Below are 55,328 nucleotides of genomic sequence, written 5' to 3'. Positions count from 1 at the left end.
CGGTTGCCGACGACAATCGCGTGTCGTCCCGCCTCGCCGCCTTCCAGCGCGCGCCGTCGATCTCCATCGATTACGCCGTCATGGAAAAGGCCGACCGCGTCGCCACGGTACCCGCCGCCATGGGCTGGTCCGATATCGGCAGCTGGGACGCGCTGCACGAACTGCTCGCGCATGACGAGGCGGGCAATGCGCTGGGCGGCGACGTCGTCGCCATCGATACCGCGAACAGCCTTGTCCGCTCGGACGGCCCGCTGGTTGCAACCATCGGCGTGTCCGATCTGTTGGTGATAGCGAGCGGCGATGCCGTCCTTGTCATGCCGCGCGGCGAAAGCCAGCGGGTCAAGGAGGTGATCGAAGCGCTCAAGGACGCTCCCCAAGGCAAGGACCGATTATGACCGACATGCGCACGCTGGGCACCACCGGCATGAAGACACCGCCGCTAGTGTTGGGCGGCAACGTCTTCGGCTGGCGCGTTTCAGGCGAGGATGCCTATTCTATCCTTGACCGGTTCGTCGACGCAGGCGGAACGATGATCGACACCGCCGACGTCTATTCAGCCTGGATCGATGGGCACAAGGGCGGCGAATCGGAGACCGTGATCGGCGAGTGGCTGGCCAAACGCAGCCGGCGCGACGACGTCCTCATCGCCACCAAGGTCGGCATGCTGCCCGGCGAGGGCGGCAAGGGTCTCGCTGCGAGCCGGATCGAAGCGGCGGTCGAAGCGTCGCTGAAGCGGCTGCAGACCGATTATATCGACCTCTATTTCGCGCATCGCGACGATGGGGACACGCCGCTCGAAGAATCGCTCAAGGCCTTCGACCGGCTGAAGTCCGCCGGCAAGGTGCGGCATATCGGTGCGTCCAACTACAAGGCCGACCGGCTGGCCGAGGCGCTGTCGACGAGCGCGGACGAAGACCTCGCCTATTACGAGGTGCTGCAGCCCGAGCTGAACCTGATGGACCGCGCGCAATATGAAGGCCCGTTGCAGGACCTCGCCGTCGAACGCAGCCTGGGCGTCATCACCTATTTCGCGCTCGCTTCGGGCTTCCTCACGGGCAAATACCGATCGGCGGACGACAAAGGCAAAAGTCCGCGCGGCGGCAATATGGACCAATATCTGAACGAGCGCGGCGAAGCCGTTCTCTCGGCGATGGACGCCGTGGCGGAAGAAACCGCGGCGAGCCTCGCGCAGGTCGCGCTCGCCTGGAATGCGGCCCAGCCCGGCGTCACGGCCCCGATCGCCAGCGCGACGAGCATGGAACAGCTGGAAGAGCTGCTGGGATCGTTCGATCTGACTTTGACGCCGGAGCAAATCGAGAGGCTGAACATGGCGTCGAAGGGGTAACGTTAGTTGCGGTCTCATTGACTCACATCCGTTAGGGCTGAGCTTGTCGAAGCCCGCTTCTCCATCGAGACACGCCCTTCGACAAGCTCAGGGCTAGCAGCTCTCATCGACCCGGATATATTCCGGTATCATTGCGGACATCAGTCGGGGCGGCGACCCTTGCCGCTACCGCTCCCATGAGCAATGAAGCGGCATGACGAACCGCGACCCGACCGCCGCCCCGACCCCGCCGCATTGGCCGGAGGGGCCGAGACCGCCCGAGGGCGCGCCGAACATCCTCGTCGTGCTGTTCGACGATGTCGGTTTTTCCGATTTCGGTTGCTATGGATCGCCGATCGCAACCCCGGCCATCGATGCGATCGCCGAACGCGGCCTGCGCTATTCGGGCTTTCACACGACGGCGATGTGCTCGACGACGCGCGCGGCGCTGCTGACCGGGCGCAACCACCATTCGGTCGGCATGGGGTGCCTGGCCAATTTCGACAGCGGCTATCCCGGCTATCGCGGCAAGATCACCAAGGAGGCCGGCACGCTCGCCGAGATGCTGCGCCCGCACGGCTATGCGACCTTCATGGTCGGCAAATGGCATGTAACGCCCTTGGGAGAGACGGGGCCGGCCGGGCCTGTCGATGGCTGGCCGCTCGCGCGCGGGTTCGACCGCTTCTACGGCTTCATGGATGCCGAGACCGACCAGTACGCGCCCGAACTCGTCCGCGACAACACGCCGGTGACGCCTCCGGGAATCTATGAAACCGGCTATCACCTGACCGAGGACCTGACCGACGAGGCGATCCGCTATATCGCCGATCATGTCGCCGCCAAACCGCAAGCGCCGTTTCTCTGCTGGCTCGCCTTCGGCGCCTGCCACGCGCCGCATCAGGCGCCGCGCGATCTGATCATGGAATATGACGCCAAATTCGGGCGCGGCTGGGATGTCGAGCGCGAGGAGCGGCTGGCGCGGATGAAGGCGATGGGGCTCGTCCCCGATCATGCCGCGGTGCCGCCGCGCAACGACATGGTGCAGGGCTGGGATGCGCATAGCGACGAGGAGCGCCGGCTCTTCACGCGGCTGCAGGGAGCCTATGCCGCGATGCTCGACCATGCCGACCGCAATATCGCGCGGCTGATGGAATTTATCGACACCGCCGGGCTCACCGACGACACTCTGGTGATCGTGCTCTCGGACAATGGCGCGAGCCAGGAGGGGATGCTCTACGGCTTCGTCAATGCGATGGGGCCCTTCAACCAGCGGCCCGAGACGGTCGAGGAGAAGATCGCGCGGATCGACGATATCGGCGGTCCCGACACGCACTCCAATTTCCCGCATGGCTGGGCGATGGCGGCGAACACGCCGTGCAAGCGCTACAAGCAGAACACGCATGGCGGCGGCATCCGCGATCCGCTCGTCCTGTCCTGGCCCAAGGGAATCGAAGCGCGCGGCGAGATCCGGCACCAGATCTGCCACGCGGTCGATTTCGCGCCGACGATCCTGGAGCTGGTCGGGGTCGAGGCGCCCACCAGCGTCGACGGCGTCGCGCAAATGCCGATCGAGGGCGTGAGCTTCGCCGCGAGCCTCTCGGACGCGCAGGCCCCGGCAAAGGACGCGCCGCAATATTTCGAGATGTTCGGCCATCGCGGCATCATCGACCAGGGCTGGAAGGCGGTCGCCTTCCACCGGCCGGGTTCGGACTTTGCCGAGGACCCGTGGGAACTCTACCATCTCGACGCAGATTTTTCCGAAACGAACGACCTCGCCGAAGAACAGCCTGAAAAGCTCGCGGCGCTGATCGACCTGTGGTGGGAGGAGGCGGAAAAGCACCAGGTGCTGCCGCTCGACGACCGCTTCGGCCCGCGCTTTGCTGAGAACGCCGCGCGGCGGCTCGGCGATCGGCGCGTCTTCACCTTCCACAAGGGCGTCGGCCACATCCCGACCGACGTCGCGCCCGATCTGCGCTCTCGCTCCTACCGCATCGATGCCGATGTAACACTGTCGGAGGGCGATCAGGGCGTGCTCATCGCGCATGGCGACGCGACCTGCGGCTACAGCCTGTTCATCGAGGACGGCCATCTCGTCCACGACATCAATGTCGGCCAGCATCAGATCCTGCGCAGCGAAACGGCCGTTCCGCCCGGCGACCATGTGCTGAGCTATCGCGTCACCCGCACCGGCGACGCCGCGACCGGCACGCTACTTGTCGATGGCGAAGCGGTCGCAAGCGGCCCGATCGCCTTCCAGTTCCGCAACTTCATCAGCTGGTCGGGGCTCGATATCGGCCATGACCGATCCAGCCCGGTCTCGCATTATGCCGCACCCTTCGCCTTTACCGGGAAGCTTCGCAAGGTGACGGTGACGATCGAGGACGATCAGGACGGCGATGCCGAAGGCGCGGCACAAGCGGTGCTGGCGCGGGAGTAATCCTCCCGGGAACGGGGAGGATTTGGAATCAATCCTCGACAAATGCGAACGGCGTCAATGCGCGCTCACGGTCGACGGCGAGCAGCGCGCGGCCGATGGGCGGCGCGCTGCGCTGCGGACAATGGACGCGCGTGCACTGGCGACAGCCCAGACCGATCGGCATCGCTTCCCCTCCATCGAGATCGACGCCGCGCGTGATCGATAGCGGCGCGGCGATATCCGCCGAGAGGCCGAGGCCCACGACGAACTCGGCGCTGACCCCGCTCGGCGTGCGCGAATGCGGGCGCACGGTGCGCGCGATAGTGAACCAGCGGCTGCCGTCTTCGAGTTCGACAAGCTGGCGGTAATAGTCGCCGGGCCGGTCGAAGGCGTGGTGGACGTTCCACAGGGGGCAACGGACATTGGCGAGGACGAGTGAGGCGTTGCTCGCCCCGGCGAAACGCTTCGAGGTGCGGCCCGCGCGGTCGAGCCGGATCATGAAGAAGGGCAGGCCGCGGGCGCCGACGCGCTGCAGCGTGGTCAGCCTGTGTGCCACCTGTTCGAACCCGGCGCCGAAACGCCGTTGCAACAGCTCCAGATCGTAGCCCGTCGATTCGCAGGCGCGCAGGAAGCGCGAATAGGGCATCATGATCGCGGCGGCGAAATAGCCCGCAAGATGGCGGTGGTAGAAGCGTTCCGACACCTTCTCGGTAAAGCCCGCGCCCGTGACCAGCGCCTCGATTTCGCTTTTCGCTTCGATCTGGGCGAGCTGGAACCCGGCCTGGAAGGTGCGCGAGGCCGGGTCGAGCATTTCGGAAAGCTGCAACTGGCGCGCATGGAGGTCGAGCCGCCGCAGCCTGTCCGGCATCACCTCGGTCGGCAGGATCCGGATCGTGATCTGGTGCCGCGTTCGCAGCCGTTCGGCGATCGCGCCGTACAGGTCACCCGCGCCGAGGCGGAGTTCGTCGGCAATCTCCTCGGCCTGCGCGTCGAGATCGGCATAATGGTTTTTCCACCGCTCGATCTCGCGGCGCACCGGCGCCACGGCGTCGCGCGTGTTGACGTCATATTGCCCGCCGCCTTCGCCCAGCCGGTCGAAAGCGCGCGAAAAGGCCTCGGCCCCGCCGGGTGCGGCCGCAAGCCATTCCTGCAATTCGGTGCGATCGATATCGAGATCGGCGAAAAGCGGGTCGGCCAGCCGCCGCCGCAACCCTTCGATCCCGCCGCCCGGCTCATTCTCGGTCAACACGCGCGGATCGAAATCGAATTTTTCGGAAAGGCGCAGGATCAGTGTTGCCGAGAGCGGCCGCTGATTGCTCTCGATCAGGTTAAGATAGCTGGCGCTGATTTCCAGCATGTCCGCCATCGCCACCTGGGTCAGGCCCGACTGGCGGCGCAGGCGCTTGATCCGGTGACCGGCAAAGAGTTTGGCATCGGCCATGGCCGCGTCATCATATGACCGCGCCCGCTTGTCAATATCTTTACAAAATTACACGCGCATTGGCCGGAAATCTCTACGCTTGTACGGAAATCTTTTCGTGCGGGCATCGGGTTTGTCGTGCGAATCGCGTAGAGGGATGGCATCAGAGCTGCGGAGCCGGACGTCGGCGCCGCGGATCTATCTACCCCAGGATTGTAAAGGATTGACCGCCATGGCGACATTCGAAAACCTTGTTCCCGCTCCACAGGGCCGTTTCGACGGTATCGAGCGCCCCTACACCCCCGAAGATGTCGAGAAACTGCGCGGCTCGGTTCAGATCGAGCATACGCTGGCCCGCAAGGGCGCGCTGAAGCTCTGGGAGCTGCTCAACACCGAGGACTATGTCAATTCGCTCGGCGCGCTGAGCGGCAACCAGGCAATGCAGCAGGTCCGCGCGGGCCTCAAGGCGATCTACCTGTCGGGTTGGCAGGTCGCGGCCGACGCCAACACCGCGAGCAGCATGTATCCCGATCAGTCGCTCTATCCGGCCAATGCCGGGCCCGAGCTCTGCAAGCGGATTAACAACGCGTTGCAGCGCGCCGACCAGATCGAGCATTCGGAAGGCGGAGCGACGCGCGACTGGTTCGCGCCGATCGTCGCCGATGCCGAGGCCGGTTTCGGCGGGCCACTCAACTGTTTCGAGATCATGAAGGCCTATATCGCCGCCGGCGCGGCGGGTGTGCACTATGAGGACCAGCTCGCGTCGGAAAAGAAGTGCGGCCATCTGGGCGGCAAGGTGCTGATCCCGACCCAGGCGCATATCCGCAACCTCGATTCGGCGCGGCTTGCCGCCGACGTTTCGGGCGTCCCGACGATCATCTGCGCGCGCACCGATGCGGAAAGCGCCAAGCTGATGACCTCCGACATCGACGAGCGCGATCACGAGTTCATGGCCGGCGAGCGCACGGCCGAAGGCTTCTTCCGGCTGAAGGACGGCACGGGCGTCGATCACTGCATCAAGCGCGGCCTGGCCTTTGCGCCGCATGCCGACCTGCTGTGGTGGGAAACATCGAAGCCGAACATGGACGATGCCCGCCGCTTCGCCGAAGCGATCAAGAAGGAATTCCCGAACAAGATGCTGGCGTACAACTGTTCGCCGAGCTTCAACTGGGAAGCCAATCTGGACAAGGACGACATCGCCAAGTTCCAGCGCGAGATCGGCGCGATGGGCTACAAGTTCCAGTTCGTCACGCTCGCCGGTTTCCACCAGCTCAACTACGGCATGTTCGAGCTGGCCCGCGGCTACAAGGATCGCGGCATGGCGGCCTATTCGGAGCTGCAGCAGGCCGAATTCGACGCCGAAAAGAACGGCTACACCGCCACGCGCCACCAGCGCGAGGTCGGCACCGGATATTTCGACATGGTGTCCAACGCCATCACCGGCGGCACCAGCTCGACCACCGCTCTCGCCGAATCGACCGAGGCGGACCAGTTCGTGGAGGCCGCCGAATAGCGGTTCTCTGCAAGAGTTGACTTGGCGGGGGCAGGTGCCCCCGCCCCTTGTCACCTCTAAACCCTTCCGCGATGCCGCCGAGTGCGTCGCAAACGGTCTTTTCCTGGGGAGGAGAAGTCGCGCCCGTCCGGAGCGATCCGGGCGGGCGTTGTTGTTTCGCTCCCCGCTACGGCCCGCATCTCGATCGCAACAATGACGGGATCGGCTGTGAATAGGATTAGCGGACTCGCAAAACTTCGGTTACGAAGTCGTTACAAAGCGTCTGCCGGACGGGCTTGGGTCGCGCCTTGACCGGATTCGGGGGATCGAACATGAAAATCGTGCAGTTGAACAATGCCGTCCAGGTGACGGATATCGATCTGGAAGATGACGAGCAGTGCACCGAACTCGGGCGCCTCGTCGCGCATGAGTGCGTCGTCTTCGTCGACGACAAGGTATCGGAAGAGCGGCTCCACGCCATCCACATGCTCTGGGGCCAGCCGTGCCGGGCAATCATCCATCGCTATGTCGGCGAGCGGAAGCTGTCGGGCAAGCACTGGCGCAGCCTGCTGCTCAACCTCGGGCATATCTCGAACGCGGTCGACGGCTTTGCTGAAAAGGGCGGGATGTCGCGAGTCAGCCCGATCCTGAACGAGAAGGGCAAGCCCACCGGCATCTTCACCAACGGCAAGCTCGACTGGCATTCGGACCAGCAAAGCTATCACGAAAGCCAGCGCGTCGTCGGCCTGATGAGCCTGTGGGGTTCGAAGAACAGCCAGACGGTCTTCCTGTGCACCGCGCCCGCCTATGAAGCGCTCAACCACGAAGACAAATCGATGGTCGACGAGCTTCATTCGGTTTGGGCCTGGGACGGCGGCGAACTGGGCGGCGACCTGATCGATTCACAAAAGGAGATCATCCGCTACAATACGGTGCCGCTACCCGAGATGGAGAACCCGCTGCTCGACCAGACGGCGACGGGCCGCAAGGGCATCCGCTTCCCCAGCCATTGCTTCAGCCATTTCCGCGGCATGTCGAAGAAGGACAGCCTCGCCTATCGCGACCATCTCTGGTCGCTGCTGAACAAGCCCGAATATATATACACGCGCGACTGGGAGGACGGGCAGATCGTCTTTATGGACCAGAACATCACGCTGCACGCCCGGCCGACCGATATCACCATGACCGACACCCGGACGATGAACCGGATGAATTCGTACATGGACCGGCTATATCCCGACGCCGCGCCGCTCGACCATGTCCTCTACAAGGGCGAGAAGATCGATCACGACACCTTCGCCGCGCTGGTCGACGAAGAGCGGCGAAAGACGTTTTACGAGGAACAGGGCGGTCATCACGTCAAGGCGGAAATCCCCGTCAACGCATAGCGGCTTCCCGCTTCTCCTTAGGCGGCAGCGAGAGACCGCTCCTGAACACTTCGCCGAGCGTCTGCCCGCGCGCCGCCTCGATCATTACCTGGTGCGAGGCCTCGCCCTCAAGCACGACTGTCCGGACATGGGGCCGGTCCGCGACCCGTTGCGCATGCCAGGCGTCGATCTTGTTCCCGGCGCTGTAATAGAGCGTGATCGGCAGCGCATAGTCGAACCGGTCGAGCCAGGAGACCATGTCGAGCGTCGCATTGTCGAAATTGCGCTGCAATTTACGCGCAACCACTTGCGAGCGGAAGTCGATATGGCTGTTGCCCGGCCCGCAATCGGTCGGCGAGCCGAAGAGCAGCGCCGCCTCCGCTTCGAGATGCAGCCCATAGACCACGGCAGGAAATCCTCCGGCCGATCCGCCCATCGTGTAGATCTTTTCGAGGCCCATGTCCGCAACGAGCCGGCGCAAGGCTTCCGCCGATTCCGCGATCGTATCGGCAATGCCCGGTATGCCCTTGAGACACAGCAGGTGCGTGGGATCGTTGACCGAAATCAGCGTCAGGCCGAGGTCGCCGATATAGCGGTCCATGATGCCGCTCTGCCCGCCGCCCCCGCCGGGTGTGACGAACCCGCCGAAGAAGATCAGCGCAGCCCGATCGCCCTCGCTATGGCCGATGCCTACTTCCGGTGAGACAGCCGATTCCACGAGCCGGGGAGCACGTCGCGGGGCATTGGTCAGGATATTGAGGATCGAGTCGAAGTCGCTCACCTCGGCATTGCCGTGATAGCGGCGCGCGATCATTTCGGCGCGGTCGACTTCGCCGACGCGGTACAGCCAGCGGATGCCGCGCAGGCGCAGGGCCGAACTGCTGTCGCCGGGAAGGTCCTCGATATAATCGGCTAACCGCTCATGTTCGGTATTCTTCAGCCGGACATGGTCGCTGGCATAGAGCAGCGCTTCGATATCATGGAAGGCGCCGGGCCGTTCGCGAAGGACCTGGCGGATCGCGCCGGTCTTCTTGAGACGCCCCAGCATGCAGATTTGCAGCCCCGCCACGGCGGGATCGTCCGGTGCAATCTTCGCCGTGGCCGTAAGCAGCGTCAGCAGCCAGTCGAGATCGCGCGACTGCATCAGCGCCTCGGCAAAACCGCGCACTTCGTGCATCGGAAGGCCGAGCCCCAAAATCGCCTCCGGCGTCAGCGCGCCCGCAATTGCATCGGTGGCGTCCTGGCCGGACTGGAGCAGCGCCGTGCGAAGGCGCGTGCGCCCGATCCGCTTGAGCCGGTCAGAGTGATCGGCCGAGAGCGCGGCGATGAACGCCGGCCAGTCCCCGTCATCGGCCAGCGCGCGCAGCTGCGCCATCTGCGCGCGCTCTTCCGGTCCGGCGGGTGGATCGCTCAAATTCTTGCTCCGGCTGGATGACACTTCGCCCGCATAACGCGCACGTACTGCCAAGAGTCAACGATCTGCGCGCAAACAGGAATTCTCGATTGCTTCGCTACAAATTCTGGACGGGCGCGCAACGCTGCGCGATGAAGCCATGGACGTCCGCCGCCATAAGCCGGGAGCCGGTTGCCATCCTCCAACGCCTGTTCGCCATCATCGGCATGCCGCGCAGCGGCACGACCTGGCTCCACCAGCGATTGAGCCGCCACAGCCGGATGGTCTGCGCGCTCGACCGGATCAAGGAAGTACACTATTTCGACTGGGTCGATATCGGGCCGTCCGACGCGCGTCGATTTTCAAATCTTGCCACTTCAAATCGGCACGCAAAGCGTTTTGCCCGGCTTGAATGGCATGCGGCACGGATCGAGAACTCTCTGGCCATGGCACCGGGAGCCGGCCAGCGAGAGCGCCTGTTGGAGCAGCTGCGCCGTGTGCGAAATTTCATCGACCGGTTCGGGGAAAGCGATGCATGGTATGCCGATCAGTTTGCGCCCGGTCCCGGCGACTGGTGCCTGGACACCACGCCTGCCTATCACAAGCTGTCGACTTCCGGTCTGAGGCGAATGATGTCGGTCGCCACCGGACGCCGCTTCGTGCTGTTGTTGCGCGACCCGTACCGGCGAGCGCTTTCAGGGCTGCAACACCGGGTCGCCCGACACGGGCTTGAATTCGCCGATTGGGATGCCGGGCAACAATCGGGGTTTTGTCGCGATGTGGTCGCCGACGGCTATGCCATTCCGCATATAGCGCGGATTTGCCACACGATTCCTCCCGAAGAGTTGTGCATCGTATTTTCCGAAACGATGTTTGCTGAACCCGAAAAGGCCGTAACCAAGATCCTCGGATCCGCCGGGTTGGAATTCGAGCCCGCGTGCATGGAGCGCGCCGAAGCCGCGCCTAATCCCAGCCCACCGATAGCGGTGCCCCCCGAATTGCGACGCCTGATTTTCGATGAGACGCGGCCGATGGCCGAGGGCGTGCGCGCACTCGGCCTAAATCCGCCCCAAAGTTGGGACGAGATACCCGAAGGAGTGTAGCTAAGGCCGACATAGAGCCTCCTAGTCGCTGGCCGCCTGTCCGGGGCGCAGGATGTCGAGGGCGGCGACGACGAGCGCTTCGCTGGCGGTCGAGATCACGGCTTCGGCATCGGGCGCCCAAAAGGGGCTGTGCAGCGAGGGCAGGTCCATTTCGCCCGCCTCGGCCGCCTCCCAGCGGTCCTGCGGCACGCCGCCGACCCAGAACAGCACCGACTGGATATTGTCGCGATCGGCGCGCCAGTAGCGGCTGAAATCCTCGCCGCCCATCACAGGTTCGCCCGCCAGCACGCGATCCTCGCCGAAGCGGGCGGTGAAGAGCTGCTCGAGCCGCCCGGTCAGTTCGGGCGTGTTGAACACGGCGGGTGTATATTCGTCGCGGCGGGTCACGGTCGGCCAGCGATCCTCGGGCAGCCCGGCGACCATGCCCTCGGCGCGCGCGATCCGTTCGATGCCGGACAGCAATTGCTCGCGCACCTCGTCGGTATAGCTGCGCACGGTCAGCAGCATCGTTGCCTCGTCCGAGATGATATTGTGCTTGGTCCCGGCGTTGAACGCGCCAACGGTGACGACGGCGGGCTGCTGCGGATCGACCTCGCGGCTGACCAGCGTCTGCAGCGCGCCGACGATCCGGGAACCGAGCACGATCGGGTCGCGCGTCGTGTGCGGATAGGCGCCGTGGCCGCCGACGCCGTGGACGGTGATGTCGACGCTGTCGACATTGGCCATCGCCCAGCCCGAAACAACGCCGATCGTACCGGCGGGTGCCGAGGCGGAATCATGGAAGGCGATCGCATAATCGGGCTTGGGGAAGCGTTCGTAGAGCCCGTCCTCGAGCATCATCCGCGCGCCCGCGCCGCGTTCCTCGGCGGGCTGCAGGATCGCCACGAGCGTGCCAGACCACTGATCGCGCATTTCGGCAAGCTGCCGCGCCGCGCCGACCCAGGCGCTCATATGCGTGTCATGGCCGCAGGCGTGCATCACCGGCGATTCGATCCCCTCATCGGTCGTCGCCACCACTTCGGAGGCGAAGGGCAGCCCCGTCTGTTCGCGCACGGGTAGCGCGTCCATGTCGGCGCGCATCAGCAGCACCGGGCCGGGCCCGTTCTCCATCACCGCAACCACGCCGGTGCCGCCGACGCCCTCGGTCACCTCGAATCCCATTTCGCGTGCCATGCCCGCCAGATGGGCGGCGGTCTCGGTCTCCTGAAAGGAAAGTTCGGGGTTCTGGTGGAGATAGCGGTAGAGTTCCATCAGCTCGGGCATTTGCTGCTCGATCCCCTGGCCGACCGCATCAGGTGTCTGCGCGGCGACGGGCGCGGCAAAGAGCAGGGGCAGGGCGTAAAGGATGCGACGCATGAATGGATCTCCCGTGTTGTTGCACAGGAGCATAGCGAAGCGGCGCTATGAGTCGAGCGGCGTCAGTTCCAGGATGTCGGCGATCGATTCGAAACGCGGATAGGGAAAGACGATCCGCCAGCGATTGTCGCCGATCCGTTCGAGCGTCCCCGCCATATCGCGCGTCTCGTCGCGCCCATAGACGTGCGCCCGCGTCTCGTCGCCGAGTTCGAGCACGCCGAGAAAGACCATCCGGAGCCGGCTGTCGGGATAAAGCGTGCCGCTGGGCCGCTGCGACCCCGTCAACTTCTCGAACCGCATCGTGTCGCCGCGATCGGTGATCCGGCAGCGGAACGGCTGGTAGGCGACATAGGAAAGCGGCACGCTGCCCTGGCTGCCGAGCTTGATGAAACGGCAATTGTAAAGCCCCGCCGGCGGACGCGGATCGGCGAGCGCGGCGTCGGGTTCGAGCAACCGCCCTTCGGCGGCGATATCACTGGCGAAACCGGCCGTCGCCGCATCGGCAATCGCCTCGGTAAAGGCGCGCCGCCAGCGGGCAATCCGGTCCCGGTCGTTCGGCGTCACGATCGCCTGCCAGTTGGTCGGCAGTACCTGATCGGGGTTCGATCCCGCCGGAGTTCCCGTGACGCCGGTCGTGTACGCGCAGCCCGTTGCCGCCAGCGGGAGCAGGATGAGTGGGAAAAACCGTGCCTTCATGACGCCGGACGTTACTGCGCCGTCCAGCCGCCGTCCATGGAGAGGTTGGCGCCGGTGATCGAGGCGGCCGCGTCGCCGCACAGATAGACGGCGAGGCTGGCGACTTCCTCGGGCTGAACGAACTTCTTCGTCGGCTGCGCGGCGAGAAGCACGTCGTTCATCACCTGATCGCGCGTCAGGCCGCGCGATTCCATCGTGTCGGGAATCTGGTTCTCGACCAGCGGCGTCCAGACATAGCCGGGCGAGATGCAGTTGACGGTCACGCCGTGCGGCGCGGTTTCGAGGGCAATGGTCTTCACGAGGCCCGCGAGGCCGAATTTCGCCGCGACATAGGCGCTCTTGTTCGGGCTCGCGACGAGCGAATGGGCGCTCGCGGTGCAGATGATCCGGCCCCAGCCCTTTGCCTTCATCCCCGGCACCACCGCGCGCATCAGGTGCCAGGCCGATGAGAGGTTGATGCCGATGATCGCGTCCCACTTTTCGGGCGGAAAGTCCTCGATCCTGGCGACATGCTGGATGCCGGCATTGGCGATGGCGATATCGGGCGTGCCAATCTCTTCAGTGCACCGCTCGACCATTGCCGCGATCTGATCGGGTTTGGTCATGTCGGCATCGGAATAGAGCGCCTTGGCGCTGGACATCTCTTCGAGCGCCTTTCGTTCGTTCTCAATCGCTTCGGCGTCTCCGAAACCGTTGATCATGACGCCGGCGCCCTCGGCGGCGAGCGCCTTGGCATAGGCGAGACCGATGCCCGAGGTCGAGCCGGTGATGATGGCGGTTTTGCCTTTGAGGGACATGGGAACGACTCGCTTTCGGTTGTTATCAACGGGGATTGAGATCGAAGGCCGCCGTGCGTCCGTCGACGATATTGCGCGCCAGCATCTCGCCATGGCGCATCGTTTCGGCGACCGCACCGGCGCCGGCCTGCCAATGTTCGAGCATCGTCCGGCGGGAAAATTCATAGTCGCGCGCGCCGCCCTCCCACGCATTGGCGCGGTAGATCAGGTGGACGATGTTGACTGCCTTTTCCTCGGCGAGCGCGGCAAGCGCCTTTACATCGGCATCGCCGTGCAGTTCGGGCGGCAGTTTTTCGAGCACGGCGCGGATCGCCGCGTCCTTGGTCCGGTGTTCGAGATAGCTCGTCGTCGCCTGGCGCGTGCGGCTGGAAAAGCGGATTTCCTTTTCGCGCGCCCAGACGTCCATGATGGTCTTGGGCTTTTCGTCGCTGGCCGAAAACAGGTCCACCTGAAATACCAGCATGTCGTCATGCGGCTGATCGAGGACATATTGCAGCGGTGTGTTCGAAACGAGCCCGCCGTCCCACCACAGGCAGCCGTCGATCTCGACCGGCGGAAGGCCCGGCGGCAGCGCGCCCGAGGCCATGATATGGCGCGCGTCGAGCCGTTCCTTTTCGGTATCGAAATAGCGGAAATTGCCGCTTTCGACATTGACCGCGCCGACCGAGAGCCGCACCGCGCCGTCGTTGAGCAGGTCCCAGTCGATCAGTTCGTTCAAGGTGTCTTCGAGCGGCGCACTGTCGTAGAAACTCAGTGCCTGTGCGCTGCCCGACCTCGCCAGCATCGGCGGCATCATGCGCGGCGCGAAAAAGCCGGGAACGCCGAACGCCGCGACGAAACCCGCCGACCATTCGTGCAGCGCCTCTCGCACCCAGTCCTGCGGCCAAACCGGAAAGCTCGGCAGCGCGCCCGTGACGGTGTCCCAGAATTCGCGCAGCCGCGCCGCGCGGCGGCCAACGGGGTTGCCTGCAATGATCGCGGCGTTGACCGCGCCGATAGAGATGCCCGCAAGCCATGTCGGCTCGATCTTCGCCTCTGCCAGCGCTTCGAACACACCGGCCTGATAGGAACCGAGCGCGCCCCCGCCTTGCAACAGCAGCACCGTTTCCGGGGGCAGCGGCAGTGCCGCGGACTGGTCCGGGCGGAGATGGGGATCGGCATCGGCCATGATTGTGCAACGCAATATCCTGCCTGAAGTTCGATGGCAAAGCACGAAATTCGGCATGCGTCCTTCCGGCAATTGCAACCTCAAGCACTACGGCGCATTGTATCGGCATATTGCCAGGGAGTAACTTCGCATGCGCCTCGACGATCTCGATCCGAGCCGGAACACCCGCGATCTGGGGCGTGGCAGCGGTGGCGGCTTCCGCAGCGGTTTTCGCGGCGGTGGCGGCGGGCTCGGGATGCTGTTCCAGTTCCTTCCGCTGCTCCTTCGCAGCAAGTTCGGCTGGGTGATCATCGTCATCGGCGTGGCGGCCTATTTTCTCTTCAGCGGCGGCCTGCAATGTTCGAGCGCGCCGGTGGATCAGGCGAGCAGCGGGACGGTGGGCGAAACGGCCGCATCGTCCGGCAATGAGGCCTGCGACACCGAAGCCGAACTCTTCGCCTGCCGCGTCCTGACCTCGACCGAACAGACCTGGGGACAGATCTTCCGGCAACAGGGGCGGCAATATGCGGCGCCGACGCTTAATTTCTACGAGGGCCGGAACAGTTCGGGCTGCGGCGCCGCCGATGCGCGCATGGGACCATTTTATTGTCCGGCCGATAGCGGCATCTATCTCGATACCAGCTTCTTCCGCGAGATGGAGACGCAAATGCAGGCCGGCGGCGATTTCGCCTATGCCTATGTCATCGCGCACGAGGTCGGCCATCATATCCAGTATCTGACCGGCACCGCCAACGATGTCCGCCGCCGGCAGGAGCGCGCCAGCCAGACCGAGGGCAACCAGTTGCAGGTGCGGATGGAACTGCAAGCCGATTGCTATGCCGGCGTCTGGGCCGCGCGCAACCGCGACCGGATCGAGCCCGGCGATATCGAGGAAGGGATGCGTGCCGCCAACGCGATCGGCGACGATACGCTGCAGCGCCAGGCGCAGGGCTATGTCGTCGAAGACAGCTTCACCCATGGCTCGTCCGAACAACGGATGCGTTGGCTGCGGCGCGGTCTGGAAAGCGGCGACCCTGCGGCGTGCGACACCTTCGCTGCGCGAAGTCTTTAGTTAGTCGAAAAATTCCTGACGGAATTGGCGAAAGCCAAGGTCGGACAAATTACGGCGCCGTGCGTTCCGGCTGCGCTTCGCACAGGATCAGCGCGAACTTGCCGTCTTCGTCGGTCCATTCCTGGACCATCGTCCAACCGCCGGCGCGCAGCAGGATGCGTGCGTCGCGAAGGCCGTATTTGTGGCTGTTCTCGGTATGGATCGTCTCGCCCTTGTCCATGTGGAAGCTTTTGCCCGCGACCGTGAAATCGACGTCGCGGATCGCCTCGATATGCATTTCGATCCGCGCCAGCGGATCGTTCCAGACCGCCTTGTGGGCAAAAGCATCGCGCGGCATCGTCCCATCAAGTTCGCGGTTGATCCGGTCGATCAGGTTGAGGTTGAAATCGGCGGTGACGCCGGCGGCATCGTCATAGGCGGGAACGAGTATGGCGGGATCCTTGATCCGGTCCATCCCGATCAGGAGCATCGCGCCTTCGCCCAGCGTCTGCTTCATCGCGCGCAGGAAGTCGACGGCCGAGGGCGGCACCATGTTGCCGATCGTGGAACCCGGAAAGAATCCGAGCTTGGCCATCGGCTTCACCGCATCGGGCAACGGCACGCGATGGGTGAAATCGGCCTCGACCGGGTGAATCGGCAAATCGGGAAATTGCTCGCCGAGCGTTTCGGCGGACTCGCGCAGGAAATCGCCCGAAATGTCGATCGGAACATAGGCCCCGGCATCGATCCGGCTGAGCAACAGCGGCGTCTTGGCCGAACTGCCCGAACCGAATTCGATCACCGCGCGACCCGGCCCCATCGCCTCGCCGACCTCACCGGAATAAGCTTCGAGCAGCCCGCGTTCGGTGCGCGTCGGATAATATTCGGGAAGATCGGTGATCGCCTCGAAGATCTCCGAACCTTTGAAATCGTATAGCCAGCGCGCACCGATCGCGCGCGGACGCATTTCAAGCCCGTCGAGCACGGCCTGGCGGAAGGCGGGGGCGACGCCCGCATCGGTTTCGGTATCGGCCATGTCTAAAGGTCTCTCGCCAGTCTGAGGCCGGCGAACTGCCAGCGCATATGGGGGTAGAAAAAGTTGCGATAGGTGGCGCGCATATGGCCGCGCGGCGTGGCGCAGCAGCCGCCCTTCAGCACATACTGCCCGACCATGAACTTGCCGTTATATTCGCCGACCGCGCCTTCGGCAGCGCGGAAGCCGGGATGCGGCTGATAGGCGCTGCCGGTCCATTGCCACACATCGCCGAACATCTGTTTCAGCCCTTCGCCCGGCGCGGCCGCGCGCGGTCGCGCCTCGCAGGCCGTATCGAGCTGGTTGCCCGCATGGGGATCGAAGCCGCGCGCCGCGTCCTCCCATTCAGCTTCGGTCGGAAGGCGAAAGCCGGTCCAGTCGGCATAGGCCGCCGCCTCGTAATAGCTGATATGACAGACCGGCGCGGAGAGATCGATCGGCTGCTTGCCCGCGAGGCCGAAACGATACCAGCGGCCATTGTCTTCCTTGCGCCAGTAAAGCGGCGCCTCGACACCATGCTCCTGTACCCAGGCCCAGCCTTCCATCAGCCAGTGTTCGTGGCTGCGATAGCCGCCCGCTTCGATGAACTCGATCCATTCGCCATTGGTGATCGGCCGGTCGGCAAGCGCATGCGGGTTGAGATACACCTTGTGCTTCGGCCCTTCGCAATCGAAGGCGAAGCGCGACCCATCGACGGCAGCGTTGCAGCCCATCTCGGTCTCGCCGACACGGCCTTCCACCCATTGCAGCGGACCCGGCGCCTCACCCGGTGTCTTGGCGGCGGGGGCAAACATTGCGGGCTCGAGCGGGTTTTGCGCGAACAGATGCTGGATATCCATCAGCAGCAGTTCCTGGTGCTGCTGCTCGTGATGCAGGCCGAGCTCGACGAGCTTGCGCGGCTTCTCCCCCAGACCGGGCAACACCTCCGCGAGCGCCGCATCGACATGCGCGCGATAGCCCAGCACCTCGTCGAGCGTCGGCCGGGTGATCATCCCGCGCCGCGCCCGTGTGTGGCGCGCGCCTTCGGCCTCGTAATAGCTGTTGAAGAGAAACGGCCAATCGGCGTCGTAAAGATCATAGTTCGCTACATGATCGCGCAGCACGAAGGTTTCGAAAAACCATGTCGTATGCGCCAGATGCCATTTCGCCGGCGAGGCGTCCTCCATCGACTGGACCGTCGCATCGGCATCGGAAAGCGGTTCGGCAAGGCCGACGCTCAGCGCGCGGACATCGGCATATCGCGCGGCGAGATCGCCGCTTTCGGTTTCGGATTTAGCGCGCGTGGCCATGAGTCGCTCCCAAGCATCGGTATCGAAGGCACTGCGGTCAACCACCATGGCCGTTTGCCGATAGTGCGCCACCCGCGCCCGCCTTCCATCTTATAATTCGCGATCCCTCAATTGGTTCAACATAGCGATATTTCTGAAAGTCTTATGACGCCGGCGGATGATCGCGTCGCGCCTCCGTCATGCGGAACATATCACGAACATAAATCCGTGCAAGGGCGATTATGGCTAGCGGGTCGCGCCCGGCCGCCAGAGAATGTCGCCGCCACGGGTCGCATTGAGCAGCCGCCCGGCGACGAACAGATGGTCCGACAGCCGGTTGATATAGGCCATGGCGGCCGGGTTGAGCGCGCGGCCCTGCGCCGCCGCGACCGCCGCCCGCTCGGCCCGTCGCATCGTCGCCCGCGCCAGCAGCAATTCCGCTGCTCCGCCCGCGCCGCCCGGCAGGATGAAGCTCGACAGCGGTTCCATCTTCTCGTTCATGGAATCGATTTCGTCTTCGAGCCGCGACACCTGCGCCGCCGTGATCCGCAACGTCATCTCGTCGGGCGCAAAGGCGTCCTCGCCGTCCTTTGCCGGAGTCGCCAGATCGGCACCAAGATCGAACAGCTCGTTCTGGATCCGGCCCAGCATCGCACGCACATCGTCATCCTCGACACGTTGCAAAGCGACGCCGATCGCGCTGTTCGCCTCATCGACATCGCCGATCGCCGCCATCAGCGGATCGGCCTTGGAAATGCGCGATCCGTCGACGATCCCGGTTTCGCCGGCATCGCCGGTGCGTGTGTAAATCTTGTTGAGCTTGACCATGGGTGCGAGGGTAGCGGCAGCGGGAACCGGGGGCCAGTGGGGCAAGAATTCATTTTGTCAGAATTTTCCTCACGGAAAATCGCCGCACCAGCCCTCTCCCCCCACCCGGCCTCCCACTGAGTGTATCCTGGATGGGAGGCCGGGTGGGGGAGGGGGCTGGTGCGGCGCCGAGCCGAAGGCGAGGTCTGACAAATCAAACCTTCCCCAATTCCCCTTGCCCCTTCCGAAAACCCATGCTAGCTGCGCCGCCTCTTTACCGGACGGCAGGATTTGGCCGTTAGACGCAAAGAGCGCTTAAGCGGGCGTAGCTCAGGGGTAGAGCACAACCTTGCCAAGGTTGGGGTCGGGCGTTCGAATCGCCTCGCCCGCTCCATTTTTCTCGAAAGACAGCGGCTTCAGCCGTCCTCGCCGATCCCCATCGCTTCGATCTGCGCGGCGACGCGGGGGACATCGCAGGCGAGGATGACGATGTCGTGATAGGTGCCGTCGGCATCGCGGACATGATCCTTCAGCAGCGCTTCGCCGGAAAAGCCCATTTCCTCGAACACCGTGATCGCCGCTTTCTGATCGGGCGTCATGCGGGCGATGAGCCTGGTCAGCTCCTTGTCCAACGCCCCGCGCATCGTCTCCTCGATCAGCCGGCGGCCCAACCCATGGGCGCGCGCCTTTTCAGCCACCAGCACCCGCACCTCGCCGACATGCGGCGACCAGGACAGCGGATCGCGGACCAGCGCCGCGCAGCCGACGAGCTCGCCATCCTGTTCGGCGAGCATGGTTGCGATCGATCCCTCTTCCTCCTGCGCGATCCAGGCATCGACCACGGGCCGCTTGGTGATGTCGCGCGCGACGAACAGCAGGTCGTGCGGCGGCAGCGCTTCGGCAAAGCGCAAAAGTGCGGCCTTTTCGTCGGGCGTCATCGGCCTCAGCGCATATTCCGCGCCGTCTAGGGTAAAGTTTTCGGGCATTCAAACGGACCTTTCGGCTAACCAGTCGTCGAGTGTGGGCCAGAGCCGCCGCGCCGCATTGGGACCGGCGATCAGGCTGATATGGCCGCCCTTCAACACGATTTCGGTCTTGTCCTTCGAGCCCGCCAGCGCAACCAGATGCCTGCTCGCCTCATAGGGAACTATGTGATCGTGCAGCGCGACCGCGTGAAACAGCGGTATGCCGATACTGCCGATATCGGCGGTCTTGCCGCCGACCTCCAGCGTGCCCTTCAGCAGCTGGTTTTCCCACATCAGCTTCTTCACCGTCTCACGGAAATATTCGCCGGCCAGCGGCAGCATGTCGTTCGACCAGCGTTCCATCTTGCGGTGGAAGGAGACGAACTCGCTGTTCCACATATTGTCCCACAAGGTCCGCTGGCCGGCGATGCGGGTCGACGGGCGCAGCATTTCGAACGAGGCCGCCAGCATTTCGGACGGCATGTTGCCGGTCGCGTCGATCAGCCGGTCGACATCGAAATGATCGGGATCGGCCATATGCCGGAACAGCCCCATCTGGGTGAAATCGACCGGCGTCGTGAAGCAGACGAGGTTCTTGAGCTTTTCGTCGGGATGCGTGGCCGCGTAGATGGTCGAGAGCACGCCGCCCATGCAATAGCCCATCAGCGTCACCTCTTCCTCGCCGGTCTCCCGCCGGACGCGGGCGAGGCAGTCACCGATGAAGCGGTGCGCGTAATCTTCGAGAGTGAGGCTCTTCTCTTCGGGCCGGGGATGGTCCCAATCCATGACGAAGACGTCATAGCCCTGATTGAGCAGGAAGCGCACGAAACTGTGTTCTTCGGAGACGTCGAACACATAGCCGCGATTGGTCGTCGCCATGACCATCAGCACCGGCACGCGGTACAGCTCATCGGCGAGCGGCTTATAGTGATAGAGGTTAAGCGTACCGCGCTTGAGGATCGTTTCCTTCGGCGTCAGCCCGACCGGCGGCGCGGCGGAGGCGAAATATTCGAGGCCCTTGATGTTGCGCTGGATCGTCCGTTCGACCAGGGCGCGCATCGCCGCACCGGCATCGGGACGCTCCGCCGTGTCCGCATCGGCCATCGCGTCAGCCGGCCTTCTTCGCTTTGGGCTTTTGCGGGGCGGCCTTTTTCGCCGGTGGCTTGCGCGTGCGCGGCGGGCCGGACGCGGCTTTCGCTTCGAAGGGCGCGAGCCTCTCCAGCGTCTCCTCGATCCGGGCAAGCTGCGCCTCGATCCCCATCAGCCGCTCGCCGATTGCGTTGACGTCGGCGCGGCTCGGCATGTTGAGGAAGGAAAGGTTGCGCGCCATCTGATCGCTCGTCGCCTGCTGCACCTTGGTGCTCAGCTCGGTCGCGCGGTGGGTCGATTTGGCAAAGGCGTCGGTGCCGAAGATCGCCCGCCCCATCTCGTCGAAGCGCTGCTCCAGATCGGCCATCGCCTTGCGCAGCATATCCATCGGATCGCTCTTGTTTTCGGCCATATACCCTCTCTCTCGAGCGCGAATATGCGCCCCGGACGGCGGCGAGTCGAGGGTTATCCGGCGGCGTCGAAGAAGAGCAGCTGCACCAGCCGGCCATTGTCGGGCGTATCGCCAAAGCCGGGTGCGGCATTGTGAAATTCCCACGGGCTCAGCAGGATCAGCCGGTTGAAGCGCATCGGCACGCGCATCACGCGCTCCCACCGGCTGTTGGTGAAGGTGTCCTTGTTGACCACCTCGCCGATCAGCGCGTTGACATCGTCATAGCCGGACGCGGCGAGCGCAGCCGGATCGCGCGGAATCCGTTCCAGCCCCGTCCGCTTGTGACGGAAGAAATCGGTGCCGCCGCGGCAATCGCCGGGCCGGCTGAGATAGAGAATCCCCGAATAGGCGCAGGGATCGATATGGACACCGGTCCGCCCCTTGTCCTGCTTCAGCGTCAGCCGGCAATGGCCGTGGCTCGTTCCCGGCGAGGGCTTCAGCGGCATCCCTGCGATCTTCGACACGCGCTCGTCGAGCCCCTGAATGGCGAGCGGTTCGGTCGACAGCAGCCCGGGATAATTGCCCCTCTTCTTCGCCGGATCATAGTCGAGCGCGAGCGCGGCGCGGCGCGCGGCGTGCGGATCGGCAAGAAAATCGTCGATGACGATCAGGCTGGGTGGCGGCATGACATCCTGCTCACGGAGCCGCCGCGTGCTGTCAAGCGCATGCGGTTTCGGTTTTCCGGAATCGAAACTCTTGGGGCTCCCGCCCGTTCTCCGTTAGGCAGAACATTCCAACCGACCAAGGAGGATGGCGATGGAAAAGAGGATTTTCGCTTTCACACTGGCGAGCGGTGGCCTGTTCGGCCTTGCGGCCTGTGGCGGAGAGCCGGCGCCCGATTTCGCGGCAGCCTGCACCGCGCAGGGCGAACTCGATACCGCTACCTGCGCCTGTCTCGACGAACAGGCCGACGAGCTGCCCGCCGATGTGCAGCGCTTCGTGATCGCCACCATCAGCGGCGACGAGGCGGCGGCACAGGAACTGCGCGGCGATCTCGACGACGACGAAGCATTGCAGGCCGGCCAGTTCATCTCGACCGGCGTCCAGCAGTGCCTGATCGACCTGCCGGAGACGCCGTCCTAGGGGTGACTTGTTTGTCAGGCTTGGCTTGCGCCAAAGCGCGGCACCAGCCCACACCCCCACCCGGCCTCCCACTCAGTGTATTCTCATGGGAGGCCGGGTGGGGGTGTGGGCTGGTGCCGCGCTCGACCGTCAGGTCGAGTCTGACAACAAACCAACTACCCTATTCCTCGCTCGCCCCTTCGCCGTTCTCGCGCTCCGCCGCCGCACGCTGCTGCTGCCGTTCCGCGATGCGCGGCTCCATCAGGGCGATCGTCTCGATCCGATCGAGAGCGTTGCGCGCGGCGACATAGCGGCGGGCATCGGCGATCCATTGCGCCGCCTCTTCGCGGCCCGGCAGCCGGACGACTTCGGCAAGCGCGGTATCGACCTGGCCCGCGGCGAGCTTCTGGCGCGCCCGTTCGAGCCGCTGGCGCGGTGCCGGAGACGGCGTTCCTTCCTGCCGCACGACGATCAGTTCGGACATTTCGCGCGTGAACGCCTGCCACCAGCCTTCATTCTCGCCGCCGCCGATCAGCGCCGGTTCGAGTTCGTTCAGCCGCGATTGCAACCCGTCCAGCGTCACCGGCTGTTGCGAGGCGGCGATGACGCGCGCCACCGCTTCGGGCGCCGCCCGGCCGAACCTGTCGCGCAGCAGCCCTTCGATATAGCCGAGTGCGACACCACGATCGAGCGCGCGCCGCGCGGCGAACGCGACGAGAAGCCCTTCGGCCCGATCGGCATTGCCGGCCGCTCCGGCAGCGCGCACGGTGATCCGGTCTATCCGCTGTTCGAGTTCCGCCACCCGCTCGGTCAGCGTCTGCCCCGATGCCTCGGGCGCGTCGCTCGGCCGGTCCGAAACCGGCGCGCCGGCGGTGTTGAGCTGTTCGGCGGCATCGAGCTGCGCGTCGAGCGCCGCCACCGCCTCGCTGCTTTCTTCCGAAGGCTGCGCCGCCGGCTCGCGCGCCATGATACCGAGCGAATCGCCATAGTTGACGAGAATCCAGCCCATCGCGATCAACCCGCCCAGAAAGGCGACGCCGCCGATCAGCAAAACGCGGATCAAAGACCGGCGCGGCGTGTCCGCCTGTTCGATCATCTCATATTCGCCGGGCATAAATGCGTCCTTGGATGGAGAAACACCAAGGATAGGCAAAGCGGGCCCGGCGCGCCAGAGGGGTGTTGCTTGCGGGGCGTGATCGATTGTCAGACCTCGCCTACGGCTCGGCGCGGCACCGGCCCTCTCCCCCACCCGGCCTCCCATGAGCATACACTGTGTGGGAGGCCGGGTGGGGGAGAGGGCCGGTGCCGCGCTCGACCGGAAGGTCGAGTCTGACTAAAAATACGTGACCGTGATCTCGAAATCGCCCTCATAATGCCCGGACGGCTGGTTCGCGTTGACCTGCAGCGTACCGCCGATCCTCAAATCGACGAGGCCGGCCGAGGAGAGGAATCGAAAAGCCGAACCGTTGAGGCTGAGCTGGCTGACATTCATGCTGCCGCCTCCGCCCTGGCGCGTCAGCACCGGTAGCGGCCCGCGCGTGACCCAGACGAACTGCAGCGGCCCGCCATAGGTCATGAACTGCGCGGCATGGCCGCCCGTCCCGGCCAGCGTGACCGCGCCGCTCGAGGTGCGCGCGTCGGTGTTCGGATTGACGACGACCGATCCCCCGCTCGTGCCCGCCAGCATCGCACCGAACTCCAGATCGCGCGTCTTCACGAGCGACAGCGGCTGGACGATGGCGACCGTCGCACCGGCCTGCGCATCGGCGGCAAGTGCCTGGCCAGGCGACAGCACCACGACAGAAAGGATTGCGGCAAGCCGCAGCAAAGCAGTGTTCATATGGTCCCCCCGGACTGGCCGTCTGCGATAGCCGCCGATGCTGAAGACCGGTTTGACCGACATAGTTAACGCGCCATCAACGCCCGCATAAATCGACCGTTAACCAGTTACCTCCGGCCGCCGTTAAGGAACGCGGGCGCATAGGGGCCGCATGAACCGGGGGGTTTCATCTTGGCGGCGGGCTTGCGCCCAAGCACTTTTGTTGGTCGCCGCCATGGCGTCCGGCGGGGCATGGGCCGCGCCCGCCGCTGCGCAGACGAGCGGCCAGGTCAACATCAACATCATGGCGCCCGTAGCGCTGTCGCGCGTCGACGATCTGGAGTTCGGACGGCTGACGCCGGGGGCAGCGGGCGGCGTCGTCACGATCAATCCGGGCAATGGCGCCCGCACCACGACCGGCAGCGTGGTGGGCGCTGGCGGCGGCTACAATCCGGCGCATTTTCAGGCCAACGGCCTCGTCAACCTGATCGCGCTCGTTCGACTGCCCAACAACATCGTGTTGCAGCGGGTCGGCGGAGGCGGCAACATGCGCGTGCGCAACATGACGGTCGCTGGGGGCGGTCTGCCGATGCTCGGCGGCGCGATTCCGGTGACGATCGGGACGGGTGGGACGCTGGACCTGTATATCGGGGGCGATCTCGAGGTCGACCCCAACCAGGCCACCGGCGTCTATGAACGCACCTTCCAGATCACCGTCAACTATCTCTGATCGTTTCGCCGAATCGATTGTCGCGGGCGGACCGCCTTGCTAAACGGCGCGGCATCATGATCGACCCGCCCGAAATCACCCGGACCGACACCGCGCGCGTCGCCTGCGACGGCGCCACCGACATTCCCGGCGGCGCGGCGCTCGGCCATCCGCGCGTCTGGCTGGAGATCGATGAACTCGGCTATGTCGATTGCGGCTATTGCGACCGGCGCTTCGTGCTGATCGGCGGCCCGGCGGACACCATCCCGCCATCCGACACGGCCGAGGGTGGCGCGGAGGCGCGCTGACCCATATATCGGTGGCATGACCATGCCCACCGACCCCCGCAGTTTCCTCTACCGCAACGACATGCTCGATCCCGATCGGGCGAAGAAGGTCGTCGCCGAAACATTAGGCGGCGGCGACGATGGCGAGCTGTATATGCAATATATCTCGAGCGAAGCCTTCGCCTTCGACGACGGGCGGCTGAAGACCGCCGATTACAGCACCGAGGCGGGCTTCGGCTTGCGCGGCGTATCGGGCGAGACGACCGCCTTCGCCCATGCCAACGAGATCAGCGAGGCCGCGATCCGTCGCGCCGCCGAAACGATGCAACTGCTGCAGCCGGGCAAGATGGCGAACCAAGGCCCGCCGCGCCCGACCAATGTCGCGCTCTACACGCAGGATGACCCGCTCACCCTCGTCCCCTTCGCGAAGAAGGTGGCGCTGTGCGAACAGATCGACGCCGCCGCCCGCGCGCGCGATCCGCGCGTCTGCCAGGTCACCGCAGCGCTGTCGGGATCGTGGAGCGTCGTCGAGATCGTCCGCCCCGACGGCTTCGTCGCCACCGATATCCGGCCGCTGGTCCGACTCAACGTCAGCATCGTCGCCGAGGAGAACGGCCGCCGCGAATCGGGTTATTTCGGCATGGGTGGGCGCTATCTCTACGAGAGGCTGTTCGAGCCCGAAGCGTGGAACCGCGCGATCGACGAGGCGCTGGCGCAGGCGCTGGTGAACCTCGAATCCGAACCGGCGCCCGCAGGCGAGATGACGGTGCTGCTCGGCCCGGGCTGGCCCGGCGTATTGCTGCACGAGGCGATCGGCCACGGCCTCGAAGGCGATTTCAACCGCAAGGGCACGAGCGCCTTTTCGGGCCGCATCGGCGAGCAGGTCGCCGCGCCCGGCGTCACCGTGGTCGATGACGGGTCGATGGGCGAACGCCGCGGCTCGCTCTCGATCGATGACGAAGGCACGCCGACGGGCGAAACCGTGCTGATCGAGGACGGCAAGCTCAAAGGCTATATGCAGGACCGGCTCAATGCGCGGCTGATGGGCGTCGAGCCGACCGGCAATGGCCGGCGCGAAAGTTTCGCGCACGCGCCGATGCCGCGCATGACCAACACCTTCATGCGCAGCGGCAATGACGATCCGCAGGAGCTGCTGAGCCGCGTCAAGGACGGCATCTACGCCAAGAGCTTCGGCGGCGGGCAGGTCGACATAACCAGCGGCAAGTTCGTCTTCGCCTGCACCGAGGCCTATCGCGTCAGGAACGGCAAGATCGGCGCACCGATCAAGGGCGCGACACTGATCGGCGACGGCCCCACCGTGCTGACCAAGGTCACCGGCATCGGCAACGACCTCGCGCTCGACGAGGGCATCGGCATCTGCGGCAAGGCGGGCCAATCGATCCCGGCGGGCGTCGGGCAGCCGACATTGCTGGTCGACGGGCTGACGGTCGGGGGCACGGCTGCTGCGGCGTGATGGGATGTCTGGATCGTCACCCTGAACTCGTTTCAGGGTCCATATGCTCAATGTCATCCGGTCATGTGCAACGTCCAGACATATGGATGCTGAAACAAGTTCAGCATGACGGGGAGCTTTGACTCAGTGACGACCGGCCTCACAAACAAATCACCACCATGGGCCGAAGAGGTCCTCGACTATTGGCTCGGAACCGTCGGCCCCGATCGCTGGTGGAGCGCCGGCAAGTCGCTCGACAACGAGATCACCCAGCGCTTCGAGGCCCTGTGGCGAGAACAGCGCCAGCGCGACGCGGGCGATTTCCTCGGCACACCGCGAATCGCGCTCGCCGCGATCATCCTGTTCGACCAGTTTCCGCGCAACATGTTTCGCCACAGCGCCAAGGCCTTCTCGACCGATCCGCTCGCCCGCGCGATCGCTAACGGTCTTGTGGGGCGCGGCTGGGACCGGGAGATCGACGAAGGGCCCCGCCAGTTCGCTTACATGCCCTTCATGCACAGCGAGGATCTGGCCGATCAGGACAAGTCGTTGATGCTCTTCGCGACGCTGGGCGAAGATAACATCGAATATGCACGCAAGCACCGCGACCTGATCGCCCGCTTCGGCCGCTTCCCGCACCGCAACGAAGCGCTGGGACGCGTGACGTTGCCCGAGGAGAAAGAGGCGGTGGCGGAAGGCTCGGATTGGTAACGCCGCTTCAAATGTTGGGAAAAGAGGTGCATCCTCGGGCCATGCCCGTGTCGACCCCTGCTCACTCCCGCAGTCATGCCCGGCTTTGCAAGACCGCGATCGTGTCAACCGGGTGTCAAGCAGGTGTAAACCTGGCCTCTGAAAGGAAGCGCCCATGGCCGATTTCTTCGAATCCCTGACCGACAAACACATCGCGTTCATCGCGAAGCAACCGATGTTCTTCACGGCGACGGCGGCGGCGGATGGGCGGATCAACCTTTCGCCCAAGGGCTATGACGCCTTTCGCGTGCTCGCGCCCGATCGCGTCGCCTATCTCGATCTTGGCGGATCGGGCAACGAAACCCACGCGCATCTGATGGCCGACGGGCGGATCACGATCATGTTCTGCGCCTTCGAACAGCCGGCGCTGATCCTTCGCATTTACGGGCGCGGCGAACCCGTACTGCCGCAGGACGAGGGCTGGGAGGCGCTGGCCGGGCAATTCGAGCTGCTGCCCGGCACGCGGCAGATTTTCGATATCGCCGTCGAATCGGTGCAGACGAGTTGCGGCTGGGGCGTACCGATCATGGAGCGCGTGCGCGACCGCGAAACGCTGCAAAAAGCGCATAAGGGTTCGACCGAAGAAGAATGGCTGCGGAAAACGGCGAGCCGCGTCACCAGCATCGATGGCCTGCCGACGCGGCCGACCGAGCGCTGGTTCGGCGACCGGGAGATCAGGGCCGATGGCGCTCGTTGAGCTCGAAAACTATGCCGAGCGGATCTACGCCGATCTCGCCCGGTCGCATCTCGCGGCGAGCGGGATCGAGGCGCATATCTTCGACGGCGGCCTTTCCAGCCTCGGCCTAGGCCCGATCATCCCCGCGCGGTTGATGGTCGAGGAGGCGGATGTCGGGAGGGCGCGCGATATCCTCGATAACCCGCCAGAGATCGCCGACGAGGACTGGAAGCAGTGAAGATCGCGCTCGCCCTTGGCGGCGGCGCGGGCCTGGGCTGGTCGCATATCGGCGTGCTGCGCGCGCTCGACGATGCCGGGATCGAGATTACGGGTCTTGCCGGCACGTCGATCGGGGGCGTCGCGGCGATCGCCTATGCCGCCGGGCGGCTCGACACGCTCGAGGAGCTGGCGCATTCGGTGTCGAATCTGCGCAGCGTCGTGCGTTATCTGAGCCCGACCTGGAAACCCGGGTCGGTGCTCAGCGGCAAGGCGATCGGCAAGCTGATCGACCAGCATCTGGGCGATCTGACGTTCGAGGATCTGCGCATCCCCACATGCGTCGTCGCGGCGGACCTGATCGGCGGCGAGGCCGTCATGATCGATCATGGGCCCGTGGGCGAAGCGATCCATGCGACGATCGCTCTGCCGGGAATCTTCCATCCCATTGTGCGCGACAATATGGTGCTGTCGGACGGCGGCGCCGTAATGCCGGTGCCCGTCGCGGCGGCGCGCGAACGGGGCGGCGGGGCGCCGGTTGTCGCGATCAACCTGCAGGGCGATTATACGAATCGCCGGCGTGCCGTGGGGCTGCGTGAGGAATCGCCGAGGCTGACGACGATCAGCGTGCTGCGCGGCGCAACCGGGCTGATGCTGTCGAAACTGGCGCGGCTGTCGCTCGATGCCGATCCGCCCGATCTCGAACTGCCGCTGCCCGTGGGCCATATCGACACATCGAACTTCACGCGGGCGGAAGAACTGGTCGAAATCGGCAGGGAGGCTGTTGCTGCAGCGCTTCCAAGAATCGAAGCGCTGGCGGCAAAATGAGGCTAAATGGCAATGTTTTCGGGTCGTTTGGTCATTTTCGCGTAATATAATTGCGTTACAATCCCCGTTTCTCGTACTTTTAGCATTTGACAATCTTTTTGCGCTGCAGCATCCTTGTCCGGCAAGGGAGGCAGTATGAAACTCATCATCGCTATCATCAAACCGTTCAAACTGGACGAAGTGCGCGAAGCGCTCTCCAGCGTGGGCGTCCAAGGCATGACCGCCATCGAAGTCAAAGGCTTCGGTCGGCAGAAGGGCCAGACCGAAGTCTATCGCGGCGCGGAATACGCCACCAACATGGTGCCGAAAATCCGTATCGAAACGGTGGTCGCCGACGATCTCGCCCCGCGCGTCGTCGAAACGATCGCCGCCGCCGCCAAGACCGATTCGATCGGAGACGGCAAGATCTTCACGCTCGACGTCGGCGGCGCGCTGCGCATCCGCACGGGCGAAACCGACGAAACCGCGCTTTAGGAACCAGGGGGTCAGCATGCGAATTCTCACCAAACTTACCGCGGCGGGCATCACCGCTTTCGCCGCCGCCCCGGCGTGGGCGCAGGAGGCGGCGGAAGCCGTCGCCGAAACGGCGGCCGCCGATCCGGTGCCCAATCCGGGCAACAATGCGTGGATGATGACGGCGACGATCCTCGTCCTGCTCATGATCCTGCCGGGCCTCGCCCTCTTCTATGGCGGCCTGACGCGCACCAAGAACATGCTTTCGACGATGACGCAGGTTGGCGCGGTTGCCGCGGTCGCGATGCTCATCTGGGTGATCTACGGTTACAGCACGGCGTTCGGCCCCGAAGGCAACGCCTTCTTCAGCTGGGGCAACCTGTTTCTCGCGCAGACGACGCCCGACAGCACGGCGGCGACCTTCTCCGACGAGGTCATCTCCGAATATGTCTTCATCAGTTTCCAGATGACCTTCGCGGCGATTACCGCGGCCCTCGTGCTCGGCGGTATCGTCGAACGCACGAAATTCGCCGCCGTGATGGTCTTCACCATCATCTGGCTGACGATCGTCTATTTCCCGATCGCCCACATGGTCTGGGCCGGCGGCGGCTATCTCTTCGAGATGGGGGCGCTGGACTTTGCCGGCGGCACGGTCGTTCACATCAACGCCGGCGTTTCGGCGCTGGTTGCGGCGATGATCTTCGGCAAGCGGACGGGCTATCCGACCGAGCCGATGCCCCCGCACTCGCTGACGATGACGATGATCGGCACCGGCCTGCTCTGGGTCGGCTGGTTCGGCTTCAATGCCGGTTCGGAACTCGAAGCCGACGGCACGGCGGGGCTGGCAATGATCAACACCTTCGTCGCCACGGCTTCGGCAGGCCTGTTCTGGATGCTCGCCGAAGCGGTCACCGGCCGCAAGGGATCGGCGCTCGGCTTCTGTTCGGGCATCATCGCCGGTCTGGTCGCGGTCACGCCGGCAGCCGGCAATTCGGGGCCGTTCGGGGCAATTTGCCTCGGCGCAATCGCCTCGATCGTCTGCTTCATCTGCGTTGCGAAGCTGAAGCCGAAGCTCGGTTATGACGACTCGCTCGACGCCTTCGGCATCCATGGCATCGGCGGCATCGTCGGCGCCATCGGCACCGGCATCGTCTACCAGCCGATGTTCGGCGGGCCGGGCGATGGGTCGACGGCCATGGGCGCGCAGGTCTGGGTTCAGATCGTCGCCGTCGCCGTCGCGATCGGCTGGGCTGCCGCCGGCAGCGCCATCGCAGCGTTCATCGCCAAGGCCGTCACCGGCGGCAGGGTGAGCGAAGAGGCCGAACGCGAAGGCCTCGACCTCGCCGAACATGGCGAACGCGCTTACAATTATTAGGAGGTTCGTTCCTGCGAATGACTGGGCCGGGGTGGCAACACCCCGGCCTTTTTTTATCGACGCTGCACGCTGATGGGCCTGCCCGATGCAGTTGCTTCCGAGGCAATTGCTTCTAATTGCTTGATCAGGCGAGCCGCGAATCCGGGGACATCGGCTGCTTGATAGAGAAGGATCGTGAATGGCGGTTCCACACCATTAACCTGCCCGCCTACAAGCGAGTCCGCGACAGTATCCATATTCTGGCCATGCCATTCCGGCGCTTCCAGGGCTGTCAGGAGTTCGTGGTAAAAGTCCCCGGCAGTTCCCCATTGCGCCGGGTGGAGCAGGATTTCCCTATTCACTCTCAGCGCCATCCCGCCACCGCGCCTTGATCGTATCGCTGGTGTCGCGCGAGCCGTCATGGCTCCAGCCGGGCGGGCCGAAGAGATAGCCGAGCTTGTTGCGCCAACCGGGGATGGTCAGCACGTCCTTCGCCATGCCGATCCATTCGTGCGTCGCCGCCCAGAGCAGGTTGAAGCTGCCGAGATTCTTGATGATGCCGTAGCGGGGACGGTCGTCGTCGCGTTCACGCTCGTAGGTGCCGAACATCCGATCCCAGATGATCAGCATTCCGGCATAGTTGCGGTCGAGATAGCGCGGGTTGGTGGCGTGGTGGACGCGGTGGTGCGAGGGCGTGTTGAACACCGCCTCGAACCAGCGCGGCATCCGGCCGACCGCCTCGGTATGGATCCAGAACTGGTAGATCAGGTTCACTCCGCTAGCGAAGAGCAGCATCGGAACCGGAAAGCCGATGAGCACGATCGGCAGCGAGAAGGCGAAGCTCAGCGAGAAGAACCCCGTCCATGTCTGCCGCAGCGCGGTGGAGAGGTTATAATGCTGGCTCGAATGGTGGATGACATGGCTGGCCCAGAACCAGCGGACGCGGTGCGCCAGCCGGTGGAAGACGTAATAGGCAAGGTCGTCGAGCAGGAAGACGGCGATCCAAGCCCACCAGACATAGCCGATCTCGAACAACCGGAATTGCGACAGCCAGACCGCAAGCGCCACCACCGCACCGCCCGCCAATGCGCCGGCCACCGTCGATCCCGTGCCGAGCAGCAGCGATGTCAGCGTGTCCTTCGGCTCGTAGCGCGAGGCATCAACGCGCCGGGCGATCAGCATCTCCACGAGAATCAGGATGATGAATGCGGGAATCGCATATTGGACGGGATCGGGGAGCATTTCAGGCATGGGCCGCCTCCCGCTTCCCGGCCCAGCGTCGTGCCTCGTCCGCGCCGACATCGATGGCTACCGTTCCGAACATGCGCTCGCCGGTCTGCACGAGCAGCGTGCCGCCTTTCGACTCCAGCGAGGGCGTTGCCGCAAAATAGCGCCCGGCACCATGAACGCCGTGGAGCTTCAGCAGCACGAAATCGCCGTCATCACCCCGGACAAACGCGGCCCGGTCGTTGCCATCAATGGCCGCGTCGACCGGCCGGAAACCGCTATGAAAGTCGCGCGCCATCGCAAAAACGCGCTCGCGTTCGCCAAGCTGGGCGCCGCGCCCCAGCCCGAGCGCCAGCGCAATCGCGGCGACCACGAAGACTGCAGCAAGCGACGCGCCGAGGACGATCCAGTTCATGAGGAACGCCGCCGGGTCATCGGGTCAGGCCGCCGCGTGAAAGGCGTCCATGATCGATCGGACGGGCGCCACATCGTATCCGGCCTTGGCCGCCGCGGCTTCGATCGCATCGGGATCCTCGCCCTCATGCGTGCGGGCCAGCGCCCATAACAGCGTCGAGCGGGTGCCCGAGCGGCAGAAGGCGAGCGTCTTGCCGTCATTCCCGGACAGCGCTTCCTTCATCATCTCGACTTGCGGCAGCGAGAAGCCGGCATGGGTGACGGGGATTGCGACATAGCCGATCCCGGCATCGCGCGCCGCCGCCTCGATCGCGGCGCCGGCGGGCTGGTCGGGAGACTCGCCCTCGGGCCGGTTGTTGACGATCAGGGTTACGCCCTGGGACGCGGCCTCGGCGACCTGATCGGGCGTGATCTGCGGCGATGCAAGCATCGTATCGGATAGCGTCTTGAACATGGGCAAGGCTCATGCGCCCGGTGCCGGGCCTGCGTCAAGAAGCCGCGTCGTCGCCATCGCCCTTGAGCTTGGCCAGCGCGGCAAAGGGCCCGTCGGGTTTCGCCGCCTCCTCACTCAGGATTCCGGCCTCGCGCGCCGCCTCGTCCGCGCCCGCCGCGCGGGGAAAGGGATCGAGTGCGAGCGCCATCGTCTGCGCCGCCGCTTCGCCGAGATCGATGCTGTCGCCTTGGTAGAACACCGTATCGCAATCGGCATCGTCGAGCTCGATCTCCTCCTCGTCCGATGCCGGACGATCGCTTTCGGGCAAGAAGCGCAAGGCGAAGGTCTCGTCGATGTCCGATGCAACGGGATCGCCGGTGACGACGCAGGCCTGCTGCACGGCGGCCCGGACGGTTCCGCGCACCATAAGGCCGGTCTCCTCGCGCTGCATCGTCAGATCGGCCGACAATGCATCGAGCGACACCAGCCCGAATCGTTCGGCCAGCGCCGTCCGCTCGTCGGCATCGGCCTCAATCGACAGGCCTTCCGGCGCGGCATGGATGAGGCGAACGGGATGCGGGCGAGAGAATTCGGGCGCCGTCATGCGAGGGGCGGCAATTCGCCGGCGAGGCAGCGTTCGGCGTCCTGGGCGGCAAGCGCATCGTGGAACGCTTGGAGACGCTTTTCGGCATAGTCGATAGCCTCCGCTTCGGGCTCGACGCCGCGATGCAGATTGCGCGCCATCGCCTCGCGGAGCGTGTCATTGCCCGAGAATGCCTCGCGATAGGCGCCGATTCGCCCGCCAAGCGCCCCGATCAGCTTGCCGACGCGCTTGCCGACGACGACGTCGCCGAAGCCCGATTGGCGCAGCTGCCCGTCCATATCGTCGATGAACAGCTCGGTGAGCAGCACCGATGCCTCGGCATGGCGCTCGCCCTCGGCCTCCAATCGGATCAGCACCAGCGCGAGAATCGCGGCGAGCATGTCGAACCGGCCGTCGGTGGTGTCGGGCACGCCCCCATGCCGATACCAGCCGGGGTCGCGGCCATGCGCGACGATGGCGGCATAGGCCGGTTCCAGCGCGGCGCGACGCTTCGCTCCTCCGAACAGTTTTTCGCGCAATCGCTTCATTCGTGCGGCTCCATCTTGCCTTGGCCCTGCCCTTCGGCATATTGAGCGCCATTCACGCTGATGCAATGGTCGCCCGGATAGGGCGCGTGTTCAACGCCATTGCGCGTAAGGAGATTTTCATGGCCGCTTCGTCACGGCGCCCCGCCTTTGTCGCGACCGTCGCGCTTCTCGCCGCCACCGGCCTGCTTGCCAGCGGCTGCAGCCGTACCGGCCATCATGTCGGTTATATCGGCGAACGCGTGCTGACCGATTCGATCCAGCCGGCGGTCGACAACCGCGCCTCTGTCCAGGCAACGCTCGGCCGGCCGACCTTCACCAGCCAGTTCAACCGGCCAGGCGAAGAGCCAACCTGGTATTATGTGTCGCGTGACACCCGGCAGCTCGGCTATGCCCGGCCAAGCCCGGTGGCGCAGGACATTCTTGCCGTCAGCTTCGATGGCCAGGGCAATGTCGCCGCCGTCGACCATATCGGCATGGACCAGATCGCCTCGATCGACCCGTATGGCGAGGAAACGCCGACGCTCGGCCGAAATCGCGGCTTCTTCCAGGAACTGTTCGGGAATATCGGCGCGCTCGGTGCGACGGGCGAGGCCGGCACAACGGCGGATAATCCGAACGGGCGTTAGTTTGTCAGAATTTCCCTTTCGGGAAATCGCCGCACCAGCCCGCACCCCCACCCGGCCTCCCATCCAGGATATACTCAGTGGGAGGCCGGGTGGGGGTGCGGGCTGGTGCGGCGCTCGACCGACAGGTCGAGTCTGACGAACTAATCCCGGTGCGGCGAAATTCCGCTAGGAATTTTCTGACGATTTACCGCGCAATTCCGCTCGCAGCGAGTACCGCCAGCGTCACCAGCTCGCTCGCCGTGGCCGACATGGTCGCGATCTGCACCGGGCTGTCGAGGCCGACGAGCATCGGTCCGATCACGGCATCGCCACCCAGTTCGCGCAGCAGCTTGGCCGACAGATTCGCCGATTGCAGACCGGGCATGACGAGAACGTTGGCCGGTTCGGAGAGGCGGCTGAACGGATAATTCTTCATCAGCTTCGGGTTGAGCGCGACATCGGGCGCCATTTCGCCTTCATATTCGAAGCTGACGCCGCGTTCGTCGAGGATTCCGACCGCTTCGCGGATATTCTCGAGCCAGTTCCCCGACGGGTTGCCGAAGGTCGAGAAGGACAGGAAGGCGACGCGCGGCTCGTGCCCCATGCGCCGCGCCACGGCGGCGGTCTGTTCGGCGATATCGGCAAGCAAGGTTGGCGAGGGCCGCTCGTTGATCGTCGTATCGGCCATGAAGACGGTGTGGCTCTTGCCGACCAGGACGTGGATGCCGAAGGGCCTGCGGTCCTCGCTCGAATCGATCACCTTCATGACCTGGCTGAGCGACTGGTTAAACTGCCGCGTCACGCCGGTGATCATCACATCGCCCTCGCCCAGTGCGAGCAGCAGCGCGCCGAAGATATTGCGATCCTGGTTGACCATCCGCTCGCAATCGCGGCGGAGATAACCGCGCCGCTGAAGCCGTTCGTAGAGCAGATCGACCATCTTGTCGACGAGCGGCGAATTGCGGCTGTTGTGCAGTTCGAAGCTGTCGGGATCCTCGACGCCAAGCTCGCGAAGCCGGTCGGGCACATCGTCGCGCCCGACCAGTACCGGCGTCCCATAGCCGCCGTCGCGGAACTGGATCGCGGCGCGCAGCACCACCTCTTCCTCGCCCTCGGCGAAGACCACGCGGCGCGGCTGGGCGCGCGCCTGTTCGAACGCCGAAGTGAGCACGGCGTTGGTCGGGTTGAGCCGCGAGCGCAGCCGGTGCCGGTAATCGTCCATGTCGAGGATCGGCTGGCGCGCGACGCCGGTATCCATCGCCGCCTGTGCGACGGCGGCCGAAACCTCTTCCATCAGCCGCGGATCGAAGGGCGCCGGGATAATGTAATCCGGCCCGAAGCTGTGGGCGGTACCGTATGCAGCGGCGACCTCTTCGGGCACCTGTTCGCGCGCCAGTTCGGCGATCGCGTTGGCCGCGGCGATCTTCATTTCCTCGTTGATCGTCGTCGCGCGCACATCGAGCGCGCCGCGGAAGATGAAGGGGAAGCCCAACACATTGTTGACCTGGTTCGGATAATCCGAGCGCCCGGTGGCGATGATCGCATCGGGCCGCGCCTCGCGCGCTTCGGGCGGGGTGATTTCCGGGTCCGGGTTCGCCATGGCGAAAATGATCGGCTTGTCAGCCATTTTCATGACATACTCGGCCGGCAGCGCGCCCGCGGCGGAAAGGCCGAGGAAGATGTCCGCGCCGTCGAGCGCTTCCTCCAGCGTCCGCTTGTCGGTCTCGACCGCATGGGCGGATTTCCACTGGTCGACATTGTCGCGGCCGACATAGATGACGCCCGACCGGTCGCACATCAGCACATGGTCATGCGGCATCCCCATCGCCTTGATGAGAGCCGTGCAGGCGATCGCGGCCGCACCGGCGCCGTTCACGACCATCCGGCAATCCTTGATGTCGCGCCCCGTCAGGTGCAGCGCGTTGATGAGGCCGGCGGCGGAGATGATCGCCGTGCCGTGCTGGTCGTCGTGAAAGACCGGAATGTTCATCCGCTCCTTCAGCGCCTGTTCGATGATGAAGCATTCGGGCGCGCCGATATCTTCAAGATTGATGCCGCCGAAGCTCGGCTCGAGCACTTCGACCGCGGCGATGAACTTGTCCGCGTCTTCGGTGTCGACCTCGAGATCGATCGAATCGACATCGGCGAAGCGCTTGAACAGCACCGCCTTGCCTTCCATCACCGGCTTGGAGGCGAGCGCCCCCAGATTGCCGAGCCCGAGAATCGCCGTGCCGTTCGAAATGACGGCGACGAGGTTGCCCTTGGCGGTGTAATCGAAGGCCGCTGCCGGGTCCTCGGCTATGGCGCGCACGGGCACGGCGACGCCCGGCGAGTAGGCGAGGCTGAGGTCGCGCTGCGTCGCCATCGGCTTGGTCGCGACGATTTCGAGCTTGCCGGGGCGGTCGCCCGCGTGGAACAGCAACGCTTCGCGTTCGGAAAATTCGACGTTCGAGCCTTTGCTCATGGGCCTCCCCTTATGGGCTGTAATGCACCCCTTGATGACATCCGCGCGACCGCTATCCCAAGGCCGCACCTTTTGGGGCATGGCAGGCGCGGCGGCAAGCCGCTATCCAGAGCAATCCATGGCGACCAAGGCAAAACCCAAGCAGAGCACGGCGAAATCCGGCCCGACGCCGATGATGGCGCAATATCTAGAGCTGAAGGCCAAGGCACCCGATTGCCTGCTCTTCTACCGGATGGGCGATTTCTTCGAGCTGTTCTTCGAGGATGCGAAGATCGCGGCGGCGACACTCGACATCGCGCTGACGGCGCGCGGCGAGCATGAGGGCGAGCCGATCCCGATGTGCGGCGTCCCCGCGCATAGCCATGAAAGCTACCTCGCCCGGCTGATCAAGGCCGGGCACCGCGTCGCGATCGCCGAGCAGACCGAGACGCCCGAAGAAGCGAAGGAACGCGCCCGAAAGGAAGGGCGTGCTTCGAAAGCGTTGGTCGGCCGGGCGATCATCCGCGTCGTGACGGCAGGAACGCTGACCGAGGAAGCGCTGCTCGATTCGCGCAGCGCCAACTGGCTGGTGGCGGTGACGGAGACGGGCGGGGCGCTGGGAATCGCGGCGGCCGATATTTCGACAGGACGATTCGAACTGGCCTCGGTCCCGCCGGGGGCGCTCGACGCAGAGCTCGCGCGGCTTTCGGCGGCAGAGATTGTTGTGCCTGAGGATTTCGATCAGGCGGCTACCGAGGCGATCGCCCGGCCGAAGGCGCAGTTTTCGAGCATCGCCGCCGAAAAGCGGCTGAAGGAGCTGTTCGGCGTCGCGACGCTCGACGGCTTCGGCCAGTTCGACCGTGCCGAGCTGGCGGCGGCGGGCGGGCTGCTCGCTTATCTCGACGAGGCCGGCCAGGGGGCGCTGCCCTATCTCCAGCCGCCCGCGCGCCGGCGGACCGGCGATCATATGCTGATCGACGCGGCGACGCGCGAAAGCCTCGAACTGACGCAATCGGCGAGCGGCGGGCGCAAGGGCAGCCTGCTCGACTGCATCGACCGGACGGTGACGGGCGGCGGCGCCCGGCTGCTCGCCGCCGATATCGCGGCACCGCTGGCGGATCGCGCGGCAATCGAGGCGCGCCATGCGCTGGTGCGGTTGTTCGTCGAGGAGGCGGGCGGGCGCGAGGCGCTGCGGACGCAGCTGAAGGCGATGCCCGATATCGAACGCGCGCTGGGTCGTCTGGCGGCAGGGCGCGGAAGCCCGCGCGACCTCGGCCTGATCCGCGACGGGCTGCTCGAGGCGCGGCGGTTGAACGAGCGGCTGGCGCGGATCGAACAGCCGCCAGAGCTGCTTGCACGCCTCCTCCCCGACCTCACCGGCCATGGCGCGCTGACCGACCTGCTCTCGCGCGCGCTCGTTCCCTCGCCGCCGATCGACGTCGCCAAGGGCGGCTATATCGCCGAAGGCTATGATGCCGCGCTCGACGATCTGCGCGCGACAGGCGGCGAGGGGCGCAAGGCGATCGCAAAGCTCGAGGCCGGTTATCGCGACAGAACCGGGATCGGCAGCCTCAAGATCAAGCACAACAATGTACTCGGCTATCACGTCGAAGTGCCGTCGAAACATGCCGATGCGCTGATGGCCGGGGATTCGGGCTTCACTCATCGCCAGACGCTCGCCGGTGTCGTCCGCTTCAACGCGCCCGAGCTGCACGAGGAGGCGCAGCGCGTGACGCAGGCGGGCGCCCATGCTTTGGCGGCCGAGGCCGCGCATCTCGAAGACCTGTTCGCGCGGACGATGGAGGACAAGGCGCGGATCGCCGCGACCGCCGATGCGCTGGCGCGGCTTGATGTCGGCGCCGGGCTGGCCGAGCGCGCGGCGCTGGGCGGCTGGACGCTCCCGGCGATTGCCGATCATGCCTGTTTCGCGGTGGAAGGCGGCCGCCATCCGGTGGTCGAAGAGGCCGTCGAAAAGCAGGGCGAGCGGTTCGTTGCCAATGATTGCGGACTGTCTCCCGAGGAACGGCTCTGGCTCGTGACGGGACCCAATATGGGCGGCAAATCGACCTTCCTTCGCCAGAACGCGCTGATCGCCGTGCTGGCGCAGGCGGGAAGCTATGTGCCTGCCGCCTCGGCAGAGCTCGGCATCGTCGATAAACTCTTCTCGCGCGTCGGCGCGTCGGACAATCTGGCGCGCGGCCGCTCAACCTTCATGGTGGAGATGGTCGAGACGGCGGCGATCCTCGCCCAGGCGACCGAGAACAGCTTCGTCATTCTCGACGAGGTCGGGCGCGGCACGTCCACATATGATGGTCTCGCCATCGCCTGGGCGGTCGTCGAGGCGGTGCACGACGTCAATCGCTGCCGTTGCCTGTTCGCGACGCATTATCACGAGCTGACCCGGCTCGCCGAACGGCTCGACGCGCTCTCGCTCCACCATGTCCGCGCGCGCGAGTGGAAGGGCGATCTCGTCCTGCTCCACGAACTCGCCCAAGGCCCGGCCGATCGCAGCTACGGTCTTGCCGTCGCCAAGCTCGCGGGGCTGCCGAAGGATACCGTGTCGCGCGCCAAATCGGTGCTCGCCAAGCTCGAAGCGGGCCGCGCGGCGACCGGCGGGCTTGCCGCCGGGCTCGACGACCTGCCGCTCTTCACGGCCGAAATCGCGCAATCGGAGGACGAAATCCCCGACCCGCTGCGCGAGGCGCTGGACGCTATTCACGCCGACGACCTCTCACCCCGCGAGGCGCTCGACCTCGTCTATCGGCTCAAGCGGCTGGCAGAGGCGGGCGGCGACGCCTAGATGGGGCGTATGGCCAAGGAGCGTATTCCTCAGAGGCGGCGGATCATCGACCGCGCGCGCATCGCCGAAGAGCTGCATTCGATCGAGGCCGAGGACAATGGAACGCTTCGCGCGAATCTGGTCGAGCGGATGCGCGGAGCGATGGATGCGGGCCGTGCCGAGATCGCGACGCGGTTCGAGGAGCGCCCTTCGCGCGGCACGCTGATCACCGAAAGCTACACCTTTCTCTACGACCAGCTGCTCCGGCTGATCTACGATTTCACGGCGCAGCGGCTCTATTCGAACAGCAACCCCTCCGATGCAGAGCGGCTGACCTTGATCGCGGTGGGCGGCTACGGCCGCAGCGAGATGTGCCCGTTCAGCGATCTCGATATCGGTTTTCTCACGCCCTACAAGCAGACCGCCTGGGGCGAGCAGGTGATCGAATCGATCCTCTACACGCTCTGGGATCTTGGGCTGAAGGTCGGCCATTCCAGCCGGTCGCTCGATGATGTGGTCCGCATGGCGAAGAGCGACCTCACCATCCGCACCGCGCTGCTCGAGGCCCGGTTCATCTGGGGCGACGAGGCGCTTTACGACGAAGCCGCGCGGCGTTTCGAGGCCGAGGTCGTCAGCGGCACGACCAAGGCGTTCGTTACCGAAAAACTCGCCGAACGCGATGCCCGCCATGCCCGGATGGGCGACAGCCGCTATGTCGTCGAACCGAACGTCAAGGACGGCAAGGGCGGCCTGCGCGACCTGCACACGCTGTTCTGGATCGGAAAATATATTCATAACACGCGCGCGCTGGGCGAGCTGGTCGAACACGATTTGCTGACGGCGGACGAGCTGCGGCAGTTCCGCAAGGCGCGCGATTTCCTGCTTGCCGTGCGCTGCCACCTCCACCTGCTCGCCGGACGGCCCGAAGAGCGGCTGACCTTCGATTTCCAGCCGGAGATCGCGCGGCGCATGGCCTATGCCGAGCGGACCGGCAAATCGGCGGTCGAACGGTTCATGCAGCACTATTTCCTGATCGCGAAGCAGGTCGGCGACCTGACCGGCGTCTTCCTCGCGCATCTCGACGAACAATATGGCGGCCGCGGCCGGCGCTTCGCCATGCCGACACTGCGCCGCAGCCCGAAAAGGCTGAACGGTTTCGTGATCGATCGCGGCCGACTCTCGATCCCGAACGACGATTTCTTCCGCGAAGAACCGTTACGGCTGCTCGAATTGTTCTGGCTGACCGACCGGCACGGCCTTGAAATCCATCCGCACGCCATGCGGATCGCCAATCGCGACGAGAAGCTGGTCGGGCCGATCCGCGACGATCCGAAGGCCAACGAACTGTTTCTCGATATCCTCACCAGCCCGCGCGACCCGGCCTCGGTGCTGCGCTGGATGAACGAGGCCGGCGTTTTCGGCCGCTTCGTGCCCGATTTCGGCCGCGTCGTCGCGCAGATGCAGTTCGACATGTATCACCATTTCACCGTCGACGAGCACACGATCCGCGCCATCGGCCTGCTCTCGCGCATCGAAAAGGGCGAGCTCACGGACGATCATCCCATGGCGGAAAAGATCATGGCCGAGCTGCAATCACGCCGCGTCCTCTATGTCGCGGTGCTGCTGCACGACATCGCCAAGGGGCGCGGCGGCGACCATTCGATCCTCGGCGCCGAAGTCGCGGAAGAGCTGTGTCCGCGCTTCGGCATGTCCGCGGCGGAGACGCAGGAGGTCGCATGGCTGGTCCGCAACCACCTGCTGATGTCGGCGACCGCCTTCAAGCGCGACCTTTCCGATCACAAAACGATCCAGGATTTCGTCCTCGCCGTGCAGAGTGCGGAGCGGCTGAAACTGCTCGTCGTGCTGACCTCGGTCGATATCCGGGCCGTCGGCCCCGGCGTGTGGAACGACTGGAAACGCCAGCTGCTGACCGATCTCTATCTCGCTTCGGAGGAAATGCTGCGGCTCGGGCACAAGTCCAAGGGCCGCGACGAACGCATTGCCGCCCGCCAGGACGAACTAGCCGCCCGGCTCGGTTGGAGCGAGGAGGCGATGGCGGCGCATTTCAAGCGGCTGCGGCCGGTCTACTGGATCGCCGAAAGCGCCGATGTCGCCGAAGCCAATGCCCGGCAGATGCAGGCCGCCGAGGAGGCGGGCGACAAGCTGTCGATCGCCGCCATGCCCGATGCCGATCGCGGCGCGACGCTGCTCACCGTCTTCACATCGGATCATCCCGGCCTGTTCTACCGGCTGGCCGGCGCGGTCCACATGGCCGGCGGCAACATCATCGACGCGCGCATCCACACATCGCGCGACGGCATGGCGCTCGACAACATCCTCGTGCAGGATCCGCAGGGCCGGCCTTTCGACGATCCGGGGCAGCTCGAAAGGCTGGAAACGGCGATCCGCGATTCGCTGGCGAACAAGCACAGGCTCAAGGACCGGTTGGAACGGCGGGCGTTGCCGCATCCGCGCGCCGACGCGTTCACGATCGAGCCGTTGGTGCTGATCGATAACAAGGCGTCGAACCGCTATACGGTGGTGGAGGTGAACGCGCTCGACCGGCCCGCGCTCCTCAACGGGCTGACCCATGCGCTGTTCCAGTCCAAGGTCACGATCCATTCGGCGCATATCGCGACCTATGGCGAGCGCGCGGTCGACACCTTCTACCTGACCGATCTGTTCGGCGAGAAGATCCTCAATGGCAACCGTTTGAAGGCGCTGCAGCGCCGGCTGGTCGAAGCGGCGGGCGGCGAGGGTGAAGAGGATCGCGATGAAGAGCGACCGGTGGAGAAGGCGACCAGGGCCGCCTGACCATATCGGGGACGCCGGCGCGGCGCCCGGCTAGCCCTCGTCTTCGGTGCCGTTCGCCTGCTTTTCGGCCACCCGTTCGCGTTTCTCCTGTTTGGTTTCCGGCGTTTCGGGCGGGCCATAGTTCACCAGTATGTCGCCGGCCTCGACGACGGGCCGCGCATCGGTCGAATAGAAAAGTAGCCGCCGGTCGGGCTTCATCACGCAGATCAGCATCGCCTCGGACGACATCTGCTTTTTCAGATCTTCGATGCCGAACTTCTCGGTGATCTTGGTGCGGGTGAAGACCCAGTCATTGTCCTCGCATTTGAGCAGGTCGTCGATCGTCGGCCCGCTTTCGATCAGCACGCGACCGCGCGCATGATAGGGGGCGCGGTCCCGGTCAGCGCCGATCTGGCTCACCGAATCATAGCCCATTTCGGGGCCGAGATCGTCGCAGATCAGCGCATTATAGGCATCGTTGTCGGTCGCGGCGATCAGCTCCTGAAACTGGCCGAGATCGAGATTCTCCTGCGTCACCTCGTCGAGAATGTCGCCGCGATAGACCTCGATCTCCCGCCGCTTCGCCGCCCGCAGCGCATATTGCGACGGATCGGAGATCGTGACCGGGATTTCGAGCTTCTTGAGCAGCTCGCCGAAATCGATCGTCCAGCGATTGGCGCCGATCAGCAGCACCCCGTCCGCCGCGCCCTTGTCGAGCCCCAGCCGGCGTGCCCACCAGCCGGCCGAAAAGCCGTGCGCGAAGATCGTCGCGATGACGACACCGAAGGAGAGCGGGATCAGCGCCTCGGCATCCTCGACCCCGAAATCGATCAGCCGGATGGCGAACAGGCCGGTGATCGCGACGGCAACGATACCGCGCGGCGCGATCCAGGCGATGAACAATCGCTCGTTCCAGGGGATGGAGGAAAACATCAGCGAGATCAGCACCGTTGCGGGCCGCACGATGAAGAGCAGCAGCAGCAGGAAACCGATAAAACGGATGATGCCGACGAGCGGATCGGGCGAGGTCGACTGGAAGCTGGTGATGACCTCCCAGTCGAGCGTCGCCGACAGCAGGATGAAGACGCCGGAAATCAGCAGGACGGCGAGGTCCTCCTTGAAGCGGCGCAATGCGTGGCTCGAAAACATCGGCCGGTTCGCCATGACGACGCCCATGATCGTCACCGTCACCAGCCCGGTCTCATGCTGGATGATATCGGCCAGCACGAAACCGCCGATCACGAGGATCAGCAGCGTCGGCGCTTTCAGATATTCGGGCACATAACCGCGCGGGAAGAACCAGGTGACCCCCCAGCCAAGCGCCGCGCCCAGCAGCGCCGCGACGAAGGTCGAGGCCAGCACGTCGAAGGTGATCGCCGCCATGTTCGTGCCGGCGCCGCCATAGGTGATATAGGCGAAGATGAAGACGGCAAGCAGCGCGCCGATCGGATCGTTGACGATCCCTTCCCATTTGAGGACGTTCGAGACGCGGCTTCCGACGCGCAGCGATCGGAGCATCGGCCCGATCACCGTCGGCCCGGTGACGACGAGAATGCCGCCGAACAACGCCGCAACCTCCCAGCTCAGACCTGCGCCGTAATGGCCCGCCAGCGTGCCGAGGATCCACCCCACCGGCACCCCGATCACCACCATCCGCATCACCGCCCAGCCGGCATGTCGCAGTTCGCGGAAATTGAGGCTCAACCCCCCTTCGAACAGGATCACCGCCACCGCGAGCTTGATGATGGGCTCCATCAGAGCCCCGAAATCTCTTTCGGGATTTATGAGGCCCCCGCGGAACAGTTCGTGCGGGATCAGCGCGCTGACCGGGCCGACGATGATCCCCATGACGAGCATCAGCGCGATCGCCGGCTTTTGCGTGCGCCACGCGATCCACTGCGCCCCGACGCCGGCGACGCCGATCACGGCGATTTTGACCATGAGGGAATCGAGCGCCATCGCGTCATCTCATGGCCGTTAAACCGGCCGCCATCAACTGTCCGGACGCAAAAAGGCCCGCGAGTCCTTTTGGAATCGCGGGCCCTTTTCTGGCCGGTGGCCGGAGCGCCTAGAAGCGCGTCCGCAGCGTCACGCCATAGGTGCGCGGCTCGGCAAGGAAGGCCGAGTAAATCTGCGCGGGCGCCTGGAAGGGCGAGTTGAACGCAACCTGGCTGTAGCCCGTGTTGAAGATGTTCTGGCCCCAGAATTCCAGGCTCCAGAGCTGGTCGTCGTCGCGGATGCCGACACGGGCGTTGACGAGGACGAAGCCGTCCTGCTCCTTCGTCGGCGTGAGGTCGGAGCCCGTATTATAGTCGCTCGTCACGCGGGTATCGACATAGAACAGCGCCGAAAGGCCGCTATTGCCGATCGGCGGCGTCCAGGCGGCCGAACCGGTCACGACGAGTTCGGGCGCGTTCGACAGATTGTCGCCGGGCAGCAGGCGCAGCGCCGGATCGAGCGGCGTTCCCTGATCGTCGCCAACGAGGTTGTTGGCATAGCTCGTATCGGCAAAGGTCATGCCGAGGCCGAAGCGCCAATAGTCGGCCGGCGTCAGCGTGGCTTCGAGCTCGACGCCCTGCGAGATCACGCCGGGTTCGACATCGTCGGCCGCGCAGGCGCCGGTGGCGGCGCTGCCATCACGGTCCGCGCCGCCGAGATCGGCGCCGCAGCCATTGACGTTCTGCACGATGAAGACGGTGCCGTTGAAGGTGTTCAGCTGGAAGTTCGAGAATTCCTGGCGGAACGCGGCGGCACTGATCGTGAAGTCGCGGCCTTCATATTTGGCGCCGATTTCGAACGCGTCGACCGTTTCGGCATCGAACTGCAGGTTCGCGGTGCTGAAGCCCGAGGCAGGATTGGTGACCGGGAAGATCACCGAGCCGGGGCCGGCGGTCAGCGCCGAACGGTCGAGGTTGAAGCCGCCCGCCTTGTAGCCGTGCGAATAGCTCGCATAGAGCAGCAGGTCGTCAACCGGGCGGTAGCTGAGGATCGCCGTACCGGTGAACTCGTCCTCGTTGCGATCGTCGACGAGGTTCAGCCCGTTGAGCTGCGCCGTCGAGTTGCCCTGACAGGCCAGCGCAATCAGGCCGCCGATCAGCGAAGACGGCACCGTCGTCTGCGCGGCACCGGTCAGGAACGGCAGGAGTGCCGCCTGCTGCGCCGGGCAGATCGTGTTGTCGTTGTTGAAGTTGGCCGAGAAATCCTTGCTCTCGGTCGTGTAACGCAGGCCCACGGTCAGATCGAAACCGTCGGCGATCTCGAAGATGTTATGGGTGAACAGCGCGAAATTCTCGCTGGTCTGCGAGTAGCGCGAGGAAACATCGCCCAGATCGTTGACCGTGCTCAGGCGATTGAGGCCGTCGATGAACGGCGCTGCGCCCTGGATCGGGCCGGCGCCGTCGGGATCCGGGAAGATGCCCGAAAGAATCCCCGCCGTGCCCGGGAACACGCCCGGAATGGCCGGAGCGAGACAACCGGGTGCGGCGGCAGCGCGCGGCAGGCCGGGATTGATGGTCGCGAGCAGGCGGCACGAGGCGAAGGCGCCATAGTCGTTGCCGAAGCGCAGGTTCGAACCGGTGTCGAGCTCTTCATGCGCGTAATAGCCGCCGACGAGCCAGTCGAGCCGGCCGTCAAACGCTTCGCCCTGCAGCCGGAGTTCCTGGCTGAAGGTCTGGAAACTGCGGAAATTCTCGCCATTGTCGGCATTGTAGAGAATGTCGGCGACGCCATAGTCGGTGTCGGTTCCCTGCTCGCTGCGATATTCGCGATAGGCGGTGATCGAGGTCAGTTGGCCGAATCCCAGATCCCAATCGGCCTGGAGCGAAACGCCGTAATCCTCGGTCGTGCCCGCATAGGTGCGGCCCGGCGTGATCGCGATGTCGCGTTCATAGGGGTCGTTCCGCGACGGGAAATAGGTGTCGTAGCTGACATTGGCGACCTCGAGCAGAACCGGAATGATCGGGTTGGTGAGGTCGAGCAGGCCGGCATTGGCCGGGGCCAGCGCCGGGGTCGCATAGACGGCGGCGCAGCAATTTTCCTCGCGCCGCGTATAATCGCCGATCAGGCGGAATTCGAGATCGGGCGAAGCTTCATAGGCGAGCTGGCCGCGAACGAAATAGCGATCGCGATCGTTGACGTCCTGCCCGCTCAGCGTGTCCTGATAGAAACCGTCGCGGTTCACATAGACGCCGTCGATACGGTAGGCGAGGCCGCTGTTTCCGATCGGGCCGGTGGCACCGGCGGCGACGCGGATATGGTCGTAATTGCCATAGGTCGCTTCGGCGTTGAATTCGGGCGTATAGTCCGGCGCGCGGCTGATGATGTTGATCAGGCCGGCCGATGCGTTGCGGCCGAACAGCGTGCCCTGCGGCCCGCGCAGCACTTCGACGCGCTCGATCTCGCCAAGCTCGTTGAGGCCGACGCCGGTGCGCGAACGATAGACGCCGTCGATGAAGACCGCGACCGAGCTTTCGAGGCCGGGATTGTCGCCGACCGTACCGATGCCGCGGATACGGGCCGAACCATTGGCTTCCGAACCGGTCGAGGAAACGAGCAGCGACGGCGCGAGCTGGTTGAGCTGGCGAATGTCGTTGGCGCCGGAATTCTGCAGGCTTTCGGCGCTGACCGCGTTGACGGCGATCGGCACGTCGATCAGCCGCTGTTCGCGGCCCTGGGCGACGACGACGATCGGCGCATTGGCCGGACCCTGGACGTCCGCATTGTCGGCGACGTCGGTGGGCGTTTCGGCATCCTGTGCGAAGGCGGGGGTGGCGATAGCGGCTACGGCCGCGGTCGCGAGCAGCAGATTCTTACGCAAAGCGTGTCTCCAGTAATAATGTGTTTGGGGGGTTTTGTTCTGTTTTCGGGCGCGCCCATAACGAAGCGCGCACGCTTCTTCCAATGGATTTCCGTATACGGAAAGGATTGCCTGAACAGTGCGCCAAATCGGCAACATGTTTTTGATTCTCTTGCAATCTTTGCAACTCTCAATTGCGGAAACTGCAAGAGTCTTGGCGGACGTTCGGATCGCGCGTATGGCCGTGGCAGCAACAGGAGGCACTTATGGGCGTCACGGGAATGGGCGGGCTGTTCTTTCGCGCGAAAGACCCCGAAGCGTTGACGGCCTGGTATCGCGAGCATTTCGGTTTCGGCGGCGGCGACAGCCTGTGGGAGCAGCAGGCCGGGCCCACCGTCTTTGCGCCTTTCAAGGCGGACAGCGATTATTTCGCCGCCGACAAGGCCTTCATGATCAACCTGCGCGTCGACGATCTCGACGCGATGAAGGAGAGGCTGGCGGCGGCGGGGATCGAGGTCATCACCGATCCCGAATGGGACATGGACGGCAGCTACGGCCACTTCGCCCGTGTCCACGATCCCGAAGGCAATGCGATCGAACTGTGGGAACCGCCGGCGGAAATGCCCGAGGGCTGACCGCCTAGTCCGGGATCTGCGCGCCGCCCAGCGACGGCGGCACGCGCTTTTCGATCTCGGGCTGCGCCGCGCTCGGCCGCCGGACGATGAGGATCGCCGTGAAGATCAGGGCGATCCCCGCAATGTCGGCCAGCGCCAGCACCTCACCGAACCAGAGATAGCCGAGCAACCCGGAAAAGGCGGGCTGGATCAGCAGGCCGACGCCGCTCGCCACCGGCGGCAATTGCGGCAGCGCATAGATGATCAGCCCCTGCCCCAGCACCTGGCTGCTCAGTGCGAGGAGCAGCAGCGGCGTCCAGTCGGTCGGCCAGAAGGCCCCGGGCGCAATAAGGGCGAGTGGAAACAGCACGATCGCGCCGACCAGCGTCGCAAAGGCCAGCGCCGGCAGCGCGCCATGCCCCTGCCGCCCCTTGTCCATGACGATCAGATAGGCGGTGTAGAAAATCGCCGCGACGAGGCAGAGCAGGTCGCCGGTCAGATGCTCGCGCGAGATGCTGGCCGATTGGCCCGCGAGCAGCGCGATCCCGCAGGCCGCCATCGCCAGCGCGAACCCTGCCGTCTTCGTCGGCCAGCGGCGCATGGTGAGATAGCCCCAGACCGGGAACAGGAACGCCGCGCTGTTCCCGACCAGCGTCGAGTTCGCCATCGCCGTGCGGGTGATGCCGAGATGCCAGACGGCGAGATCGCCGGCGAAGAAGATGCCGCCGAGAATCAGCCAGATCGTGATTCGCGGCGGGCGCGCCGGGGCGCCGTCGCGAGAGGCCGTCGCACGGACCAGCAGAAAGAGCAGTGGCGCGCCGACGGCAAGCCGCCAGAAGGCCGATTGCACTTCGCCGACATCGGCCAGCCGCACGAACAGCGGTCCGGCGGACAGCACGATGCTGCCGAGCAGGAACAGCGGAAAGGCGAAACGCGAAGCGGCGGCCATGGCCCGCGCCATGCCGCCGCTTGGTTGTCGGCGCAAATAAATTAAGCCGGGATCAAACCGTCATTGCGAGGAGCCGAAGGCGACGCGGCAATCCAGAGCCGCAAGCATTGTCCTTTGTGGCCCCGGATCGCTTCGCTGCGCTCGCAATGACGGGGGGTACATGGCCGCGGACTCAATCCGCCGGGCCAGGTCTATTTCGGCGCCAGCACCATCAGCATCTGGCGGCCTTCCATCTTCGGCCGGGCTTCGACCTTGGCGGTCTCCTGCGTATCGTCCTGTACCCGCTGCAGCAGGTCCATACCGAGTTCGCGATGCGACAGCTCGCGCCCGCGAAAGCGCAGCGTGACCTTTACCTTGTCGCCGTCCTCGATGAACTGGAACACCTTCTTCATCTTCACGTCATAGTCGTGATCGTCGATGTTCGGGCGCATCTTGATCTCTTTGACGTCCTGCGTCTTTTGAGATTTGCGTGCCGCGTTCGCCTTTTTCTGCGCTTCGTATTTGAACTTGCCGACGTCGAGGAACTTGGCGACGGGCGGATCGGCGTTGGGAGAGACCTCCACGAGATCGAGGCCGACTTCGGCCGCCTGCTCGATCGCCTCTTCGGTATACATGACGCCGAGATTTTCGCCCTTCTCGTCGATGACGCGCACCTTTTGCGACTGAATGAACTGGTTATGGCGCGGGCCGTGTTGCGGCGGATTGGCGGGACGGCGGGAAAGAGGGGGACGTATAGCGGTATCTCCTGATGTGACGTTCAATGGGCTTCAGCCGTGTAATATATGACGGATGCACGCGGAATCAAAGGCCCTGCGTTGCACGCCGCGCTCGGCGTCAGAAGAAGTTGTAGGGCGACTCGCCCAGGCCGGGCGGCACGATGATCAGCAACAGGAAGGCGATCAGCAGCCAGAAGACGATCTTGCGGCCTTCGCCATCTTCCTCGGGCTCGGCGCGGGAGGCGGGTTCGGTATCGCTCATGCCAGCGCTCCGTAATTGGCGATGTAGGACAGGGTGATGACGATGATCCATGTCGCGGCGCGGGCGGTCCCGGCGCGCGCGCCGTCAAGCTCGCGCTTGGGCCAATAGGCCATCAGCAAGCCATGGCTCAGGCCCCAGAGGAAATAGCCGAGCGAGAGATTGTGCCACAGGCCCATGAAAACAAAGGCGGCGACGGTGGCGAGCCGGGGCGAGACCCCGCGCAGGTTCAGCGGCAGGAAGATATACTGCATGACGAACTGCGCCATCGAACGGTGCCAGCGCGCCCAGAAATCCTTGATGTCCTTCGCCTTCCACGGCTCGTCGAAATTCTGCGGCAGCCGGAAGCCGAAAAAGCGCGACGTGTGCTCGGCGATCAGCGATTGACCCCAAAAGGCGGTGAAGAGTTGGACGAAAAGGATCGGGGCGACGGCGAATAGCGGGAGCCCCATGCCTTCTTCGCCGGCCAGCTTGGCGACGAGCTGGCCGCAGGCCGGATTGACGAGGATTGCGAGCACCAGGCCCTGCAGCACGAGGCGATAGTCGCTGAGCCGGACGGGCTCCGCCGCGCCGCCCTGCTTCGCCTGCTTCTGGATATCGACGCCCGAAAAGACCGGGCCGACGATCAGCGCGGGAAGGTAGAAGCCGGCGACGGGAATCCAGACCGTCTCCTTCGCTTCAACGCCCTTGCGCGCGGCGAGCTGCTGTTTCGAGGTCATGAAGATGCGGATCGTCGAGAAGGAGATCGCCAGCGTTTCGACGATCAGCCCGAGCGCGAATTGATGCAGATCGACGAACAAAAAGTTGAGCAGCAGCAGATAGGCGCCGTATTTGCGCCAGTTCGACTGGCGGTCGAAGCGCTTCAGCAGCAATACGAGCAACACGCCCTCGAGGCTCATCAGCGCGATCCAGCCGGCCGCAACCGGCGCGTAGATGGCGACGAAAGCGAAGCCGGACAGCGTCAGCACCGCCGCCTTGCCATTCGCGCCAAAGGGAAAGGCCGCGATCCAGGCCGCAAGGATGAAGATGAAGAGCGCGAGCGGGTCGATCACGGATAGCGCTCCGCCAGAACTTGCGCGAAGTAATGCGAGATCGCCGCCGCACCGCGAATGTTCACATGATCCTCGTCGCGATAGGCGAGCGCGAGCCCGGCATCGCCCTCGCGCGCATAGAGCGGGCCGAGATCGATCAGCGGAGCATCGGGGAAGCGGCGGGCAAGCGCGGCCTTGTCGGCATCGCTGAGCGGCCCGTCGTCGAGGCTCGGCAGCACGGTCAGGTAAACACGGCTTCCACCCGCGCGCAGCATCGTGACAAGCTGCGCGATCTGGTCGTTTTCGAAGGTCCGCATCGGATCGTCGGGGTCGAGCGGTAGATAGTCGGCGACAATGGCGCGCCATTCGGCAAGATCCGCCGGGTCGGGCTCGGGCCAGGGTTCGGCGAGACGGTGCCCGTCGAGATTTCCGTAGAGCCAGATATCGGCCTGGCGGTGGACGAACTCGCCCTCGCAGGTCGTCGGCCGGCCGGTGATGCGGTGCGCGGGATAGCGGAGTGCCGCGTAGATGTTCATCGTCAGCCGGTCGAGCTCCATCGCCGGGCGGCCGCGATAGCCGCGCTCGAGCCGCCGCGAGACGCGCGCGCCATGATCGTTGAAGACGACATCGTCCTGCATCGCCTGCATGTCCGCCATCCGCGCAAAGGCGAGATTGCGGGGCGGATTGACCGGCATGTCGATCCGGTCCTGCAGGTCGCGCTCGCGGTTATAGGTCAGCTGTAGAACGACGATCTTCGGGAAGCCGCGGTTGCGGACATAATCGCCGGTAAAGGCGCGGAATGGCGTGAGGTCGTTGTTGGTCAGCGTCAGCCGTTCGACGGCGACGGTTTCGTCGAGCGCTTCGCTGACCTCGTCGCCGATATAGAGCGGGTCGATCGAGGCGCCCATGCGGCTGTTGCCGATAAAGAGGATGTCTGCGGCGGGCTGGTCGAGTTCGGCCAGCCGGTGCGTGCACATGTTCGTGTAGTCGAGCTCATAGCTTTGCAGCCGCGCGCCCAGCAGCGCGAGCCCCGCCAGAACGAGGATGACAACGAAGGGCCCTAGGGCGCGTCGGGCCATGTCATCGCTCCCAGTGCCTTGCGATCGACCTTGCCGTTGACGTTGACGGGCAGGTCGTCGCGGCGCCAGATTCGCTTGGGGATCATATAGTCGGGCAGCCGCGTCTTGAGCGGCGCCAGGTTTCCGATCTCCCCGTCATGTTGGTAGGCGAGGCGGATCTCGGCATTTTCCTGTTCGCCGAAGACGATGGCGGCGGCCGCGTCGCAACCGAAAGTGTCGCGGAACGCCGCTTCGATCTCGCCGAGTTCGATACGCAGCCCGCGCAGCTTCACCTGTCCGTCGATCCGGCCGAGATGGTGCAGTTCGCCATCGGCAAAGCGCACCCGATCGCCCGAGCGGTAGTAGCGGACGCCGTCCTGCGTCACGAAGGGATCGAGATCGCGCGCCGGTTCATAGCCTCCGAAAACCTGCGGGCCGCCCAGCAGCAATTCGCCTTCCACGCCTTCGGCCACATCGATCACCGCGCCTTCATCGGCCAGGATCGCGATGACATTGTCGCCGAAGACATTGCCCAGCGGGGCAACGGCAAACCCGTCATCGCTCTCGCCCAATGGCTTGCCGGTGAACGCAATCGTCGCCTCAGTCGGGCCATAGAGATTGTAGAGGGGGGCGTCGTCGGCGAGCCAGGCGCGAAAGCGGCGGACATAGTCCATCGGCAGCGCCTCGCCGCAGAATTGCGCCACGGCGATGCGATGATCGGTCTTCGGCTCTGCCGATCCGCGCGCGGTTACCATCGCCAGCATCGGCACCGAGAACCAGACGTCGATGGCGCGCTTTTCGATATAGCTGTGCGGCATCATCAGGTCGATCGGCCCGGCAGGCACGATGGTGCCGCCACAGGCGAGCGCGACGAAGATGTCGTGGATCGACAGGTCGAAGCTGAGGTCGAAGAGCTGGCTGAACCGCGCCGCGTCGGGAAAGGGCACGAGATCGCGGATGTGCCGGACATAATGGTCGAGCGCGCCATAGGGCACGGGCACGCCCTTGGGCTCGCCGGTCGAACCCGAGGTGAACATCTGATAGGCGATGGCGCCGGGATCGATGGCGAGATCGGCCTCGATCCGGTCGGCCATGTCGGCGACGATGGCGGGCGGGCTGGCGACGAGGCCCGAAATGTCCTGCCAGTGCGCGCCGAGGCCCGAGGCCAATTCGACGGTCGAGCTATCGCACAGGACGAGATCGACACCGGCAAGGTCGACGATTGTCGCCAACCGCTCGGCCGGAAAGCCGGGATTGAGCGGCACGAATTTGATGCCCAAAAAGAACGCCGCCAGCACCGCGCAATAGGCCTCGGCGCGGCGATTGCTCAGCACGCCGATGGCGCGCGGCGCATCGGCGGCGGCGATCTCGGCACTCAGTGCCCCGGCGATCGTCAGCAGCTGCGCATAGCCGATCTCTCCCGCCTTGCCGCCATCGATGGCGGCGCGGTCGGGATGGTTTCGCGCCTGGTTGAGCAGCTCCGTGTGGAGCCAGGTCATTCGGCGATTTCGTTCAGAAAGGCGTGCATCGCCGGGATCGAGGTGAAGTGGATCGCGTCGTCGTCTTCCAGCTCGACGCCGAAGGCTTCGGCGATGGCGTTGAAGACGACGATGAAGGACAGCGAATCCCATTCCGCCGGCTCGCCCATCGCGGCCTCGGCCGTTACCGGGATCGACAGCGCTTCCTTCTCGCTGACGGTGAGCAGCGCGTCGCCGACCACTTCGCAGACCTGGTCGACCGAAATCTTGCTATGAAACATGGGCGAGCTTCTCTTCTACCTGTTCGACGGATTCGTGCAGAAGCTGCCGTTCGTCCGCGCTCCATGCGGCGGCCGCTTCGATCTGGTATCCAAATGCCTTGGTGTTGGTAAATTTTCCTTTACCATGATGCGCTTTTTCGCTGATTTCCGGCAGGTCGAGGTGCGAAGCGATCGCGTCCCAGAAGTGTTGCGGATCCTGTTTCAGCCTCTCGAAGGGCAGGATGAGGACGCGTTCGGGAAATGTGCTCTGCGCTTCAATCAGCCTGAGATTGGTTTCGCGCCACAGCCAGATATTGCGCTGGATCGCCGACCAGCCGTCCCATGCCGCTTTGTCGTCGGTCTTCCGGCGCGGCTTGATCCGGCCGAGCGCGATGAATTCCTCGCGCCGCGTTAGAGGTTTCGCCGGATCGGCCCAGCCGACGGGCATCGGGTCCTCGCCGTCAAGCGTGGTCGAAGAGCGCACGAAGCTCTCGCAGTCGCGGATGATGCCGATCATCTTCGCCTGCGGATGCGCGGCGAGCATCGCGCTCGCGAACATCGGGTTGTAATAGGCGATATCGATCAGCGTTTCGGCGCCGCTTTGGGCCAGCGCATCAGCAATGATTTCGGGACTGCGCTTTTCGGCAACGGTCGCCTCCGCGCTCGACGGCAGCTGATAGGCGCGGGCGTTTTCCAAGTTGATGAGCGGCAGCAGCGGCTCGGCATCCTTGTCCGAACCGGCATAGCCCTCATGACACGCGACCACGCCCGGAAGCGCGTTCAGCGCCGCAGCGATATAGGTCGTCGCCGTCCGCCCCGTGCTGGCGATAAAATGAAAGGCCATGGCCGCTCCCCGTCGTCGCAGAGGGACTAGGCCGACATGGTTAGCGAAGCGTTAAAGCGGCCTCAGCGCCTGCCCTTCGATCTGGCGAGCGCGGCGATCATGACGATAGGCACGGCGGTGCCGAGCACGAGCCCGGCCACGCCGCCCCAAATCGCCCAATCGTCGCCGCCGAGCCATGCACCGAGCAGCAAGCCGCCGAGCCCGAGCAGGACGGGGACCAGGCAGCCGAGCGCGAGCATCGGTCCGCGCGCCGCCGATCAGCCGCGCAGGTCGGGCGCGGTCGCGGCCTCGCGTAGCATCGCGACGGCCTCGTCGAGGCTCATCACGCGCTGCTCCTTCTCGCCCAGCGTGCGGACGGCGACCGTTCCTTCATCGGCCTCGCGTTGCCCGACGACGAGCAGGTGCGGGACCTTGGCGAGGCTGTGTTCGCGGACCTTGTAGTTGATCTTCTCGTTGCGAAGATCGGTTTCGACGCGGATGCCGGCGGCGGCGAGCTTCGCCTCGACCTCGTTGGCATAATCGTCGGCGTCGGAGACGATCGTCGCCACGACTGCCTGCACGGGTGCGAGCCAGACGGGGAGGCGCCCGGCGAAATGCTCGATCAGGATGCCGATGAAGCGCTCATAGCTGCCGAAGATCGCGCGGTGGAGCATGACGGGGCGGTGCCGCTCGCCATCCTCGCCCACATAAGTCGCGTCGAGCCGTTCGGGCAGCACA

Annotated in this window: 56 protein-coding genes and 1 tRNA gene (1 of these 57 running past the window's edge); 23 read left to right on the top strand and 34 right to left on the bottom strand. The window is 64.9% G+C overall.

The window, feature by feature from the left end; genetic code table 11:
• The 3 genes from Q0139_RS13165 to Q0139_RS13155 all read left to right on the top strand — a co-directional run.
• A protein-coding gene (locus tag Q0139_RS13165) for a mannose-1-phosphate guanylyltransferase/mannose-6-phosphate isomerase (RefSeq protein WP_298022807.1) crosses the window boundary here: on the top strand, nt 1-395 show its 3' portion. It extends 664 nt beyond the left edge of the window; only the last 395 of its 1,059 coding nucleotides appear in the window; its start codon lies beyond the left edge, outside the window; its stop codon occupies nt 393-395.
• The gene (locus Q0139_RS13160; RefSeq protein ID WP_298022804.1) at nt 392-1,345 is read left to right on the top strand and encodes an aldo/keto reductase; all 954 of its coding nucleotides are present in this window, start codon (nt 392-394) and stop codon (nt 1,343-1,345) included. The genes Q0139_RS13165 and Q0139_RS13160 overlap by 4 nt, the downstream gene beginning before the upstream one ends.
• 193 nt (nt 1,346-1,538) lie before the next feature.
• Complete coding sequence (locus Q0139_RS13155; RefSeq protein WP_298022801.1) at nt 1,539-3,761, top strand: arylsulfatase; 2,223 nt, start codon at nt 1,539-1,541, stop codon at nt 3,759-3,761.
• Nucleotides 3,762-3,789: 28 nt separating this feature from the next.
• Here the strand turns inward: Q0139_RS13155 and Q0139_RS13150 are convergent, their stop codons facing one another.
• Entirely contained in the window at nt 3,790-5,181 is a 1,392-nt protein-coding gene (locus Q0139_RS13150; protein ID WP_298022798.1) for a short-chain fatty acyl-CoA regulator family protein, read from the bottom strand.
• A 211-nt stretch (nt 5,182-5,392) separates the two neighbouring features.
• Between Q0139_RS13150 and aceA the strand changes: the two genes are divergently transcribed.
• The 3 genes from aceA (at nt 5,393) to Q0139_RS13140 (ending at nt 8,040) form a co-directional block, all read left to right on the top strand.
• On the top strand, nt 5,393-6,673 hold the full coding sequence (aceA, locus tag Q0139_RS13145; RefSeq protein ID WP_298022795.1) for an isocitrate lyase: 1,281 nt from the start codon (nt 5,393-5,395) through the stop codon (nt 6,671-6,673).
• Between the two features lie 71 nt (nt 6,674-6,744).
• Complete coding sequence (locus tag Q0139_RS15565; RefSeq protein WP_367180754.1) at nt 6,745-6,888, top strand: excalibur calcium-binding domain-containing protein; 144 nt, start codon at nt 6,745-6,747, stop codon at nt 6,886-6,888.
• Nucleotides 6,889-6,960: 72 nt separating this feature from the next.
• Entirely contained in the window at nt 6,961-8,040 is a 1,080-nt protein-coding gene (locus Q0139_RS13140) for a TauD/TfdA family dioxygenase (RefSeq protein WP_298022792.1), read from the top strand.
• Here the strand turns inward: Q0139_RS13140 and Q0139_RS13135 are convergent.
• On the bottom strand, nt 8,030-9,433 hold the full coding sequence (locus tag Q0139_RS13135) for a hypothetical protein (RefSeq protein ID WP_298022789.1): 1,404 nt from the start codon (nt 9,431-9,433) through the stop codon (nt 8,030-8,032). The two genes, Q0139_RS13140 and Q0139_RS13135, sit on opposite strands and share 11 nt — an antisense overlap.
• 17 nt (nt 9,434-9,450) lie before the next feature.
• On the opposite strand from Q0139_RS13135, the gene Q0139_RS13130 reads away from it, so the two are divergent.
• Nucleotides 9,451-10,515: a sulfotransferase gene (locus Q0139_RS13130; RefSeq protein ID WP_298022786.1), complete on the top strand. Its 1,065-nt coding sequence runs from the start codon at nt 9,451-9,453 to the stop codon at nt 10,513-10,515.
• 21 nt (nt 10,516-10,536) lie between these two features.
• On the opposite strand, the gene Q0139_RS13125 is transcribed toward Q0139_RS13130, so the two are convergent.
• Genes Q0139_RS13125 through Q0139_RS13110 form a run of 4 tightly spaced genes read right to left on the bottom strand, consistent with a single transcriptional unit; the run spans nt 10,537 to nt 14,532 of the window.
• The gene (locus tag Q0139_RS13125; RefSeq protein ID WP_298022783.1) at nt 10,537-11,871 is read right to left on the bottom strand and encodes an amidohydrolase; all 1,335 of its coding nucleotides are present in this window, start codon (nt 11,869-11,871) and stop codon (nt 10,537-10,539) included.
• A 45-nt stretch (nt 11,872-11,916) separates the two neighbouring features.
• Nucleotides 11,917-12,567 (bottom strand): DUF4893 domain-containing protein, encoded by a 651-nt coding sequence (locus tag Q0139_RS13120; RefSeq protein WP_298022780.1) that lies wholly within the window; start codon nt 12,565-12,567, stop codon nt 11,917-11,919.
• A gap of 11 nt (nt 12,568-12,578) precedes the next feature.
• Nucleotides 12,579-13,364: a 3-hydroxybutyrate dehydrogenase gene (locus tag Q0139_RS13115; protein WP_298022777.1), complete on the bottom strand. Its 786-nt coding sequence runs from the start codon at nt 13,362-13,364 to the stop codon at nt 12,579-12,581.
• A 25-nt stretch (nt 13,365-13,389) separates the two neighbouring features.
• Nucleotides 13,390-14,532 carry a patatin-like phospholipase family protein gene (locus tag Q0139_RS13110; RefSeq protein ID WP_298022774.1) on the bottom strand — a complete coding sequence of 381 codons (1,143 nt, stop codon included), beginning with the start codon at nt 14,530-14,532 and terminating at the stop codon, nt 13,390-13,392.
• A gap of 130 nt (nt 14,533-14,662) precedes the next feature.
• Here Q0139_RS13110 and Q0139_RS13105 point away from each other — a divergent pair, with 130 nt between their 5' ends.
• On the top strand, nt 14,663-15,583 hold the full coding sequence (locus Q0139_RS13105; protein ID WP_298022771.1) for a neutral zinc metallopeptidase: 921 nt from the start codon (nt 14,663-14,665) through the stop codon (nt 15,581-15,583).
• 49 nt (nt 15,584-15,632) lie between these two features.
• Here the strand turns inward: Q0139_RS13105 and egtD are convergent, their stop codons facing one another.
• From egtD to Q0139_RS13090, 3 genes are all read right to left on the bottom strand, one after another.
• The gene (egtD, locus tag Q0139_RS13100) at nt 15,633-16,598 is read right to left on the bottom strand and encodes an L-histidine N(alpha)-methyltransferase (protein WP_298022768.1); all 966 of its coding nucleotides are present in this window, start codon (nt 16,596-16,598) and stop codon (nt 15,633-15,635) included.
• Nucleotides 16,599-16,600: 2 nt separating this feature from the next.
• Nucleotides 16,601-17,884, bottom strand: a complete 1,284-nt coding sequence (gene egtB / locus Q0139_RS13095) for an ergothioneine biosynthesis protein EgtB (RefSeq protein ID WP_298022765.1) — start codon at nt 17,882-17,884, stop codon at nt 16,601-16,603.
• A 225-nt stretch (nt 17,885-18,109) separates the two neighbouring features.
• Entirely contained in the window at nt 18,110-18,691 is a 582-nt protein-coding gene (locus tag Q0139_RS13090) for a cob(I)yrinic acid a,c-diamide adenosyltransferase (RefSeq protein WP_298022763.1), read from the bottom strand.
• Nucleotides 18,692-18,989: 298 nt separating this feature from the next.
• Between Q0139_RS13090 and Q0139_RS13085 the strand changes: the two genes are divergently transcribed.
• Nucleotides 18,990-19,064, top strand: a tRNA-Gly gene (locus Q0139_RS13085).
• A gap of 22 nt (nt 19,065-19,086) precedes the next feature.
• Here the strand turns inward: Q0139_RS13085 and Q0139_RS13080 are convergent.
• From Q0139_RS13080 to Q0139_RS13065, 4 genes are read right to left on the bottom strand one after another with little or no spacing between them, the layout of a single operon-like run.
• Nucleotides 19,087-19,656 (bottom strand): GNAT family N-acetyltransferase, encoded by a 570-nt coding sequence (locus tag Q0139_RS13080; RefSeq protein ID WP_298022759.1) that lies wholly within the window; start codon nt 19,654-19,656, stop codon nt 19,087-19,089.
• Nucleotides 19,657-20,739, bottom strand: a complete 1,083-nt coding sequence (locus tag Q0139_RS13075; protein ID WP_298022756.1) for an alpha/beta fold hydrolase — start codon at nt 20,737-20,739, stop codon at nt 19,657-19,659.
• A gap of 4 nt (nt 20,740-20,743) precedes the next feature.
• Nucleotides 20,744-21,136, bottom strand: coding sequence for a hypothetical protein (locus Q0139_RS13070; protein WP_298022753.1), 393 nt, complete (start codon nt 21,134-21,136; stop codon nt 20,744-20,746).
• A gap of 53 nt (nt 21,137-21,189) precedes the next feature.
• Nucleotides 21,190-21,801 carry a DUF6445 family protein gene (locus tag Q0139_RS13065; RefSeq protein WP_298022750.1) on the bottom strand — a complete coding sequence of 204 codons (612 nt, stop codon included), beginning with the start codon at nt 21,799-21,801 and terminating at the stop codon, nt 21,190-21,192.
• A gap of 130 nt (nt 21,802-21,931) precedes the next feature.
• Between Q0139_RS13065 and Q0139_RS13060 the strand changes: the two genes are divergently transcribed.
• Nucleotides 21,932-22,258, top strand: coding sequence for a hypothetical protein (locus tag Q0139_RS13060; protein WP_298022749.1), 327 nt, complete (start codon nt 21,932-21,934; stop codon nt 22,256-22,258).
• Nucleotides 22,259-22,418: 160 nt separating this feature from the next.
• Here Q0139_RS13060 and Q0139_RS13055 read toward each other — a convergent pair whose 3' ends face one another.
• Both Q0139_RS13055 and Q0139_RS13050 read right to left on the bottom strand, forming a co-directional pair.
• Nucleotides 22,419-23,351 (bottom strand): hypothetical protein, encoded by a 933-nt coding sequence (locus Q0139_RS13055; RefSeq protein WP_298022746.1) that lies wholly within the window; start codon nt 23,349-23,351, stop codon nt 22,419-22,421.
• A 219-nt stretch (nt 23,352-23,570) separates the two neighbouring features.
• Complete coding sequence (locus Q0139_RS13050) at nt 23,571-24,077, bottom strand: DUF4402 domain-containing protein (protein WP_298022743.1); 507 nt, start codon at nt 24,075-24,077, stop codon at nt 23,571-23,573.
• 214 nt (nt 24,078-24,291) lie between these two features.
• On the opposite strand from Q0139_RS13050, the gene Q0139_RS13045 reads away from it, so the two are divergent.
• The 9 genes from Q0139_RS13045 to Q0139_RS13005 all read left to right on the top strand — a co-directional run bounded on the left by Q0139_RS13045 (nt 24,292) and on the right by Q0139_RS13005 (nt 30,803).
• Nucleotides 24,292-24,786: a DUF4402 domain-containing protein gene (locus Q0139_RS13045; RefSeq protein WP_298022740.1), complete on the top strand. Its 495-nt coding sequence runs from the start codon at nt 24,292-24,294 to the stop codon at nt 24,784-24,786.
• A 56-nt stretch (nt 24,787-24,842) separates the two neighbouring features.
• Nucleotides 24,843-25,073 (top strand): zinc-finger domain-containing protein, encoded by a 231-nt coding sequence (locus Q0139_RS13040; RefSeq protein ID WP_298022737.1) that lies wholly within the window; start codon nt 24,843-24,845, stop codon nt 25,071-25,073.
• A 16-nt stretch (nt 25,074-25,089) separates the two neighbouring features.
• Nucleotides 25,090-26,526: a metalloprotease TldD gene (gene tldD / locus Q0139_RS13035; RefSeq protein ID WP_298022734.1), complete on the top strand. Its 1,437-nt coding sequence runs from the start codon at nt 25,090-25,092 to the stop codon at nt 26,524-26,526.
• A 105-nt stretch (nt 26,527-26,631) separates the two neighbouring features.
• Nucleotides 26,632-27,216: a DUF924 family protein gene (locus Q0139_RS13030; protein WP_298022731.1), complete on the top strand. Its 585-nt coding sequence runs from the start codon at nt 26,632-26,634 to the stop codon at nt 27,214-27,216.
• A gap of 154 nt (nt 27,217-27,370) precedes the next feature.
• Entirely contained in the window at nt 27,371-27,952 is a 582-nt protein-coding gene (locus Q0139_RS13025) for a pyridoxamine 5'-phosphate oxidase family protein (protein WP_298022728.1), read from the top strand.
• A complete protein-coding gene (locus Q0139_RS13020) occupies nt 27,939-28,169 on the top strand; it encodes a DUF2007 domain-containing protein (protein WP_298022725.1) in 231 nt (76 codons plus the stop codon). Before Q0139_RS13025 ends, Q0139_RS13020 begins: the two co-directional genes overlap by 14 nt.
• A complete protein-coding gene (locus Q0139_RS13015; protein ID WP_298022722.1) occupies nt 28,166-28,975 on the top strand; it encodes a patatin-like phospholipase family protein in 810 nt (269 codons plus the stop codon). The genes Q0139_RS13020 and Q0139_RS13015 overlap by 4 nt, the downstream gene beginning before the upstream one ends.
• Nucleotides 28,976-29,110: 135 nt before the next feature.
• Nucleotides 29,111-29,449 carry a P-II family nitrogen regulator gene (locus tag Q0139_RS13010; protein ID WP_298022719.1) on the top strand — a complete coding sequence of 113 codons (339 nt, stop codon included), beginning with the start codon at nt 29,111-29,113 and terminating at the stop codon, nt 29,447-29,449.
• A 16-nt stretch (nt 29,450-29,465) separates the two neighbouring features.
• Complete coding sequence (locus Q0139_RS13005) at nt 29,466-30,803, top strand: ammonium transporter (protein WP_298022716.1); 1,338 nt, start codon at nt 29,466-29,468, stop codon at nt 30,801-30,803.
• Between the two features lie 53 nt (nt 30,804-30,856).
• Here the strand turns inward: Q0139_RS13005 and Q0139_RS13000 are convergent, their stop codons facing one another.
• From Q0139_RS13000 to Q0139_RS12975, 6 genes are read right to left on the bottom strand one after another with little or no spacing between them, the layout of a single operon-like run.
• Nucleotides 30,857-31,156: a barstar family protein gene (locus Q0139_RS13000; protein WP_298022713.1), complete on the bottom strand. Its 300-nt coding sequence runs from the start codon at nt 31,154-31,156 to the stop codon at nt 30,857-30,859.
• Nucleotides 31,137-32,033: a sterol desaturase family protein gene (locus Q0139_RS12995; RefSeq protein ID WP_298022710.1), complete on the bottom strand. Its 897-nt coding sequence runs from the start codon at nt 32,031-32,033 to the stop codon at nt 31,137-31,139. The genes Q0139_RS13000 and Q0139_RS12995 overlap by 20 nt, the downstream gene beginning before the upstream one ends.
• On the bottom strand, nt 32,026-32,424 hold the full coding sequence (locus Q0139_RS12990) for a hypothetical protein (protein WP_298022707.1): 399 nt from the start codon (nt 32,422-32,424) through the stop codon (nt 32,026-32,028). Before Q0139_RS12990 ends, Q0139_RS12995 begins: the two co-directional genes overlap by 8 nt.
• 24 nt (nt 32,425-32,448) lie before the next feature.
• Complete coding sequence (locus Q0139_RS12985; protein WP_298022704.1) at nt 32,449-32,877, bottom strand: TIGR01244 family sulfur transferase; 429 nt, start codon at nt 32,875-32,877, stop codon at nt 32,449-32,451.
• A 34-nt stretch (nt 32,878-32,911) separates the two neighbouring features.
• On the bottom strand, nt 32,912-33,460 hold the full coding sequence (locus Q0139_RS12980) for a DUF177 domain-containing protein (protein WP_298022701.1): 549 nt from the start codon (nt 33,458-33,460) through the stop codon (nt 32,912-32,914).
• Nucleotides 33,457-33,987, bottom strand: a complete 531-nt coding sequence (locus Q0139_RS12975) for a ubiquinol-cytochrome C chaperone family protein (RefSeq protein ID WP_298022698.1) — start codon at nt 33,985-33,987, stop codon at nt 33,457-33,459. Before Q0139_RS12975 ends, Q0139_RS12980 begins: the two co-directional genes overlap by 4 nt.
• Before the next feature lie 119 nt (nt 33,988-34,106).
• Here Q0139_RS12975 and Q0139_RS12970 point away from each other — a divergent pair, with 119 nt between their 5' ends.
• Nucleotides 34,107-34,613 carry an outer membrane protein assembly factor BamE gene (locus Q0139_RS12970; RefSeq protein ID WP_298022695.1) on the top strand — a complete coding sequence of 169 codons (507 nt, stop codon included), beginning with the start codon at nt 34,107-34,109 and terminating at the stop codon, nt 34,611-34,613.
• 184 nt (nt 34,614-34,797) lie between these two features.
• Here the strand turns inward: Q0139_RS12970 and Q0139_RS12965 are convergent, their stop codons facing one another.
• Nucleotides 34,798-37,056: an NADP-dependent malic enzyme gene (locus tag Q0139_RS12965; protein ID WP_298022692.1), complete on the bottom strand. Its 2,259-nt coding sequence runs from the start codon at nt 37,054-37,056 to the stop codon at nt 34,798-34,800.
• A gap of 118 nt (nt 37,057-37,174) precedes the next feature.
• Between Q0139_RS12965 and mutS the strand changes: the two genes are divergently transcribed.
• Both mutS and Q0139_RS12955 read left to right on the top strand, forming a co-directional pair.
• Nucleotides 37,175-39,835: a DNA mismatch repair protein MutS gene (gene mutS, locus Q0139_RS12960; protein WP_298022689.1), complete on the top strand. Its 2,661-nt coding sequence runs from the start codon at nt 37,175-37,177 to the stop codon at nt 39,833-39,835.
• Between the two features lie 9 nt (nt 39,836-39,844).
• Entirely contained in the window at nt 39,845-42,628 is a 2,784-nt protein-coding gene (locus Q0139_RS12955; protein ID WP_298022840.1) for a [protein-PII] uridylyltransferase, read from the top strand.
• Nucleotides 42,629-42,658: 30 nt separating this feature from the next.
• Here the strand turns inward: Q0139_RS12955 and Q0139_RS12950 are convergent, their stop codons facing one another.
• Complete coding sequence (locus Q0139_RS12950; RefSeq protein WP_298022685.1) at nt 42,659-44,566, bottom strand: sodium:proton antiporter; 1,908 nt, start codon at nt 44,564-44,566, stop codon at nt 42,659-42,661.
• Nucleotides 44,567-44,675: 109 nt separating this feature from the next.
• A complete protein-coding gene (locus Q0139_RS12945; RefSeq protein WP_298022682.1) occupies nt 44,676-47,423 on the bottom strand; it encodes a TonB-dependent receptor in 2,748 nt (915 codons plus the stop codon).
• A 245-nt stretch (nt 47,424-47,668) separates the two neighbouring features.
• Here Q0139_RS12945 and Q0139_RS12940 point away from each other — a divergent pair, with 245 nt between their 5' ends.
• Nucleotides 47,669-48,037, top strand: coding sequence for a VOC family protein (locus Q0139_RS12940; protein ID WP_298022679.1), 369 nt, complete (start codon nt 47,669-47,671; stop codon nt 48,035-48,037).
• A gap of 4 nt (nt 48,038-48,041) precedes the next feature.
• Here the strand turns inward: Q0139_RS12940 and Q0139_RS12935 are convergent, their stop codons facing one another.
• The 10 genes from Q0139_RS12935 to Q0139_RS12890 form a co-directional block, all read right to left on the bottom strand.
• On the bottom strand, nt 48,042-48,965 hold the full coding sequence (locus Q0139_RS12935; protein WP_298022676.1) for a DMT family transporter: 924 nt from the start codon (nt 48,963-48,965) through the stop codon (nt 48,042-48,044).
• Nucleotides 48,966-49,156: 191 nt separating this feature from the next.
• The gene (gene infC / locus Q0139_RS12930; RefSeq protein ID WP_298022838.1) at nt 49,157-49,699 is read right to left on the bottom strand and encodes a translation initiation factor IF-3; all 543 of its coding nucleotides are present in this window, start codon (nt 49,697-49,699) and stop codon (nt 49,157-49,159) included.
• Between the two features lie 100 nt (nt 49,700-49,799).
• A complete protein-coding gene (locus Q0139_RS12925) occupies nt 49,800-49,943 on the bottom strand; it encodes a hypothetical protein (protein WP_298022673.1) in 144 nt (47 codons plus the stop codon).
• Nucleotides 49,940-50,992 (bottom strand): MBOAT family O-acyltransferase, encoded by a 1,053-nt coding sequence (locus Q0139_RS12920; RefSeq protein WP_298022671.1) that lies wholly within the window; start codon nt 50,990-50,992, stop codon nt 49,940-49,942. The genes Q0139_RS12925 and Q0139_RS12920 overlap by 4 nt, the downstream gene beginning before the upstream one ends.
• Entirely contained in the window at nt 50,989-52,050 is a 1,062-nt protein-coding gene (locus Q0139_RS12915) for a hypothetical protein (RefSeq protein ID WP_298022668.1), read from the bottom strand. Before Q0139_RS12915 ends, Q0139_RS12920 begins: the two co-directional genes overlap by 4 nt.
• A complete protein-coding gene (locus Q0139_RS12910) occupies nt 52,032-53,528 on the bottom strand; it encodes an AMP-binding protein (RefSeq protein WP_298022665.1) in 1,497 nt (498 codons plus the stop codon). Before Q0139_RS12910 ends, Q0139_RS12915 begins: the two co-directional genes overlap by 19 nt.
• On the bottom strand, nt 53,525-53,788 hold the full coding sequence (locus tag Q0139_RS12905) for a phosphopantetheine-binding protein (RefSeq protein WP_298022662.1): 264 nt from the start codon (nt 53,786-53,788) through the stop codon (nt 53,525-53,527). Before Q0139_RS12905 ends, Q0139_RS12910 begins: the two co-directional genes overlap by 4 nt.
• Nucleotides 53,778-54,611: a sulfotransferase gene (locus Q0139_RS12900; RefSeq protein ID WP_298022659.1), complete on the bottom strand. Its 834-nt coding sequence runs from the start codon at nt 54,609-54,611 to the stop codon at nt 53,778-53,780. The genes Q0139_RS12905 and Q0139_RS12900 overlap by 11 nt, the downstream gene beginning before the upstream one ends.
• A gap of 62 nt (nt 54,612-54,673) precedes the next feature.
• Entirely contained in the window at nt 54,674-54,850 is a 177-nt protein-coding gene (locus Q0139_RS12895) for a hypothetical protein (protein ID WP_298022656.1), read from the bottom strand.
• Nucleotides 54,851-54,868: 18 nt separating this feature from the next.
• On the bottom strand, nt 54,869-55,328 hold a 460-nt coding region (locus Q0139_RS12890), incomplete at its 5' end, for a His/Gly/Thr/Pro-type tRNA ligase C-terminal domain-containing protein (RefSeq protein ID WP_298022653.1).

The sequence above is a fragment of the uncultured Parasphingopyxis sp. genome (assembly GCF_937129435.1).
GTDB lineage: Bacteria > Pseudomonadota > Alphaproteobacteria > Sphingomonadales > Sphingomonadaceae > Parasphingopyxis.
The sequence above is the reverse complement of the archived record's forward strand: the minus strand, read 5'-3'. Positions and strand labels throughout refer to the sequence as shown.

What these genes read in the sequence shown, in the direction of transcription:
- Q0139_RS13160 (WP_298022804.1), top strand. Translation starts at nt 392, where the DNA reads ATGACCGACATGCGCACGCTGGGCACCACCGGCATGAAGACACCGCCG.
- Q0139_RS13155 (WP_298022801.1), top strand. Translation starts at nt 1,539, where the DNA reads ATGACGAACCGCGACCCGACCGCCGCCCCGACCCCGCCGCATTGGCCG.
- Q0139_RS13150 (WP_298022798.1), bottom strand. Translation starts at nt 5,181, where the DNA reads ATGGCCGATGCCAAACTCTTTGCCGGTCACCGGATCAAGCGCCTGCGC.
- aceA (WP_298022795.1), top strand. Translation starts at nt 5,393, where the DNA reads ATGGCGACATTCGAAAACCTTGTTCCCGCTCCACAGGGCCGTTTCGAC.
- Q0139_RS15565 (WP_367180754.1), top strand. Translation starts at nt 6,745, where the DNA reads ATGCCGCCGAGTGCGTCGCAAACGGTCTTTTCCTGGGGAGGAGAAGTC.
- Q0139_RS13130 (WP_298022786.1), top strand. Translation starts at nt 9,451, where the DNA reads ATGACACTTCGCCCGCATAACGCGCACGTACTGCCAAGAGTCAACGAT.
- Q0139_RS13125 (WP_298022783.1), bottom strand. Translation starts at nt 11,871, where the DNA reads ATGCGTCGCATCCTTTACGCCCTGCCCCTGCTCTTTGCCGCGCCCGTC.
- Q0139_RS13120 (WP_298022780.1), bottom strand. Translation starts at nt 12,567, where the DNA reads ATGAAGGCACGGTTTTTCCCACTCATCCTGCTCCCGCTGGCGGCAACG.
- Q0139_RS13115 (WP_298022777.1), bottom strand. Translation starts at nt 13,364, where the DNA reads ATGTCCCTCAAAGGCAAAACCGCCATCATCACCGGCTCGACCTCGGGC.
- Q0139_RS13110 (WP_298022774.1), bottom strand. Translation starts at nt 14,532, where the DNA reads ATGGCCGATGCCGATCCCCATCTCCGCCCGGACCAGTCCGCGGCACTG.
- Q0139_RS13105 (WP_298022771.1), top strand. Translation starts at nt 14,663, where the DNA reads ATGCGCCTCGACGATCTCGATCCGAGCCGGAACACCCGCGATCTGGGG.
- egtD (WP_298022768.1), bottom strand. Translation starts at nt 16,598, where the DNA reads ATGGCCGATACCGAAACCGATGCGGGCGTCGCCCCCGCCTTCCGCCAG.
- egtB (WP_298022765.1), bottom strand. Translation starts at nt 17,884, where the DNA reads ATGGCCACGCGCGCTAAATCCGAAACCGAAAGCGGCGATCTCGCCGCG.
- Q0139_RS13090 (WP_298022763.1), bottom strand. Translation starts at nt 18,691, where the DNA reads ATGGTCAAGCTCAACAAGATTTACACACGCACCGGCGATGCCGGCGAA.
- Q0139_RS13080 (WP_298022759.1), bottom strand. Translation starts at nt 19,656, where the DNA reads ATGCCCGAAAACTTTACCCTAGACGGCGCGGAATATGCGCTGAGGCCG.
- Q0139_RS13075 (WP_298022756.1), bottom strand. Translation starts at nt 20,739, where the DNA reads ATGGCCGATGCGGACACGGCGGAGCGTCCCGATGCCGGTGCGGCGATG.
- Q0139_RS13070 (WP_298022753.1), bottom strand. Translation starts at nt 21,136, where the DNA reads ATGGCCGAAAACAAGAGCGATCCGATGGATATGCTGCGCAAGGCGATG.
- Q0139_RS13065 (WP_298022750.1), bottom strand. Translation starts at nt 21,801, where the DNA reads ATGCCGCCACCCAGCCTGATCGTCATCGACGATTTTCTTGCCGATCCG.
- Q0139_RS13060 (WP_298022749.1), top strand. Translation starts at nt 21,932, where the DNA reads ATGGAAAAGAGGATTTTCGCTTTCACACTGGCGAGCGGTGGCCTGTTC.
- Q0139_RS13055 (WP_298022746.1), bottom strand. Translation starts at nt 23,351, where the DNA reads ATGCCCGGCGAATATGAGATGATCGAACAGGCGGACACGCCGCGCCGG.
- Q0139_RS13050 (WP_298022743.1), bottom strand. Translation starts at nt 24,077, where the DNA reads ATGAACACTGCTTTGCTGCGGCTTGCCGCAATCCTTTCTGTCGTGGTG.
- Q0139_RS13045 (WP_298022740.1), top strand. Translation starts at nt 24,292, where the DNA reads ATGGCGTCCGGCGGGGCATGGGCCGCGCCCGCCGCTGCGCAGACGAGC.
- Q0139_RS13040 (WP_298022737.1), top strand. Translation starts at nt 24,843, where the DNA reads ATGATCGACCCGCCCGAAATCACCCGGACCGACACCGCGCGCGTCGCC.
- tldD (WP_298022734.1), top strand. Translation starts at nt 25,090, where the DNA reads ATGACCATGCCCACCGACCCCCGCAGTTTCCTCTACCGCAACGACATG.
- Q0139_RS13030 (WP_298022731.1), top strand. Translation starts at nt 26,632, where the DNA reads ATGACGGGGAGCTTTGACTCAGTGACGACCGGCCTCACAAACAAATCA.
- Q0139_RS13025 (WP_298022728.1), top strand. Translation starts at nt 27,371, where the DNA reads ATGGCCGATTTCTTCGAATCCCTGACCGACAAACACATCGCGTTCATC.
- Q0139_RS13020 (WP_298022725.1), top strand. Translation starts at nt 27,939, where the DNA reads ATGGCGCTCGTTGAGCTCGAAAACTATGCCGAGCGGATCTACGCCGAT.
- Q0139_RS13010 (WP_298022719.1), top strand. Translation starts at nt 29,111, where the DNA reads ATGAAACTCATCATCGCTATCATCAAACCGTTCAAACTGGACGAAGTG.
- Q0139_RS13005 (WP_298022716.1), top strand. Translation starts at nt 29,466, where the DNA reads ATGCGAATTCTCACCAAACTTACCGCGGCGGGCATCACCGCTTTCGCC.
- Q0139_RS13000 (WP_298022713.1), bottom strand. Translation starts at nt 31,156, where the DNA reads ATGGCGCTGAGAGTGAATAGGGAAATCCTGCTCCACCCGGCGCAATGG.
- Q0139_RS12995 (WP_298022710.1), bottom strand. Translation starts at nt 32,033, where the DNA reads ATGCCTGAAATGCTCCCCGATCCCGTCCAATATGCGATTCCCGCATTC.
- Q0139_RS12990 (WP_298022707.1), bottom strand. Translation starts at nt 32,424, where the DNA reads ATGAACTGGATCGTCCTCGGCGCGTCGCTTGCTGCAGTCTTCGTGGTC.
- Q0139_RS12985 (WP_298022704.1), bottom strand. Translation starts at nt 32,877, where the DNA reads ATGTTCAAGACGCTATCCGATACGATGCTTGCATCGCCGCAGATCACG.
- Q0139_RS12980 (WP_298022701.1), bottom strand. Translation starts at nt 33,460, where the DNA reads ATGACGGCGCCCGAATTCTCTCGCCCGCATCCCGTTCGCCTCATCCAT.
- Q0139_RS12975 (WP_298022698.1), bottom strand. Translation starts at nt 33,987, where the DNA reads ATGAAGCGATTGCGCGAAAAACTGTTCGGAGGAGCGAAGCGTCGCGCC.
- Q0139_RS12970 (WP_298022695.1), top strand. Translation starts at nt 34,107, where the DNA reads ATGGCCGCTTCGTCACGGCGCCCCGCCTTTGTCGCGACCGTCGCGCTT.
- Q0139_RS12965 (WP_298022692.1), bottom strand. Translation starts at nt 37,056, where the DNA reads ATGAGCAAAGGCTCGAACGTCGAATTTTCCGAACGCGAAGCGTTGCTG.
- mutS (WP_298022689.1), top strand. Translation starts at nt 37,175, where the DNA reads ATGGCGACCAAGGCAAAACCCAAGCAGAGCACGGCGAAATCCGGCCCG.
- Q0139_RS12955 (WP_298022840.1), top strand. Translation starts at nt 39,845, where the DNA reads ATGGCCAAGGAGCGTATTCCTCAGAGGCGGCGGATCATCGACCGCGCG.
- Q0139_RS12950 (WP_298022685.1), bottom strand. Translation starts at nt 44,566, where the DNA reads ATGGCGCTCGATTCCCTCATGGTCAAAATCGCCGTGATCGGCGTCGCC.
- Q0139_RS12940 (WP_298022679.1), top strand. Translation starts at nt 47,669, where the DNA reads ATGGGCGTCACGGGAATGGGCGGGCTGTTCTTTCGCGCGAAAGACCCC.
- Q0139_RS12935 (WP_298022676.1), bottom strand. Translation starts at nt 48,965, where the DNA reads ATGGCCGCCGCTTCGCGTTTCGCCTTTCCGCTGTTCCTGCTCGGCAGC.
- Q0139_RS12925 (WP_298022673.1), bottom strand. Translation starts at nt 49,943, where the DNA reads ATGAGCGATACCGAACCCGCCTCCCGCGCCGAGCCCGAGGAAGATGGC.
- Q0139_RS12915 (WP_298022668.1), bottom strand. Translation starts at nt 52,050, where the DNA reads ATGGCCCGACGCGCCCTAGGGCCCTTCGTTGTCATCCTCGTTCTGGCG.
- Q0139_RS12910 (WP_298022665.1), bottom strand. Translation starts at nt 53,528, where the DNA reads ATGACCTGGCTCCACACGGAGCTGCTCAACCAGGCGCGAAACCATCCC.
- Q0139_RS12905 (WP_298022662.1), bottom strand. Translation starts at nt 53,788, where the DNA reads ATGTTTCATAGCAAGATTTCGGTCGACCAGGTCTGCGAAGTGGTCGGC.
- Q0139_RS12900 (WP_298022659.1), bottom strand. Translation starts at nt 54,611, where the DNA reads ATGGCCTTTCATTTTATCGCCAGCACGGGGCGGACGGCGACGACCTAT.
- Q0139_RS12895 (WP_298022656.1), bottom strand. Translation starts at nt 54,850, where the DNA reads ATGCTCGCGCTCGGCTGCCTGGTCCCCGTCCTGCTCGGGCTCGGCGGC.